We start from the raw sequence: 57,671 nt of genomic DNA, 5'->3' as shown, positions 1-57,671 counted from the left end.
TAGCCTTTCCAAATTACATACCTTCTAATACATCTTGTTTTTTAAATTGCAAAAAGGCAGTTGAAATTCAGATTCAACCGAATTTTCAACTACCTTTTTTATTTGTTCTTTACCTCTAAAAACTAGAGATTATCAAGGACTAGTAGGAGGAGTAAGTCCGTAAAGAACAGGAGTAACTACAGTACTACCAGCTCCAAGGCGGACTTGTTGAACTTGCAGTACTTTTACTGTAAGATCCAGAACAATTTTTTCACGCAATGTGCTGAAAGTACCTTCAGGTGATGCCATAATTGGTGAAAAATCAAGTTCAAAGAAGTTTGCAGCGACTAACTCGCCAAATGGTTGTTCATTGTATTTAACGAGATTTTGGAAGAAAGCCTTATCCAAGCGAGCATCCATTTGAGTACGTTCATTCAGGAAGTTCGCTTCGGCAAACTCGGAAATTCCTAAAATTGGAGTAGTACCTCCAGGTGTTTGTGGGAAGAATAGTTCTGTAAAGCCAGAAAACGGAACATCCGCAATTCTATCTTGTAGCGCTCCATTACATGCCGCTGAAGCATATTCAATATTTTTACGAATATGTCCTGCTACAAATAATTTAGCTCTTGTTACCCTAAAAAAGTCAGTATTATCAATACGTGCAAATCTAACAGGTACTAATTTAACTTGATTTAGGAATACATGTTTTTTCACTCTTTTGATTTCAGTTGCAGCAGGATTCAGCGTAATATCTGATTCCACAACTATTTGAAGTGTAGGTTCTGCAAGTACAACTGGAATTTTAATAGTTGGAGCTGTAACCGGTGTAGCGATTAGTGGAGTAGCTTCACTACCTAATGGTACTAGTTCAGTTGATGTTACTGGACAAGGTGCTATTTGATTTAGATTTTCTAATTGATCACTCAAAAAAATTCCTCTTTTCATTTTTTAGTATTAGAGAGCGCTCTCTATATTGCTAGGATATGTCTCAATTAAATCTATGTATGGATGTGTATACTAGTTATTTTCTAATATTTTAAAAATGAATTTTTAAAAGATAAGAATTGAGCATCAAAGTTCAAAATCACCTGGTTTTAATTGTATAGTTAATCAACGTTTAGCCATTTCCGTGCCCTTTTGTTATTACTCCATTTATTTACAACGTTTTTTAGTGAACTTCGCTAGCGTTAGGAATTTCACTATATTGTATACTAAAAATTTCAACCTTCTACACAAGCACAAAAACAACAAAATAGACAAATGCTACAGGAACTGCATAAGAAGATATACCTTTTAAACTCCATTTGTCCTCATCAGTTGACCAAAGGAAAATAAACAATGTTATCATGCTAATCCCGAAAGCGGTCGTAATAATATTTAATAATCCAATAATCCCCATCCCCTTTTCTATCCAACACATTAATATATTCTTAATAAATTAGGCCCATGCTAATCGCTTGGCTGTTTCGTCAATTAATGCATTGCGTTTACGTAGCACCTTACTCATATTGTTCAGTTAATGATTACAATTTCGCTTGTATCTACAAAAAAATGAAACTTTTATAACCCTCTTCCGTAAATACATAAATAACCAATTCAATGGAGGTGCTTAAATGAAAGATATTTTCAAAGGAATTCTAGCAGTAATCATAGCCTTAGCTATATGGGATGGAATTAAATACATATGGAATCTTTTTGTTTAAACACCGATAAAACAGCCGATTTTTGGTTGTTTTATCGGTTTGAACAAATTGTACAACGGTGGATGGAGGTTTATGTATATGTCGATTTAGCAGTAAAGTCTAGAAATAATTATGAATTGTGTTTGCAAGGTGTCATTCTTAAATTTATTAATAAAATGAAACCATTTCATATTGTAATTTTTTTAAAAAGAACAACACAGCGTTAAATGGTAAATACATAGTATTGAAAAGTATTTTTTCCAAAGCTATTGATCGGGAAGTGATTCAAAAAAATCCAATGAAAGGAGTCAAGCTCCATACGTTGAAAAAAGACATCGTGAAAGTTAGTTAAAACAACTACTCTTAATTCTGGATCAAATTTTTCCAAAAGGACACCTATGCTTGATAATGAAATCAATCAAATACACCTGTTATTTGTGAAAAGTAATGGATTCCCTTTACACCCAAATAGCATGTCCAATAAATAGAAAGAAATTGTGGCAAGATTTAACTTCATATATGATACGTAAAAATGTAATTTTAAAATCATTCAAGAACAACTCAGGCATATTGATACAAAACAAACACTTTATACCTACAGTCATTTAACTGAGCGTGACAAAATAAAAAAGTCCTTAAAACGTTGATAAATCAACTATTCAGTATCTTGCTATTCGGGAACTGTAAGAAAATCTTTAATATTCTTGCTTCAGTCGGTTTTTATTCAGCTAAACCCCATAATTTAATAATTCAATCACACTAAATTGGTGAATCTGTAGTTAAAAACCACATAGCTAATAAAATCAACCAAATTACAACTATCACTATAACTAAACGTTTCATACTCAAGCCCCCTTTCAAACCATATCTCCACTAATCAGTTCTGTTATTTTAATTATACCTCTTACAAAAAAGTATTTGGATATAATTCCATATCTTTCATTCTCTCCAGCTGATTTTGTATGTTTGTTCCCTATTCATTTTCAGTTATTCATCTAACAGAACAGTTTAGTTAAACAAACAATTGTAACTTTATTCCACTTTCTTCGTCTAAATTATTATGAAGTTTGATTGTACCAATCTTATTGAATTCATAGGAGGGTAATAGTTTGAAAACTTTTTATCATAGTTTTATAATGTGGATCCCTTTTGGATTGTTATTTTCCTTTGCAGCATTTGGATTAGACATAGTAGAAGGAAATAAAAATATAACGTCAGCATATGCACTTATTTATTTGTTCATCGCGGCATCTTTTACGTTGATTTTATATCCTATTTCATTTTTACCACTAACATTCGTCGTCAGTAAGTTTGTAGAATCCTTACTGTTTAGAGTAGTAATATTCACCTTTTCAAGTGGAGTAATAGGGCCGTTTGCTTTTAAAAAAATATATGATTTTCTTTTTATTGAGGAATATAATTTAAGCATTATTCCTTCGATTCTCATTTTTGGTATTGCAGGTTTACTCTATGTTTTAGTAGAAAATTCCTTCAAGAAAAATATAAGATTTGTTTAAACTAAAGTAGGCTTTATTTAAGATTAGGACTTTTGTATATGATTAATTTCCATATATGCAAGTCCTTTTTTATGCTTCCTAAACTCTGGTTTGTAGTAAATTAAAAGCCCATTAGGCTCTGAGTTATTCAGTCACCTAACAGGCAATTAATATAAGACTTTAAATGTTAGTCCCTTTGAAATTTATTCCAAACTTCAAATCAGATAAGACTACCCTTGAATAGCCGTTTCAAGTGCAACAACGATCATGTCAATGATTTACGTGTACTTTTTATAACAACAAGATACTTCAATAGCAATGATTTAACAACGTTTTACTCATTATTAATTGCATCTTAATGTGTTTACCTTTTTATAAAGTTATTCAAATTTACGATGTTCGTCGCTTCTTGGTCGCCCAAAGTCGCCTCTTTTCTTTTATAAATAACAAATAGGAATCCCCTTCACGGAGTGGTCTTTCTTTACTTATCTTTAGGACTTGATAATTCGCTAACATAATCAGCTAATTACAAGCCTGAATAAAATGAGTGTAAGAAAGGAGGTGTTATTATGAATTCAAATAATAATGGATGTCATCAGTCAGGATGTACTTGTCAAGGGTGCAGTAACGGAAAATTCAATTGTACTAGAGTTAGACCTTTCAGGGCTCTTGACGCAGCATGTATACAACCTAATATTCCTGAACCACCAAAAAAGGAGACTTTGATGGCATATGGATCATTTTACAATCCTTCTGTATTTTTTGTCGCCGTAACAACTCCAGTTTTGACACCTACTTCAGGGCAAAAAGTTATTTTCACCACTCCTGGTCCGTCATTGGATGTAGCTCCCGCTCCTATTCCTAATAATAATACTGATCTTCAGGTTGCCACCAGTGGTATATATGAAATCAGTATGAACATCGCAGTTTCTTGTGAACGCTACCAGCAATAATTTCGATTCGGTTGTGTCGTTTGCATTGTTCATCAATGATACAATCGAGACGACTGAAAGTATTTTTGAATCCGAAAATACTATTACAACTGAAATCGGAAATCCAGTTGTAAACTTACGAATAGCTAACACTATAGGAAATACAATACAACTACGATTAAACAAAGATGATAGACTTAGTATAAGGGTCATATTTGCCACAGGAATAGTCCGTTATAGATTCGCATCATTGGTCATTAAAAAAATTGCTGATTGAAAATAAAAATATACAGGCTGACTGTAAGACGTCAGCTTGTTTTCCATTTAACTATATAATTAAATAGCCTTACCAATCGCTCTAAGCATTTTTAGAAATAACGAAGACATTTGGATTAATACATATCCTAATCCAGCTTCGGGTATTAAAGTGAGCATAAAAATCACCATTCCAACCAGTTATCGTTCTTTAAGAACATCAAAAACAATAGTAAATCCAATTAAGCTGATTAGGTTAAATCTCAGTAAACATGGTTTATAGCCTTTGTTCCCCTACTCTTTACCACATAGGATAAAGACAAAAAGGAGATAACCATCCTATGAATAATTGTGGATGTAATAATGAATCACCAACATCTAGAACATGTGATAAATTTGGAACATTTACGGCTAATGATGTCAACTGTATTAACACGTTTCAAGTTGACAACGGATCAATTATTCCATTCTCTTCAGGAAGGAACGTTGTTGTAGCTAATTTTTTTGGAGGTGATAGAATTTCTGGTCAAGTTGGATTCGGTACAGCGAGAAATGGTTCACTTATTATAGATAATACTATTGACTTAGCCGGAAACTTAAGTGAAGCTTTCACTGTTCCACGTAAAGGTAATATTATAGCTATCTCAGCAACATATATTCTTTTCCTTACATCGCCACCATTCCAATTTAGTTTATCTACTATCCGTGCTCAAATTTTTCATGCTCCCCAAGAAAGTAATATCTTCACCGGTACAACTGCAAGTGTTGATTTAACTCCACCACCTGTAGGAGGACGAATTGCTTTTGCTTCAGCTAATACCCAACCTGTACCTTTATCAGCAGGCGATCGTTTAGTAATGGTATTTTACGTTTCGTCACCATCAACAGACCCCTTGATAATTAATGGTCGTGCAAGTGCAGGAATTAATATTGTTTAAAAAAAATATCCTTTTTTCTAACCAATTGTAAGAAAGGCACTGGGCGTTCTTTCCCTGATCGCATGAGTAAGCAATGGCAAGATATTATATGTCAATATGTCAATATTCGCTACCTTCAATTACGTTTAATGGCTTGCGACATACATTTGCTTCTTACATGCTTACTAAGGGCGTTAACATCAAAAGAAAGGCGCTACGGAGTTTTTTAACTCTTTATAAACAAAAAACCCTCAACAGGCTCTCATTTATCGAGTCACCCATTGAGGATTAAAAATCTAATTAATTTTTAGTGTAGTCCCTTTTAGTCCCTTTGAAATTTATTCCAAACTTCAAACCTGATAAGACTACTCTTGAATAGCCGCTTCAAGTGCTACAACGATCATATCATTGAATGTAGTTTGACGTTCTTCAGATGTTGTTACTTCACCTGTTAGAATGTGGTCACTTACTGTTAAGATAGAAAGTGCTTTACGGCCGTATTTTGCAGCTAATGTGTAAAGTGCTGCTGATTCCATTTCTACAGCAAGTACGCCGTATTTAGCTAATTTTTCATTTTGGTGCTCATCAGAATAGAATAAATCTGCTGTAAAGATATTACCCACTTGTAAGTTTAAACCAGCATCTTTACCTGCATTGTATGCTTTTAATAATAAATCAAAGTCAGAGATCGGTGCGAAATCGATAGCGCCACCCCAAATGATTTGGTTCATACGTGTATCAGATGTTGCTGCTTGCGCTAAAATAACGTCACGTACTTTTACATCTTTTTGAATTGCACCACAAGTACCTACGCGGATTAATTTTTGAACATCATATTCTTGCATTAATTCTGTAGCGTAAATCGAAATTGAAGGCACACCCATACCAGTTCCTTGAACAGAAATACGTTTACCTTTATACGTACCTGTATAACCAAACATGTTACGAACTTCGTTATAGCAAGTAACATTTTCTAAAAATGTTTCAGCAATGTACTTTGCACGTAATGGATCTCCTGGAAGTAAAATTGTGTCAGCGATTTCGCCTTTTTTTGCATTAATATGAATACTCATACTGCAATCCCTCTTTTCTGTCAGTTATCACTATAAATAATACTGTGTTTCTCGTATTTTCGCAACGCTAGACGTCTAGCAACTTGAAATAAATTTTATTGTTTTCACTTATATCACGCGAGATCTACGTATAATGACCACAACTCATCAAATACTTCTATTTTTAAGTTATCTGTGGCGTAAGATTCAATATATGAAGAAAGCTCATCAAAGTCCATGCTCTGCTTCGGAAAATTATGCTCATTGAACACTTCCTCTGCAAATCGCACCTTCGGATCTGACCAATCTCCACCTCTGAATGTTAGTACATACAAATAAAAGCTCTTTTTCATACTTAAATCCCCTTTTTACTCATCTGCTTTCCGCTAGTTTATCAAAAAATACCTTCTTAGTCACAATAATATCGATTAAGTATTATCTCCACTATAACTAGTGGCACAAATCGGACTTTCCTCACAGAAAAATAATACGCACAACTTATCTGAAAAATGAAAATTATTAGAAAAAAGGGATAGGAATACCTACAAAAATAAGGTAAAATTTAAACCAACCACTCAAAAGTTGGAAGGTGATGACAATTAAAAACTCTCACAAACACAGTAAACTCGTAAAGAAACGCCCATCTTTCTTTAAAAATATCTTTTCAAAAAAGAAAAAAGATGATTTAGAAAATGATAGGCATAATATCCCTCCTATCAAAGAAAAACGACAACGTTATTACCATTTAATTCGAGGCAAAGTACTTATTATATTTTCTCTCCTCATTATTATAAATGGAACAATGGGTTTATTATCGTATATCAATATTGAAAATCTGCAAGGACAAATGAAGGATTTTACTGAGAAAAATGTTCAAGAACAATTAACTGTTAACCAACTTGCGTATGAAATTGCGAGGCTCACCAATTTAGAACAAGCCTATTTAATTACCGGGAACGGGAACTTCGCTACTTCTTATAAAATGAAAATTGATACCATCGATAAAAAAATGAAGACCTTAGAAAAACAGTTTACAGAAAGAGAGCTAGAGTTAGGTCATATACAGGCGATCAATCAATATTATAAAAATTACCTTGAGTATTCTAGTAAGGTTATGACAATGCGTGATGAACTCGGTCTTGAACAAGCTCGTAAACTTATGATGGATGGTGCTGGAGAATCGATGAAGGCGTATATTGATAAAAATATCGAGTCCATTAATGAGGTTATGGATGCTGCAAATAAAGCGAAACTAGATAAGCTTAACAAGCAAGTTACACTATCTATTACTTCTTTCTTCATCATTTCAATACTTGGACTTATTGTCATTATTATTTTTGGTTATATGTTATTTAAATCATTAAGAAACAATACACAAGCTATTAACGATTCCATTCTCGATATTGCACGGGCTGGCGGAGACTTGACACGACGAGTTAAAGTTCGTAATCATGACGAGTTTTCAACGATTGCCACTTCAACTAATACACTAATTGAATCAATATCTAATTTGATGAAACGTGTCAGTAATCTAGCGGACCATGTTTCAAGTAGTAGCCAAGAGCTAATGTCTTTAGCCGACGAAAACGCCCGTACTATACAAAATATTGCAGATGCTACGGCTGATATCGCATCTGATAGCGAAAACACGATTTCAAGTATGACGAACGCGCAACAAAAAATGAGTGATCTTGAGCATTCTGTGCAACAGTTAAATGAGCAAGCAACTGCTGTTCAGCGTGCATCATTGGCTATGCAGCAAGCTGCTAATGACGGCAGTCGCTCCGTTCAACAATCTTCGTTTGTCATGCAAGCTATAGAAGAAACGATGGCCAGCACGACTACCACTGTTGAAGCGCTTGGTCGAAAATCCGCCGATATCACATCAATTATCGGCACGATTACTGCTATTTCAGAGCAAACAAATTTACTTGCCTTAAATGCTGCGATTGAGGCAGCCCGCGCTGGTGAGCACGGTCGAGGCTTCGCTATAGTCGCTGATGAAGTTCGAAAGCTAGCAGCGCAATCTCAAAATGCTGCAAAAGAAGTAACATCCATTGTAACGTCCATTCAAAATGAAGTAACATCCATCATCTCTCAAAACCACGAGGGTGTATCTTCCGTTATTCGCGGCGTTGAAGTAACGAATGAAACAAATCAATCTTTAGCCAATATTTTGACCCATACTAAAGAAACATCGACAATTATCACGACTATGGTAGAAAAAATTGCATTAACACTTGATTATAGTCATAATGTTGCGAATGATTTTGTACAGGTAAATGCATACGCTGAACAATCAGCTACCAACACCGTCACTTCTGCCGCTGCGGCAACTCAAGGATCTGCATCCATGCAGGAAATTAATGCCGCTGCCACAGAGCTTGCACAACAAGCAGATAGTCTACGAAATCTTGTCAGTGAATTTAAAGTTTAAAGTGACCTAGAATGGTGTCAATTTCACATGAAGCTACTAGCTCCGAAGTTTGTAGATATAGTTCAATAAACGGCATTTTATAATGGGGAAAATCGTACTATGAAAGTAGTGTCCAAAAACAATAGTTTACGATTTGGAGAGGACTATATTGACTAACTTAAATCATTACTTAAAAGAATTAATGGTGTATATTCCTGAAGGAGAAATTTGCCTACGAGATTTTCAAAACGAACAAAAATGGATTAGTTCAAACTATAAATTTGGAATGCCTGGTATAAGAAAAAATTTAAAGGAAGTTATTTGGAATGTTGAGATAAAGCCATTTTATCTTGCCAAATATACTGTGACAGAAGATCTTTATGCGATTATTATGGGGAAGAAATTTTCAATAACAACAATGGATCAAAAACCCATTGTTAATGTGTCATGGATAGATGCCGTGAAATTTTGTAATTCATTGTCCGATGTCCTAGGTTATGACAAGTATTATGATTGTGATCAGAATAGTAAATCCGTTGTATGCAATCATAGTTCTAATGGTTTTCGATTACCAACAGATGCTGAATGGCAATATGCATGTAAAGCAAAATCAAAAGGATATCGGTATGGTGAAATTAATGAAATTGCTTGGTATAAAGATAATTCTAACGAACATGTACACAATGTTGGTGAAAAAGCGCCTAATGACTGGGGTTTGCACGACATGATAGGAAATGTTTGGGAGTGGTGCTGGGACTTATACGATGAAAAGATATTTGGAAATTACCGAATAATTCGAGGAGGAAGTTGGGCTGAAGAAGAACGAGGATGTGGAGCCACTTGTCGCCGTAAAAGTATGCCCGACTTCTTTATTGACGATATCGGATTTAGAATTGCCAGATCAATCATTTAATATTTCTAAGCAATTCTGACTTTTGATAGCTCTTTCCGTCGGTCTGATGTCTCTATATGTTCCCAATAAAAAAACTCCTAGCATGATATATCCCTGCTAGGAGTTGTTGTTATTTAAATAATGAAAGGTATTCTGTATAGCCTTCTTTTTCTAAATCCTCTTTCGGTACAAAGCGGAGTGCTGCGGAGTTAATGCAATAGCGTAAGCCTCCAAGCTCACTTGGGCCATCCGGAAAGACATGTCCTAGATGGGAATCGGCATTTTTACTGCGAACCTCTACGCGACGCATTCCATGAGATGTATCGAAATGCTCCGTTACTTCTTCTTTTTCAACCGGCTTTGCAAATGCAGGCCAGCCGCAACCTGAATCGAATTTATCAAGCGAGCTAAATAATGGTTTCCCTGACACGATATCTACATAAATACCCTCTTCAAAGTGCTTATCAAATTCATTACGGAACGGTGGCTCTGTACCATTTTCCTGCGTTACGTAATATTGCATGTCCGTTAACTGTTGTAAACGTTGTTCTTTATTCATTTTTCAGCCCCCCAGTGTTTCTCCTGAAACGCTTTGCGACCAGATCCTACAGCATAGCGCTCGTAGTGAATTGGATTTTTCTTATAATAATATTGATGATATGTTTCAGCTGGGTAAAACGAACTTGCCGGTAAAATTTTTACTGCGATAGGTTTATCGAATTTACCGGATGCCTGTAAATCAGCTTTAGAACGTTCAGCCAATTCACGTTGCTCATCATTGTGATAAAAAATCGCGGTTGTGTAGGACTCTCCACGATCATAAAATTGGCCTCCAGCGTCTGTTGGATCAATTAATGTCCAAAATGTCTCGAGTAATTGCTCATAAGAATAAAGCTCATCATCAAACTGTATTTGCACCGCTTCTAAATGCCCTGTCGTTTCAGAGCATACTTGTTCATATGTTGGATTGACAACATGTCCACCCGTATAACCGGAAATTACTGATTCAATGCCAAGTGTTTCGTCAAAAGGCTTGACCATACACCAGAAACAACCACCTGCAAATGTTGCGTATTGCTTTGCCATTTATCTCACTCCTTATGCACCAGGAACAATAATTTCTAGTAAAATTTTATCCTTTGGCAAGTCTAATTCTTTTGCTTTGATACGAGATCCTGAAGCAATGTTAACACGCGATAAATCAATATAGATTTCAGCCTTATCTGGATTGACTGTAATCCATGAAGGGAAATCCACCGTATCTCGCATAATTTTCATCGTTGTCTCAGGTGGAATATTTAAAAGCCCAACATTCATTCCTGTCTGTTTTAAAATAATATTCCCTTTCTCATCCACTATCGGATCGAAGTTCATAGAAATATCGATTTCTGTATAGAAAACCTTTAATGTACTTTTCAATTGAATATCTTCACCAATCGTAAAGTCCAACGGTAATGGTGAGCCCGCATCCTTTAAATACTTTTTCGATATAGATTCTAATTCCTTCCTTGTTGTTTGCACAACGAGTACATTTCCTTTTACTTCACTTTCAGCTTTTGTACTTTCCGCTAAATTTACTCCATCTACTGGTCTAGTTGCTAAAAAAACGACGAGGAGGATTGCAAAAAGCAGTGTGCCCGCTAAAGCAAAAAATGCAAATTTCCACTTATTCATTTTGTCACTCCTCGTACCCTATTTCCTTGTTAACAATTTGTTCCATGTTACATTTCTCCATTGCCTTTATTATTCGCTCATTCATTTTGTCATAGCCTTTAGCATTCGGATGGAAGAAATCCGTATGATAAACGAGCTCTTTATTGGAATCAAACAGGTCTTCCACTGATACATAGCACGCATTTTTATCTTTCTTTGCTATGTTTTCAATGACTTTATTCCACTCCGTAATAATCGAATCAAATTCATTTGCTTCATTTGTCACGATGGAGAATGGATTATAAAAACCGATAAGTAATAAAGGTACTGTTGGATTTTTCTCTCGTATGCCTTCAATAATTTTACTATAACGTTTCTTATATGACCGCAATTCTTTATCAAAAGCATCTCGTTTCAAATTAAACAGATCGTTTTTAACGATCTTCATGACATCGTTTCCACCCATTGTAATTGAAATGAGCTGTGCTTTTTGCAACTCTTCATCATAATGCCCTTTTTCCACTAATTTTAATAACTGATCACTACGTCTTCCTCTTTTTCCTCGATTATCGACTTCAACATCAGAAATTGAGGGCCAAGCTATTAATGAATCTGTTAATCTTCCAACGTAACCGTCTTTACTATACTCATCACCAACCCCGGCAGTTAAAGAATCTCCGAGTGCTAAGTAATGTAGTTGCTTCGCTTTATTATCATCAATCTTCCCTAAATCCTCTGGTGATGGCTCAAAAAAATGTTCATAAATTTGCGTCAATACATTCTTTGAGGTCTTCTCCTCATTTTCTGTTTGTTGCTCATCCTGTTTCATATCTTGCTCCGTCCTTGCCTGCTCACCTTCTGGGTCTGCTTGCGGATCCGGTTCATCTATTGATATTGCACAACCACTTAGTACTAAGACGGTCAAACATGACAAAACCATTATTCGCCAAATGCCCATTTGACCACCTTCCATCATTTTCTTCTTCTATTATAGAATAGTTCATAGTGCAATGAAAAGTCACTATACCTAGTTATTGAGTAAAAATGTGCGTATGCACCTTTTTTTCGAATAAAGTACTATGCAATTTTCAACAGCTACATAAAAAAAGCCACTACAATTATTTATGTAGTAGCTCTTATATATTATTCTGCAAAATAAATAAAACCAATGGCACCTGGGCCAGTATGTGTGGAAATGATTGGTGAAGTAAAGGCAACTTCTACTTCATTAAAACCTGTTCCTTCAACTAATTCTTTTAGTGGTCCACCCATCGTTGTTAAACCCTCTGCGTGAGAAATCCCAACTGATTTTACTGTTTTTCCAGCAGTGTCTGCTTGGAATTGTTTAAATAAGTAGTTCACAACCTGTTTATGGCTACGTACTTTCGATACTGGATTGTAAGCGCCACCTTCTAAGTTTGCAATTACTTTTATGTTCAATAAAGAACCGATAAAACCTGTCCCTTTTCCAATTCGTCCACCTTTAATAAGATTTTCAAGTGTATCAACAATAACATACAAATACGTATTTTCGCGCACTTTCTCAAGACGCTCAACAATTTCCTCAACCGTAGCGCCAGCGTCGCGCATTTTAATAGCCTCACGAATTTGAATTGCTAAACCTATAGCAATGAAACGTGAATCGATCACAGTTACATCAGAATCCGTCATTTGTGCTGCCTGACGAGCCGATTCCACTGTTCCACTCATACCACCAGTCATATGAAGAGAAATAATTTGATCTCCGTCTTTACCAAGCTCATCATACAATTCTTTAAATTTCCCCGGTGCAGGCTGTGAGCTTTTCGGTAAATTTTTAGCATTTTTCATTAAGCTTAAAAAAGATTGGGGTTCTAAATCAACACCATCTATATATGTTTTATCGTCAATTTGAATTGTTAAAGGCACAATATGTATACCATGCTGTGCTACTTCTTCTTTTGTTAAATCACAAGTTGAGTCCGTTACTATATGAATTCGTCCCACTTCGACACATCCTTTTACTTCATTAAAATTATTATATAGACTAATGAATCATTATGTAAACATGACATTTGTCATTAGGTTTCACTCGTTTTAGTCCATTTTGAATCCGCTACCTTGGATACTATAGCGCTTTGTTCAGTCCTTGTCTAACAATGTCCTCATGCATTTCGAAATTTATATGACACTTTTGATGTTGAATACATGACAAATGTAAATACCAGGATGAAAATTATTGGGGTATAGTAAGTGTATGCACGAAAGGAGTGTTCGATATGATTGATTCTTTTGACTACAAAACATGGAAGGAAGAATTGTGGAATGCCATTACACATGGCATTGGATTTATCGCAAGTATTCCAGCTCTAGTTGTTCTAATTTTAGCAGCAGTTCAAACCGGAAGTGCGCTCCAAATTACTACGTTCACTATTTTTGGCACTTCTGTGATCATTTTATTTTTAATGTCAACTTTGCTACATAGCATGCCTGAAAAATACAAGCACTTTTTCGCTATTCTTGACCATTCCTCTATATATATTTTAATTGCTGGAACGTATACACCTTTCCTTTTAATCGCAATTGGTGGCACATTAGGTATTACGTTATTATGTATAATTTGGTCCCTTGCGATACTAGGTGTTATTTTTAAATGCTTTTTTATTAATCGATTCGAGAAGCTTTCTTTAATTTTTTACATCGGTATGGGCTGGCTAATTATTTTTGCCGTTAAACCTGTCTATCTTTTCTTAGGCTTTCATGGCTTTGCCTTACTATTAGCAGGTGGGCTTTTCTATACGATTGGCGCTCTCTTTTACGCATGGCGTTCACTTCCCTACAATCATACAATTTGGCATCTTTTTGTGTTAGCTGGTTGTGGCGCGATGTATGCTTGTGTTTATTTTTACTTATAAATAACAAAAATCGCTTCCGTAAAAAAGAAGCGATTTTTGTTATTTATTATTACCTTTTAATTCTTTCGTTAATGCCTTTATTGTCCACTTTGTAATGTTCAGTAAACGGGTCGGCAAATAAATTCCCTCGTTCATCAAAGCTCAAATAAAAATGTGAAATAGCTAATGGTTCCACTTGCCCCCTGCTTGTCTCAATTAAGTTTTTTCCCACAACACCTCTCAAAATTAGCTCGTCGCTTGATTCTTCTTCCGTCGTTTCGATGGCTCTTTCCGTCACTTCGACGACTCTTTCCGTCGCTCCAAGGTTTCTATCCGTCGCTCAATTCATCTTCCGTCACTGCGGTGAACTTATCGAATTTAAAACGCCCCGGTCGGAAGGTAACTAACCCCCACTTCACGTTAATAAGCTAATAATCTTTTATTCAGTAACGACAAAAAGCACGGTCATTCATAACCGTGCTTCCGTAGTACTTATTATCTTTAGTTTTTACGTTCAAAAATCTGATATTGGAATGTGTAGCCCTCTGGTGCAGTTTCTGGTTCCTCTGAGGATACTTCTGTAAAATCCTCATATTTTGGGAAGTATGTATCCCCATTAAACGAATGATTAATTTTTGTAATGTATAGGCGATCTGCGATATCCATGGATAGGCGAAAAATTTGCTCGCCGCCAATAATCATAATTTCTGGAACATCCCCAGCAAGGGCGAGGGCACCCTCTAAGCTTGTCACCACTTCAATCCCGTCCGCATGATAACTTGCGTCACGCGTAATGACAATATTGCGTCGACCAGGAAGCGGTCTACCGATGGATTCAAATGTTTTACGCCCCATAATCATCGGCTTCCCCATCGTTTTATCCTTAAAATATTTTAAATCCCCAGGCAAATGCCATGGCATGCCATTTTCATAACCAATCACATAATTATTATCATGTGCCACAATTAAAGAAATCATATTGTCCCTCCAAATACTATCGTTCATTATATTATAAACATAATTTAACGTTACAATCAGATTATTTCTGCATAGAAATTAAATTATTTTCATTTCCGATATTAAATCCTAGTATTTTTATAAGAATAGTTTATAATAGAGTTATCAAAGTAATTAAAAGGATTGATGAAGATGACGAAGTTAAGAGATGAAGCGATCCGTTATATTAAAGCAAGTGATTCTTCCAAACAATACTATGAACTAACACCACAAGAAGCGAGAGCCATTCGAGCTGTGCCAAAATGGACGTCACCACATAGCCCACAGCTTGCGGCAATTGACAATAGAAACATAACTGTTCGAGATGGAGCACAAATAAATGTGCGCATTTATAAGCCTGTTTTAGACAATAAACTTCCTGTCATCGTTTATTATCATGGAGGCGGTTGGGTATTTGGAAATATAGACTCTACCGATGCAGGCTGTCAGCTACTAGCAGAAAAAGCCCAAGCCATCGTTGTCTCGGTTGATTATCGCCTAGCTCCAGAATACCCATTCCCTACACCGCTCTATGATGCATATGACACTTTAGTGTGGGTTAGCGAAAACATCCAAACTTTTGGTGGAGATGCAACAAATCTGACAGTCGCTGGTGATAGTGCGGGCGGAAACTTAGCAACAGTAGCTGCCTATTTAGCTGCAACATTTAATGGACCAAAGATTAAAGCGCAGGCACTTATTTATCCTGTAGTCAATGTTGATTTTACAACGGCTTCTTACAATGCGTACGGCGAACACTTCGGCTTAGACAAACATGGAATGCAATGGTTTGCGGGGCATTACACAGATGAACAAAACTATATGAATCCACTTGTCTCTCCACTACAGATTGAAGATTTAAGTGTTTTACCGAAAACGATCATTATTGCTGCTGAGGCAGATGTCCTCTACGATGAAGGTCTTGCATACGCGCAAAAGCTTACAGATGCCGGAGTGACTGTTGAACATGTCAATATGACTGGTTTAATCCATAGTTACTTTAGTAAAATGAACTTTTTTGAAGAAGCTACGATTGAAACTACTGAAAAAATTGCTAATTTCGTGAAATAAATTTGTCTATCTGCATAAAATAGTGCGATAATAGAGCAAAACGTTTTTTAAAGGATGACAACATGACACAATCTATTGCTTTACAAATTAACAATCCATTTTCTGTTCAATTAAAAAAAGGCTACCCTCTTATTTCGAAAGATGCAGTTGATGCACGTCATCTTCCAAAAGAGGAAGGTGCTCTACTGAGACTTATGGATAATCATAACCATTTTATTGGTACAGGATACTATGGCATACAAAATAAAGGTGTTGGTTGGGTGCTAACGACCGATGCTAACGAAACAATAGACAAAGCCTTTTTTATGAAAAAATTTAAAAAGGCTATACAAAATCGAGAAGCATTTTTCAACAATCCTCACACAACAGCCTTCCGAGTCTTTAATGGTGAGGGTGATGGCATTGGCGGTTTAACGATTGACTTTTTCGATTCTTACTATATGGTGAGCTGGTATAGCGCCGGCATTTATTCATTTAAAGAAGAAGTATATGAAGCCCTTGCAGAAACAGTAAACTACAAGGCTATTTATGAGAAAAAACGTTTCGATACGAAAGGCCAGTATATGGAACAGGACGATTTTGTCATGGGAACACCCGGCGAATTCCCAATTATCGTATCGGAAAATAATATGAACTACGCTGTTAATTTAAATGATGGCGCCATGACAGGTATTTTCCTTGATCAACGAGAAGTGAGACTTGCCATTCGTGAACGTTATGCAGAAGGTAAACATACGCTTAATACGTTCTCCTATACGGGGGCATTTTCTGTCGCAGCGGCACTTGGAGGAGCAGTAAAAACAACAAGTGTAGATGTTGCAAAACGTAGTTTAGCCAAAACAATTGAGCAGTTTAGCGTGAATAGCATAGACTACGAATCACAGGACATTAAAGTGATGGATGTCTTTAACTATTTTAAATATGCTCAGCGTCACAATTTAAAATTTGACCTTGTAGTTTTAGATCCACCAAGCTTTGCACGTACGAAGGAAAGAACGTTCTCAACTGCGAAAGACTACCCTAAATTACTAGTAGATACAATCGCTATCACGGAGAAAAACGGTATCATCGTTGCCTCAACGAACAATGCAAGCTTTGGGATGAAAAAGTTCAAGAGCTTTATTGACCAAGCATTTAAAGAAACTAAAACAGCCTATAAAATTGTTGAAGAATTTAACTTACCAAAGGATTTCCGTGCCACACGTGAATATCCAGAATTCAATTACTTAAAAGTTGTTTTTATTCAAAAACTTAACTAAATGAAATTAGACAGAATCACGCCCAAATGATTCTGTCTTTTTGTTTTGGAGAAAAAAGATAATCCTTTTTACAATTGTTCAAATTTTACAATTATCTTATAATGTAATTTACAAATTATAGTTCTATCACCACCCAAGGGGTCGCCCAGTCGTAACGAAGATCAACTTATTCACATGACATACGTTTAAACAAATGCGTTCTCAACTTTTGGTGATGAGCTAAACTATAAATTAACGGAGATGATTGAATGGGATATGTTCATGAAAAATTATTGATTACAACAGAAAGGCTCGTTCTTAGATTATTTGAAACAACTGATGCAGAAACGGTTGCAAAGCTCTGCAATAACTATAATATTTACAAAAGCACCATGTACCTACCTTATCCATATAGTTTAGATGATGCATTATCATGGATGGAACATCATTACGATAATTTTACGCAGGATATTTCGTACGAGTTTGCAGTTACAGATAAGGAAACCGGCGAATTATATGGAGCCATTGCATTATCGAATAATAAACGTCTTAAGCAAGGAGAAATCGCCTATTGGATTGGCGAGGAGTATTGGGGAAAAGGCTATGCCACTGAGGCGGCGCAGTCTATTGTACAATTCGCTTTTGAAGAAAAGAGATTGCATAAAGTATTTGCTCGATATTTTTCAACGAACCCCGCTTCAGGAACAGTAATGGACAAGATCGGCATGAAACAAGAAGGAATTTTAAAGGATCACATCATTAAAGACGGAAAATATGAGGATTTGGTATTTTACGGAATTATTAATGAATAGATAAATAGTATTTCAATCATCTATTTCCTTCCTCAAGATGAAAAGGTTTTTCCCTCCCTATAAAAAAGGTGGCCAAAGAAGTATTTCCACTTCTTAAGCCACCAATATTTCTCTTATAGATAGTCCACAAACCAATCTCTAATATATTCTAGTCGATTAATTCGTAATGTTGGTTTTCCGCTTCTTGAAAGTTCATGATTGGCTTCAGGGAAGCGCACAAATTTCGTTTCTTTTTTACGATGTTTTAAGGCGATAAACAATTGCTCTGCTTGTTCAATCGGACAGCGATAATCTTTTTCGCTGTGTAAAATTAAAAGTGGCGTCTCCACATTGTCCACATACTTAAGTGGTGAATGTTGCCATAGCTTCTCTATATCATTTAGTCCCCCCTGAATTTGCCAGTCTGTAAAGTAATAGCCGATATCACTTACGCCATAAAAGCTTATCCAGTTAGATATGGAACGTTGCGTAACAGCTGCTTTAAAGCGATTTGTCTGTCCGACAATCCAGTTTGTCATGAAGCCCCCATAGCTTCCACCTGTAACGCCGAGACGGTTTTGGTCAATAAAATCATATTGCTCCAAGGCATAATCAACAGCAGCCATTAGATCATTATAATCGTTGCCCCCGTAATCACCACGTACTGCATCTACAAATTTTTGACCATAACCATGGCTTCCGCGAGGATTCGTATACAAAACCGCAAAGCCTTGTGCAGCAAGGATTTGGAATTCGTTAAAATAGCAGTTAGCATACATTGCATGCGGACCACCATGGATTTCTAGAATAAGTGGATATTTCTCCCCTTCTTCATATCCAATAGGCTTCATCATCCAGCCGTTAACTTTCCAGCCATCTGCCCCTTCAAATTCAATTGCTTCTGGAACAGATACTGCTCGCGTCTTTAAAAATTCTTCATTAACTGTAGTAAGCTGTTCTTTTTCACCAGTATTTAAATTTACGTAAAATAGATCCCCAGGATTTGTAGTCGTGCCGATCGCGACTACCGCTCTATCATTTTTAGGATCAAGCGAAAAACCATATACATATTGATCATCATGAATAGCTGGATATAATTCTCCCGATAGATTGCCAAAATAAATCGATGTATTTCCTTGATCTGTCAATTGGAAGTAAAAGCTTTTATTATCCTCTAACCATTGAACGCGCGGAGGAACAACACCTTGAAGGAAATCACCAATAGCAAAATCACCGACAGGCGCGTCAAATTCACTCGTTACACATGTCTGATTATCATTGTCCAAATCATAAATCCATAGCTTTGGTTGTGTTGCATTTTCAAATTCTCTTTCACCTCCAACATAAGCTATGAAGCGGCTGTTCGGAGACCATGAAGTTTGGTAGAACACCCCTGACCCATCTGTTAACTTGCGACCATGTTTCGTTTCTAAATCTAATAAGTAAATATCACTTATGAATGAAAAGTCTAGATCCTCTGTTAAGTCCGCAATGTACGAAAGGTATTTTCCATTCGGTGACCATGTACCAAGCTGTAAATTATGTTTCCCTTCCGTCAGTAGCTCTAATTCTCCTGATGCAAGATGAACGATCGCAATTTGATAAAATTGCTCCATATCCATAAATCCAGCACCATCTGATTTATGTTTCATCTTATCTATTACAAGTGGTTTTAGCTCTTTTTCTTCCTTTTGATTGTTCTCAACTTTATCATCAATGTTTTCATCTTTACCAAGCTGTACAGAGAAGGCGATTTTCTCTCCACAAGGAGACCAAGTAGGCGATGTCACACCATTTTTACAATTCGTAACTTGTTTCGCTTCCCCGCCTGCTTTAGAAAGAACAAAAATTTGTGGCTTGCCATTTCTCGATGACACAAACGCGATTTTACTGCCATCCGGAGACCAAACAGGTGAATGCGTTTTATCTTCCCCAAATGTCCATTGTTGCGGTTTTTTATCATTCAAGTTTATGTAAAATAAATTAGATACATAGTCCTTTTTCTTCTCATCAATATGAGTCTGTACATACACCACTTCTGTTCCATCAGGTGATACTTGTGGATCTGCCACTGCTTTTAATTCATATAAATCTTCTGGTTTTATCCCTTGTTTCAATGTCATAACTTCCCTATCCCCTTTGTATGAAAATTTGGTTACTTAGTACAATATTTCGATACACTAAGTATTATTCCTGCTTTTTTGGAGAAATTGTTTTTTATCCTAAAGAGGATTTCGAATATCAACTAATGACTTACTTATAAAAAAACGTAGCTGCTTCGTAATAATTACAAAGAGCTACGGCTATCATTTATTTCAAGAGTGAATCCGGGATTGACGGTTGTGCCCCCATTTGTGTAACGACATAAGCGGCAACTTTCGTGGCAAAATCGATCGAACTTCGAAGCGAATCTCCCCGGCATAGTCCTACTGCCAAAGCGCCATTAAATGCATCTCCGGCACCAGTTGTATCTATTGTGTCAACGCTCAACGCTGGAACCCACCCACTTTCTTCATGATTCATATAAAAAGAGCCTTTTGATCCAAGTGTAACGATCAGCAGACGCAATCAGCCGCTACGAGCCCACATTACGATAATGAGTCAGCTTAAATCTTTCCAATAATCAGCAGAATTTGTTCTGCGATGAAATTTATAAAAAGGTTCATTCGGACGAGCATGTTCCTTATAAAGTTCAATGATTTGCTTTAAAAAGCCTTCAATAAGCTCTACTCCTACCTTTTTCGCAAAGAGTGTCCCGGCTGTTGCATTCGCTCCCATCGGTACTGCTCCTAAATAGACATCAAAGCTATCCTTTTGATAAACAAGCCCAATATCATCATATACCGCATTATAACAGGCGGAGGCACAGCCATTGACGTTTACACGTAACCTTGTAGGGACAGTGATTCCTTCTAATGAATGATATAGCTTTTCTGTAATTGGTGCTGCCTCCATCTTGTCACCATCACAAAAATCACACGCTTTCATCGCTACAATTGGCCCTTGCTTTGCCACGTAAAGGCCAGCATCTTCTAGCTCCTCAATCTTCTTTTCAACTTCTACTGTTGAGATAGATAATAATATGCTGTAAGAGGCAGAGTATTTTATGGCACCAGTTTCCCCTATAACCTTTGCCATTGTTTGGAATTGTGCAGGGGTATAATGTTTATTAATAATGCCTGGGCTTACGGCAAGGCGAGTAAAATCCCCATTATTGTTTAACTTTTCGAAGGTTTTGTCCGGTATATTCGAACGGAATGCATTCATAAATACTTCTCCTTATGAAAAAGGAGCTAGCCAATTGCTAGCCCCCAATTTATTGGATAGCTTAAAAGTTCTCAGGATAGAAGCCTTTCGCCAAAATTTGAATGGCTTCTGCAGCACGTACTCCTTCAGACGCGGCAGAAAGTGGTAGGATCACAAAGCGTTCGTTTTTGACCGCTTCCATTTCCTTCAAGGCTGGATCATTTTTCAAAAAATTTATTTTTGCTTTCGCTGATGTTTCTCCGTAATCTATGACAACTACGACTGCTGGATTACGTTCTACCGCATCTTCTTTGGACACCGTAGTCCAGCCTGATTCTATATCACCAAAAATATTTTTACCGCCGGCCATCGTAACAAGTTCATTCATAATGTTTTGTCCTGCAGTGAAGACTTCTTTATCACCACTATCAAACACTAGAACAGGCAGGTCTTCTCCATCTTGCGGTAATTTTGCACGGATATCCTCTACATCCTTTGTCATTTTTTCTATTAGTGCTTCTCCATGATCTTCAACACGGAAAATTTTTGCGATATTTCGAATATCTGCGAAAATATCGTCTAAAGTTGGTTTCGTCATGATTGAGGCTGTATGTAAATAAGTGTGAATGCCTAATGTTTCAAGCTCTTCTTGTGTACCAACACCTTTCTCTCCAAAGGCGCTTTTCCAACCACCAAATAAAAAATCTACTTCTGCATCAATAACCTGCTCTTTTGTAGGATACTGTTTTGCTAACACAGGCACTTTATCGTAGGCCGCTTGTAGGGGCTCATAAATTTTGTCATCTAAGTACGCCGTCCCTACCATTGAATCTTCTAGCTCTAAAGCCAACATAATTTCTGTCACGTGCTGATTTAAGCTAATCGCTTTTTTGGGGGCTTCCTTATATACTTGCGTCGTTCCATTATTTTCTATCGTTATGTCTGACTTTTCAGCTTGTGAAGGCTCTACCTTCTCAGCTTGTGTAGCAGATTCTTGTTTGTCCTTTTCACTACATGCACCCAATATAGCTACCAATGCGATCGCAAAGACTAGCCATAAGCTTTTCCATTTCTTCATGTCCTCTTCTCCTTTGATGTTAAATATATAGTAAGAAATCGTTTAGACTCCTTTGCTACCTGGTAGCGATTCTAGAAAAGGGCATAAAAAAACCCCCTTGTTTCCAAGAGGTTAGCATAGCAAAAGAAAGGTTTTTCAACCTGTTCACTATCCCCATCCTCGTGGATTCAGTAATAAATAAATATTGGCAGGTATCCTGGCTTAGGTTCATCATCTATACGCCTTCCCATAGCGTGGCTACAGTGGCATCTTGTATAGACTCCCCATTTACAGTTGCGGGACAGCATCGGATTTGCACCGATTTCCCTTTTAAGCAAATAACAAAGGTCATTTACACCAATACGTCGTTTTTATTTTGTTGAATATATTGATTGACAGTAGATTCACAATCATACATATATTAACACTATTGCGACATAAACACTATATGAAATATTTTTTATACCAATTCTGTTACAATGTTGTTAAATGAATGAATAGAAACGAGGATCTTTTTATGCATGTAACAATTGGAGTACTTGCTCACGTGGATGCCGGTAAAACAACATTTTCTGAGCAGTTACTATTTCATACAAACAGTATTCAAGCCCGTGGACGAGTGGATCACCAGGACACATTTCTAGATAATCATGAGCTGGAGCGTCAGCGAGGCATTACAATTTTTGCGGAGCAAGGCCGCATGACGCTTGGAAATGATACATATACGTTAATCGATACACCTGGGCACGTCGATTTTTCTCCAGAGATGGAGCGTGCCATTCGGGTTATGGATTATGCCATCATTATTGTTAGTGCTGTCGAAGGAATACAAGGTCATACTGAAACAGTGTGGCAACTTTTACGCCAATATCACGTTCCAACCTTCTTTTTTATTAACAAAATTGATCGTGAAGGAGCAAATGTTGAAGCCGTAATGGCTGCGCTTCAAAAGGATTGCTCTGCAGATGTTCTATTCGTAGACGAACCGCTCTGTTCCGACTATGTTTCAAACGACATAATGGAGTGGCTTGCCGAACGTGATGAACATCTTCTCGATGCTTTTCTCAATGAAACATTAGATAGCTCTAGCTGCCTTATTCATTTATCTCAGATGATTAAACAGGAAAAGGCCTTTTTGTGCTTTTCTGGCTCTGCCTTAAAAGATAGTGGAATAAAGGAATTCCTAACACAGTTCCCCCTCCTAACAGAGACACAATTTAATAACAATGCTCCGTTTCAAGGTGAGGTGTTTAAAATTCGTCATGATGGACATCAACGCTTAACTTTTATCAAAGCTTTGCAAGGAACGTTACATGTCCGTGATGAACTTTCATTTGGAGACGTGACTGAAAAAGTGACCGAGATTCGACTATACAATGGCAGCCGGTATGAAACTTCTCAAGAGGTAGAGGCTGGGGAGATTTTCGCAGTAAAAGGGATTAGTCAAGCAAACATCGGCGATATCATTGGTTGTTCGAGTAATTCTCAGCCCTTTGAGTTAGTACCAACTTTACAGGCAAAAGTACATTATGAAGGCGCTCAGCATATAAAGGACGTGTTAAAAACTTTCCGTATTCTTGAAGCAGAAGAACCTTCATTACGTGTGCTATGGCATGAAAAATTTCAAGAAATTCATGTACATATTATGGGTGTCATCCAACTCGAGGTTCTTATCGAAGTGCTTCATGATCGATTCTCGCTAGATATTTCATTTAGCGAACCACAGATTTTATATATGGAAACGATCGCCACAACGGTGACAGGTTACGGCCATTTCGAGCCCTTAAAGCATTACGCAGAAGTCCATTTATTGATGGAGCCAAATACTCGCGGCACCGGCAATACATTTATCAATGCATGCCATGCCGATGATTTATCAATTGGACATCAACGACTCATTGAAAAACATTTATTCGAGCGCGATCACCATGGTCTCTTAACCGGTTTTCCAGTTACAGATATTCGCTTCACACTCTTAACAGGACGCGCACATAATAAACATACTGAAGGTGGCGATTTCCGTGAAGCAACATTCCGTGCATTACGACAAGGGCTCGAACAAGCAGAAAATGTATTACTAGAACCGTACTACCGCTTTAAACTTAAAGCTCCTAGTGATTTCATCGGCCGCATGATGACCGACATTCAGCAAGTTGCCGGTACATTTGACACACCAATAATAACTGAACATGATGCGATTGTAACCGGCCGAGCCCCTGTCTCAACATTTATGAGCTACAGTACAACCTTTGCCGCTTACACCAATGGGAAGGGCGTACTTTCCCTACAATTTGATGGCTACGATATGTGTCACAATACAGAAGACATTATTGCACAAATCAACTACGATAAAAACGCCGATCCCGACTATACATCCTCTAGTATTTTTTGTGCAAAAGGCAAAGGCTACTCCGTTCCATGGCACGAGGCACAAGCAGCGATGCATTGTATTGACTAAATTCATAAAAACAGGACATGATTTGTTAGATCAATGTCCTGTTTTCTTATGTTTCGCGGAGAGTTACTATGCTTATGTGGGTTATCTTGCTTCGCGCGGGTATTTGACCTGCTTCCGCGGGTATTCACCTTCCTTCCGCGGGTATTTGACCTGCTTCCGCGGGTATTCGCCTTCCTTCCGCGGGTATTCTTGCCTCACGCGAGAATTTGCCTTCCTTCCGCGGGTATCTATCCTATACTGACAACTCCCTTCTACTACCTTGCCAGGCATATACCTTTCTCCTGAGTGCATTGAGATCCATCCCGCACATTTTTAATTTTCTAAGCTTGTATCGTTTTCTGCCTCTGTTTATAAATAGGATATGAAGATTCCACGACAACATAGCTATGGGAATGTGAGAAATCCATTAAAACTTTGCCAGGGCGACTTTTCAAAATTTGCAAATTATCAATCAGTTCAAGCAATAGTTCATGACCTTTTCCACGTGGGTGCCAGTTTAAACGATTATCATTTAGTTCCTTTACAGCATTTAGAAATTGATGATACTCTCGCTCTACAAAATTGATCAGTTGTTTATTTTTATGAACTACTCGTGATAAATCCTCTAAATATACTTCATAAAAGCGCATCACTATCGAGCACAATAAATCATTGACCCGAGCGGCACTTAGTATTGCCTTTGGGGCTTGGGAAAGTCGCTCTAAATTTGGTTTTGCACGAGTCGAATCGATACGTGTAATTAATTGATAATGTTCACCATTCACATCGTACACAATTGGATTTGTCGGCATATACATCATAAAATCATTTGTTTTTGTTTTAAGCTGATCCGTAATATTCGCTTTTGCAAAAAGGTGGCCATTAAAATTTTCATTTTGAATCCAAATAATATCTTGGTTATATAAAATTTGATCAAACAATCGTTCATTACTAATAAGATTGCTATCTATTAATTGATCGACAAGGGATTCTACAACCATTCTTGTTGTAACTTTCTTGGCAACTTCAGTGCGTGGCTGCTTACAAATTTTCATTTCTACATATTGCGATTCCTGTGCTGTACTTACATGAATATTCGTCATCATTGCATCCTCTTTTCGTACATATTTTTCAAAACGGAAGTCTTCTTTTACATAAAAAAAGGATTTCCTACAACTAGAGGAAATCCTTCATTCTATCTTTTTCATTCATCACATAATGTCAAATTATACCCAACCATAAAAGAATTGCCTTGAAAGCGATTACCTTCTTTTATTTTGGGTGTTTGACGTACGGTGACGAACAGAGCATTCTGTTTTGTCAACATGCCACCTCCTATTCCTCGTAGGGTTATGGTGTGTACTCATAATAGGCAGGTATCCTGACTCATGATCATCGCTACTTTTCCCCTTCCCGTCGTTAAACAGTGGTATACGAAAAGTCGCTCACATTTACAGTTGCGGGACAGTGTCGGAATTGCACCGACTTCCCTTTTAAGTAAATTGCACGCAATTTACACCTATTACTCCACGCTATTCAGTTGTGAGATATTTAAAATACTCCACATTCCTTATAGATTATTAAAATCAATTGTAAAGGCGTGTGGATTAAAAGTCAATTAATGTTAGTTTTAAAGTAACTTTTCACTTTTCTACAAATTTTTACAAATAAAAAAAGAGGGAAGATTCCCCCTCCCTCCAAAACTTTACTAAGGGTCGCTATCCTCCGGGTGATCCTTTTAAATTTTCCTCTTTCAATTTCATACTCAACCTCTCAAGGCATAATAAAAAGCACCTCAATTGAGATGCATCACTAATAATAATAATTCTTATTAAAACTTCATACTACATTCATTTACTTTGGTTTTTATTAAACAACTCATGTTTAAATTTCTAACTACAAACAGCTGCATCAATATACTGTGTATCTATGGCAAAATAAACCCACTGATATCCATCATAATAATAACCCCCTACAGAGTTAGCTCCTAAATTAGTTGGAAAATACCAAAATTCACTTCCATCGGTCATCCAAACATACGTATATTTATAAAGGCAATTTGACATAACGCCCGAATCTATTTGGTAATTAAATCCTTGAGGCTTTTGAGGCGTATATTGAGGTGGTGGTGATGTTGGATATCCACTTCCTGGTACTGGATAGACTCCTCCTCCTGGTACTGGTACTGGTACTGGTATTACTATCGGTATTACTCTTGGGAACCTTCCTGGGAATCTTCCTGGCATTCCTCCTGGGAATCTTCCTGGCATTCCTCCTGGCATTCCTCCTGGGAATCTTCCTGGCATTCCTCCTGGGAATCCTCCTGGCATTCCTCCTGGGAATCTTCCTGGCATTCCTCCTGGCGTTCCTCCTGGCATTCCTCCTGGCATTCTACTTGGCATCATCGGAAATCACCTTCACCAGGTACTTGAGCAAAAGCATTTTGAGTATCTGCAGTCCAATTTGGGTAATAACCAAAATTCACTTCATCATTCTCCTTTATGATTTAATATGCAAATGAAATCAAATACTTTTTAATCAACAATCATTCTCATTATATTAGTCATAATATGTGAAGCACGGGCTTTAATCTCGTATAAGTAAGACAAATATCACAATTCCTTTTAACAACTGTACATATAATAAATTATAGAGAGGAGGTGATACTATGTCTGAATATTACGGAAGTGGAACTGGTTCAGCATTTGCGCTAATCGTAGTTCTATTCATTCTTTTGATTATTGTCGGTGCTACTTTCATGATGAAAGGTTATTAATACTAATTACCACCTATAATGCTCATAACTGTTGTAAGGGAATACTTTTTTAAACCTTACACCTTCAAAACTTTACTAAGGATCGCTATCCTCCGGGTGATCCTTTTAAATTTCATACTCAACCTCCTGAGGTATAATAAAAAGCCACACCTCGTTGATGTGACCTTTATGAATGAAGTCTATTCTATTTCCTTTTTCACTTCTTCAACTTTAGTTTCTTCTTTTTATGCTTCTTTTTTCTTAATGCTTTCTTCTCTCAATATCTTATCATTTCTTTTTCTCTGATTAATAATTGCCTGTTGTTGTCCAGTTAAATGACTTGTTCCATAATCAAATTTCATATCAATACCACCTTTCACATTAATCATAGCGTTAATAGGAAATGATTGTTATTAATATTATTCTGCTATATGTACCACTTATTCGTCTTCATTCCTTGTACGGCTAATGCTCCAGCAATAACTAGATCATCGTGATTCTTTTCAGTATTACCTCGCTTATTACCTAATTGTCCATTTGTCTCTACAAACATTTGCATCTGCTGTAATGTATGGTTACATTCAATATTGATTAAACCTTTCTCAAACGACTCTTTAAAATCACTTATCATGATTGCCTTTGTTTTATCTGTAGTCATGTAACCTAGTTGTAACTTTTTCTTACCACGTTCATCAAAAATCTTTTGCTTATACATATTTTCATATCCACATTCTTTGCGTAACCTTTCGATTACAGATAAGCCGTAACTATTTTTCTCGACAACTAAAAAAGCGTAGTTATACCAACGTCCAAGAACGTCAATTAACTCCGAAAAATCATAAACTGCAATCTTATTTGATTCAAACGTTAATACTTGCTGCCCACCTTCATCAAATCCAACAATAGTAGATGAATCGGCATTTCCCCACTCCCTGATGCAGTATCCACACCAAAGTAATATTTTTTGCCCACTTGTGGCGAATCAAACAATACAATACCCTTACTAGCCCATTGTCGAATGCTCTCAGGTAGCTTCTCACGTACCTCATTCTTAGGAATTGGCTCTTTTGTATAGGATAATCTGTTTAATACTTTAGTTTGATTAAACACTGCATTACCTGTCGAAATTACTCTCTTCTAAACATTACGACATCACCTAGACTTGTGATAGTAACGGTGTTTAATCCGAAAGGCGAAGACTATTCAATCGACTCTGGATTTACCAGGAACTGCTTAAAAACGTTATGACGATCCTATTAGCCTCTACGGTTTTTTTGAGTAATATTCATGCGTCCTGGTGCGAGCGTAAAACCCGATTAGTAATAAAAACCGCAACTCTTTTTAAGAGCACGGTATTAATCGATACACGATTCTGCTAATTCAACCAAATTGGATAACACATTATCCGGATATTTTTCATCTAGTCTTTTAAGACATTCTGCATATTCCTTACTCTGAAATTTAAAGGCCAAATCATCGAAAACCGATGATAACCAACCAATTTCTTCTTCTGTGCAATCGTCTAAAAAACGTATAGTATCGTTCACGTCATTAAATTCTAAAATCAATTGATCCCAATAAATCGTAATGGAAGGATCATTTATATGCAACTTTTTCATTTTTTCAATAATACTTGTTACGTTTTGTCCATTAATCACCTTTATCACCCTCCTTTATGTTAAATATAAACTAATCAAAACATTTTTTACATATAAAAAGGCACAACGTTTGATTAAAAAAACGTCATGCCTTGCGTAAATATTGCGTTATATTCAATTTACTCTGTTTCATGCCCTTGTTGTACTGCTCGTTTAACGTTTGCGTATACACGAGAACTTAACGAACCAATTGCACTCGCGACTTGTAATGCGATTGATACGTCCTGTTGTTGAATTGTACCTTCTTGCCTTATGTATACCTAGGTGAAAAAATATCTATTATTGCACCTATTATTCCAGGCACAAGAAGTACTATTCAAAAAAAGACCGTAAATAAATTAAAGTGTAATGTGTCATAGAAAGCAAACCACTCAATGAAAATTGGTGATTCTGCAATTCTTCCGAATAGAGTGCCATCAATGTCTTTCAAATTAGGTATCCACCCTGTTACTTCAAATGATATAAATAATATCTGTGACAATAAGAATGAACCAATAAGGGCTACCCATGATTTTTTCCAAAATGGAATTGTATTTTTTTGTTCATTTACCAAGTTTATTCCCCTCTAATTGTTATACTTAAAACAGTTTCGTATTTGCCCAGAGAATCTTAATACAACTCCGGCGGTTTTCGTAATTTACTTGCTTGTTCATATGAAAATGCGAGTTTTATTAAAATATCCTCACTAAATGCAGTGCCTGCGAAAGTTATGCCAAATGGTCTGCCATTTTTCATATAGCCTGCAGGGACGGCAATAGACGGATATCCGGCTTTCGCGCTAATTGTCGAGCCTATATATGATGGAAACATTATCGCATCTAAATTATATTTTTTTAATGTATAATCGATTCCTTGTTCTTGAGAAAAATACAAGTCCTCTAGTTTTGCATTTAGATAGTCAGGATCTCTTAACGTGTTCGGTAAATTATCTCTCATTTCCAATTTGTCCTGCCCATATTTCAACGTTTTTTCTTGTGAACATTTATTAAATTGGATTAAATCAGAGAGAGAATGTACTGGCATGTGCGAAGGTAAATTTACAAGGAAATTATTTAAACTATGCTTTAGTTCATGTTGCGGTACTCCCCATTTCCAGTCTCTATGAAAAGAAGGAATATCGATGTCTTCTATAATAACGGCTCCTTGCTCCCTTAAAACATGAATTACGTTATTAAAAAGGGTTTCATCATATTCCTCTGACTCATAATAAGTTGTGGAGGCATTCGTATAAACCCCGATTCTAGCACCCTTTAATCCTGTACCATCTAAAAAGATTGAGTAGTCTTGATGAATCCTTCTTTCACTTTTATATGTAGATACGTCGTCTTTATCTACTCCTGTTAATACGCCCAATAAAATAGCTGCATCTGTAACCGTTCTTGCCATTGGCCCTGCTGTGTCTTGACTGTATGTAAAAGGGATAAGACCTCTACGGCTAATTAACCCAACAGTCGGTTTTATACCAACTACTGAATTTTGAATAGCGGGACTTAAAATCGAGGCGTCCGTTTCAGTTCCAATTGATAAAACAGCAAAATTCGATGCCACTGCTACTGCCGACCCCGAACTGGATCCTCCTACAAAAAGTTCTGGATCACCATAAGGATTAAGTGTTTGTCCACCTCGAGAACTATACCCTGCCCACATTGTACTCGACATACCGTTTGCTAATTCAGTCATGTTTGCTTTCCCTAAAATAACAGCCCCCGCTTCACGGAGTTTTTTCACTAGAAATGCATCCTGCTCAGCTACATAGTTTTCTAATGCTGTTACGCCTGCACTAGTATGCATAAAATCTTTCGTTTCGATATTGTCTTTTAAAACAACCGGAATTCCGTGTAGAGGCCCTCTAGCCCCTTTTGCTTGTCTTTCTTCATCTAATGCCTCAGCAATAAAAATCGCTTCAGGATTAATTTCAAGCATGGAATTAATCCTCTGTCCATCTTGATCATACTTAGCAATCCTGTGTAAATAATACATAGTTAATTCTTTTGATGTGATCTCACCATGTTCCATAGCTATCTGAATATCAATTACTGACAATTCTTCTCTCAGAAAGCTTTTAAACTTTATCTCCATTCAAGTTCCCCACCCTTCATTTCTAAATTATACCAAATAAATCAAATTATCCTCAAAATATTATTCCTACTTTAGTGTTTTAAACATAATGCTCTCATTTGTTCGTATTTAACAACGAGCTAGTCCATTCGTTTCCTATTATCCAATTAACTACCAAATAATTATTTACTGTGCTACACTCTGAATAACGATACAATTTCCAGTTATTTTATAAAAAGGACGGGATGGGAATCATAGATGATGCTTAGATATATTTGGGGTGCCTTAATGTGTATATATGGTGTGTCTTTATATATCAAATATTTTCAAAAACTAAGTGAAGGATGGAATATTACTCTTCATTTTTTATCAGCGAGTCTATGTATTATAGGAATTTCATTAATTATTCAGGCAAGAAGAACGCTTAAGTAATCTGGACCTATTAAGCAACATTTGTAATGTTATCGTTTCACACATGCCTGTATAACAAGATTAGCTATCATCTTATTCTTTTAGAAATAAAAAGCAGGCTTAAGAGGTGAACGAAATGAATATTATTAATTTTGATTTAGGAACTCTAATACTTTTTCTAATGGTATTACTTTTAATTATTAGTATTTTTGGATTTGTCATTAGAAAGTTGCTAGGTGTCGAGAGAAAGAAATGGTTTTCTTATGATTACGTTAACGAAAGACATAAAAAACTAGATTTATCAGTACGAATAATTTATTTGAGTCTAGTATTTATTAGTTCGTATTATAAATTTAACAATGATAATGTTAGAATTACTTGGTATTTTGAGTTATGGTTTATCATAATTGTCTTTTTAGTAACCTCTGAAATGTTACGAGCATTTATGGAATGGAAATACGTGGAAAATAAAAAAGATGCTGTTGCTACTATTGCAGAAATGATGTTTATGATTAGCATAGTATTTTTGACGATAAAGACTGATTTTTTTGGCTTATTTAATAGTTAATTCGGAAGAAATTGAAAACAAACAAGGCTATTTCGCAGATAATCTATCCCTGCAAAATAGCCTTTTTTCTTTAGTTACTAAATCTCTGTGTAAGCTTTTGTAAATCTTCTGCTTGTACACATAGGTCTTGTGACACTACTGTGTTGATTGCTTGCATTGAGGCACTTTGTTCATCAACGGAGTGTAAAATGACTTCTGTGGAATTAGTTAAACTTTCCATTCCATTTGCGATTGTCGAAACTAATTTTGTAACTTCATTCGCACTACTTGAAAGCTCTTCAGCTGTTGCGGAAATATCCTCTAGCTGATTCGTCATTTTGCTAACATGCTGAGAGATCGTGCCAAATGACGTTGTAGCCTCATCAATGACGTAGACGCCCTGCTGAACGTTTTTCAAGTCTTCTTCGACAGAGGTTGCTACTTGTTTTGTATCGCTTTCAATGCCAACTACTAGATCGACAATTTGAATAGCCGAATGCTTAGATTGCTCCGCTAGTTTTCGAACTTCCTCTGCTACTACTGCAAAGCCTTTACCATGCTCTCCTGCGCGCGCCGCTTCTATCGCTGCATTTAATGCAAGTAAATTCGTTTGATCTGTAATAGCCGTAATCATGTCTGTCATAGATTTTATATCTGTCATTTTGCCTGATAATTGCTGCATTAAGTTACTTGTTTTTTCAGTAGAATCTGAAATGAATTCCATTTGATTTTTAGCTACATGTAAAATTTCCGCACCATTGCCTGCAATATCGTTTGCTTCTTTCGCATGATCAAATACATCTTGTGTAGCCACGGTAATACGCTCAATGCCATCAGCTGTTTCTTGCATAGCTATAGCGCTTTCATTTGCAGAATGTGCTGCTTTTTTAAGGCCCTCAGTCGTATTCTCCATTTGTGAGTCTACTTCGTTTATCGCATCTGCAATTTCATTTGTACTTGCTGATAGCTCCTCTATGCTCGCTGATAAATCGGTAGAACTACTAGCAATTTTTTGTGTCATCATATGTAATTGTTCTTTCATCTCAATAAATGCTTTACCTAAAGCTGCAACCTCATCATTGGATTTTATCTCGATAGGAGAAGTGGTCAAATTTCCTTCAGCTATAGCTTGAGCGGATACTGCTAATTGTTTAATTGGATTAATAATTTTGTATTTCACATAGAAAATACACGATATTGTCATAGTAAATCCTATTACTGTTAATAAAGTGGACATCCACTCTAATGACTTTAAATTTGCTAAGTCAATAATTAAAATAAGACCCATGATAACATTTAAAAATGAAAAGCCAATTATACTTTTTTGTCGTAAACTCATACTAAATTCCCCTAACTATAATAGTATTCCCATAATCAATTATAGTTTAAAATCCCTAAAATTCCTAGAAAAAAACACCAACTTTTGTAAGAAAATAGAATTATAAAACAGGAATTTTTTTCGTATTGTTCAAAACTATTGTGTCGAAGTTGTGATATAAAAGTTCGACTCTTCGTCAAGGGAGATTTCAGTAAAGACTGGGCGTTCTTTAGAGGAGGTGTTGGTTGAATTTTGAACAACTAAAAAAGCACTTTGCTCTAGACAAAGTGCTTTCAACATAAATTATTTTAATTTCATAATACTTGAACCCGCAATACCTGGATGAGTCATCTCATATGGATCTAGAATTAAATCTAATTGTTCTTTCGTTAGTACACCCTCTTCAAGGCAAAGCTCACGAATTGAACGACCAGATAGAATTGCTTCGCGTGCAAGGCGTGCAGCTACTTCATAGCCAATATGTGGGTTCACTGCTGTTAGTACGCCAACACTTTTTTCCACATATTCTTTCATGCGGTCTTCGTTTGCTTCAATATCCTTCAAGCAATTTTGTGTAAATGCTCGGAACACGTTATTCATAATACTAATAGATTGAATTAAGTTAAAGACAAGTACAGGCTCCATTACGTTTAATTCTAATTGTCCTGCTTCAGATGCTAAAGAAATCGTATGGTCATTACCAATTACTTGGAATGCTACTTGGTTAAGTACTTCTGGCATAACAGGATTTACTTTACCTGGCATAATAGAAGATCCAGGTTGACGCGCTGGTAAAATGATTTCCCCTAATCCAGCACGTGGACCAGAAGCCATTAAACGAAGGTCATTAGCAATTTTCGACATATTAATCATACAGATTTTTAATGCGCCTGATACTTCTGTATAAGCATCTGTATTTTGTGTTGCATCTACTAAATGTGTAGCGCCTTTAAGCGGTAATCCTGAAATTTCAGCAAGATGAAGATCAACTGCTTGAATATAGTCAGGGAATGCATTTAAGCCTGTTCCAACAGCTGTTGCTCCCATATTTACATCATATAGATTTGGGCGAGTTTGGCGAATACGCGCAATATCACGAGTGATCACACGGCAATACGCTTCAAATTCTTGCCCTAATCGAATCGGTACAGCGTCTTGTAAATGCGTACGACCCATTTTAATTACATGCGCAAATTGCTCCGCTTTTTGGTGGAACACTGCTTGCATGTTTTCCATTGTAAGAAGTAGTTCATCTATCAAATTCAACACAGCAATATGAATAGCTGTTGGGAAAGCATCATTTGTTGATTGAGACATATTTACATGGCTGTTAGGGCTAATTGTATGGTAGTCCCCTTTTTCTTTGCCTAAAATCTCTAAAGCACGGTTAGCAATAACTTCGTTGGCATTCATATTAATCGATGTGCCAGCACCACCTTGGATTGGGTCTACGATAAATTCAGCATCCCACTCACCATCAATAACTTCTTGTGAAGCTTCGACAATTGCATCTCCGATTTCTTTTGAAAGTAGGTGTACCTCCATATTACTCAAAGCAGCTGCTTTTTTAACAATACCCATTGCTTTAATAAGTGCAGAATGAATTGTATACCCTGTAATCGGGAAATTTTCAGTTGCACGAAGCGTTTGGATTCCGTAATAAGCATTGCTTGGTAAGGCGCGTTCACCTAAAAAGTCTTTTTCTATACGTTGTGTGGACATAATTGTCGTCTCCTTTTATGTAATCCTCACACTTGATAGTAGCTAATAACTGACGTATTGTAAACAGTCATTTGTCTGTAAAATGAAAAATACTCATTTTTAGCTTTTCGTTATTGTGTCCAGAGGCTTTATTTTCATTCATTTCACCACCTTTAGCCGCTTCGCTTTCGAAAAAAAATAAAACCGAGCGCAATTTTTACGCTCGGTTTATCATTATTTATTAGAAGTCACTGTAAAACGACTGTTTACATGCTTTGGATTTTCAATTTCATCCAACACTGCAACGGCATAATCTGCATAGCTAACATAACTTTCGCCAGAAGCATTCACTAATAAATGATCTTCTCCAGCAGTATAGCTACCTGTACGTGGACCTTCTGGATCAAAGAAAGCTGATGGACTTAAAAATGTCCAAGTAATAGTAGATTGTTGTAAGTCGTATAGATTTTCACCTTGATTTTTAGCTGTTGCGTAATACATTTCTGGAAAATCAGGTGTATCCATTACGCGTACATTTTTCTCTGGGTCTACAAACAGACTACCCGCTCCACCGACAACAAATAATTTTGTATTAATACCATTGAATATATCTATTAAATGACGACCAGCTTTCACATGTAATTCTTCCTGACCAGCAGGTGCACCAAACGCACTTACGACTACGTCAAAGCCTTTCACATCTTCTTGAGATAATGCAAAAACTTCCTTTTCAATTACTGAAATATTTGCTGTTACTTTTGAAGCTGAACGTACTATTGCAGTTACATCATGATCACGTTGCAGTGCCTCCTCCACAATCTTTTTTCCTGCTTTCCCTGTTGCACCAATTACTGCGATTTTCATCATTCTAATTCCTCCTATTTTTCAATTGTAACTAATTTAGTTACAGGTTAGATACAAAAGATCGACTTCGTTTATTTACGAAGTTGATCTAACACATCCTGTAAAGTCTGTGCTTGAAGTTGTTCTTCCATTGCATGCCAAACAGATGTATAAACACCTTCCAATGTCCGTTGGATTTTTTGACCAACTGAACATGCTGGATTTGGCTCATCATGAATCGCAAATAGCTGCTCTGGCCCATCAATCGCATGGTAAATAGCTAAAAGCGTTAAATCTTTTGGCTCTACTAAAAGATCATAGCCTGGAATACCTGTTTGCGAGGTAAGCAAACCCGCTTTTTTTAGCACACCAATCATACGTCGCACAACAACTGGATTTGTATTCACACTTCCAGCAATGTACTCAGACGTCAGCTGATTTTTATCAGATGTTGTAGCAATAAGCGAAAGAATATGGATCGCTACCGAAAACCGACTGTTCACCATATGTATCACCACCTGTTGTAACTATTATAGTTACAGGTTTGAATAAAAGCAAACAAATTGCTTTATTTGTACCTGCATTTATTTTTTCATATTACGGAGTATTATACTTTCTTAACGTAAATGACTAATTCTTGTCGTATTTCTCCATCTTCCTCATAAAAATCTAAGTTATGAAATTCATACTTAAAATGGCCACCTGGAAACGTCACACTTTCCCCCTGTGCCGCAGCTAATGTACCTGCCACATCATGTGACACCATATGCAAAAGCTCTGTACCTAAAACTGAATCTACAAATACCACGTTCATAAAAAACACCTCCTCAGCTATTATAGCTTAGAAGGCGCTTACAATTACAGTCTTTCTTCATAACGTTTCAAGCGAATTTCCTCAATGACTTCCATCATTATTTGAATTTGCTCCAATGTTAATTTTGTAGAGATGTGTGGTAGCTCAGATTCCACTGTTGCTTGAGGAGTATTCGTCAGCACCTTTGTCCTTAAACGCTGCTCACGCTCTCTTCCATCTATTTGAAAAATCAATGATCTCCTCACACCATCACCTCTAGATTTTTATTTTAACTTCCATATTAAAACTTATATCGGAAAAAACTTGAAATATTTAAATATCCTTTATATTTTTTAGAAAGTTTTGTTCTTTTATATGTATTAAAGGGTTTCTCTCTTTTGGTGTTTTATTCGTCGGTTTGGCAGTTTTAGTCACGATTTTGGTGGTTCTTTCCATCGCTGGGGTGATTCTTTCCGTCGCTTTGGCTCTTCTATCCATCATTTTGGACATTCTATCCACGATTTTGCATGTTCTATCCATCATTTTGGCCACTCTATCCACGATTTTGATGGTTCTATCCATCATTTTGGCTTTCATCCTTCACTTTGCCGTTTCTTTCCGTCGCTTTGCCTGTCCCTTCCGTCACTTCGGCTCTTCCTTCCGTCGCTCTGACTGTTCTTTCCGTCACTTTGGCTCTTCTATCCATCATTTTGGACATTCTATCCACGATTTTGCAGGTTCTATCCATCATTTTGGCCTCTCTATCCACGATTTTGATGGTTCCATCCATTATTTTGACTTCTTTCCGTCACATCGGCTCTTCCTTCCGTCTCTCTGCCTGTCCTTTCCGTCACATCGGTTCTTCCTTCCGTCACTTTGGCTCTTCTTTCCGTCGCTTTGGCTCTTTCATCCGTCGCTCTGCCTGTTCTTTCCGTCACTTCGGCTCTTCCTTCCGTCGCTCTGCCTGTCCTTTCCGTCACTTCGGTTCTTCCTTCCGTCACTTTGGCTCTTCTTTCCGTCGCTTTGGCTCTTTCATCCGTCGCTCTGACTGTTTCTTCCGTCACTTTGTCTCTTCCTTCCGTCGCTCTGCCTGTTCTTTCCACCGCTTCTGCTCTTCCTTCCGTCGCTCTGCCTGTCCTTTCCGTCACTTCGGCTCTTCCTTCCGTCGCTTTGACTCTTCTATCCATCATTTTGGCCTCTCTATCCACGATTTAGCCGGTTCTATCCATTCTTTCCGTCGCTCCGATCTATCTATCTCCCACTTCAATGTTTGTTTACATAAAAAAACAGCAGCCAAAACGGCTGCTGCTTTAGGTTAAACGGCAATTGGTGCTTTAATTGTTGGGTGTGGATCGTAGCCCTCAATTGAAAGATCTTCGAGTTCAATGTCGAAAATCGACGTTTTATTTGGATTGATTTTTAAGGCTGGTAGGTCCTTAGGCTCGCGTGAAAGCTGTTCTTTTACTTGCTCCACGTGATTTGAATATATATGAGCATCCCCAATGCTGTGAATAAATTCGCCTACTTCTAAACCGCATTCGTGTGCAATTAAATGTGTCAGTAATGCATATGAGGCAATGTTAAATGGACAGCCGAGTAATGTATCGAGACTTCTTTGCATTAGCTGGCAGCTCAATTTTCCATTTGCGACATAAAATTGGAACATTACGTGACATGGAGGTAGTGCAGCTTTACTGCCTTTTGCTCCTGCATTGATAACGTCTTCTGGATTCCATGCATTGACAATAATGCGTCGTGAATCTGGATTGTGCTTAATTTGATGGATTACATCTTGCAATTGATCGATGCTTTCCCCTGTTGATGTTGTCCAATTACGCCATTGCTTGCCGTAAACATTTCCTAGCTCGCCGTATTTATTTGCAAATTCATCATCTGTTAATATGCGCTCACAAAATGAAGCTAACTCTTTTTGGTAGTCAGCGTTGAATGATTCGTCCACTAAGCAACGACGACCAAAATCTGTCATATCGGGACCTGAATATTCATCAGACTCAACCCATTTTTTAAAAGCCCATTCATCCCAAATATGATTGTTGTTTTGTAGTAGATAGCGAATATTTGTATCCCCTTTAATAAACCAAAGTAGCTCACTTGCTACAAGTTTGAATGGTACACGTTTCGTCGTTAATAGAGGAAAACCTTTGCTTAAATCAAATCGCATTTGATAGCCAAATACACTATATGTACCGGTCCCTGTTCGATCTTCCTTTTTAACGCCACTCTCTAATATATGTTGTAGTAAATTTAAGTACGCGATTTCTGGATGCGCCATGTTCATCAACAGCTCCTTCAAGTATGCTGTTGACCATTATATCATCTAATAACTCCATGTGAATGCCCAAAAATAAAAACAATATTTACCTGACTGAGCCAAAGGAATCGTATTCTAGCTCCCTTGCGATTTCACTCTCCATCGTGACAAAAAACATTGGCATCAAAATAATATTAAATAAAACTGGGACAATAATAAACAAAAGGTCAACCCCTGGGTCAAAATAGATACCAAACGCGGTCAATAAGCCTGAACTGATTAGAAAAACAATTTGCATACCGATAATTATTATCGGTATGATTTGATACAAATAATTTAGCTTTCGGAATTGATGCATATTTTCTGGGTCTTTAATAATTCTCTTTTTTAAGCGCCTCGATAAAATGAAACAGGCAATAAGCTGCGCCAAAATAAAGCTAAAATAAATAACAATATGTAGTAGCATTTGCCCTTTCATAACAGAGCCAATAAAATGTCCTACCCGCTGATGTAGTAGGTCGTTAACCTCTCCCTCATAAACATATTCCTGTTCACTAAAATAAGTAGACGGTTCTACAAAGCCGAGATTTGCCAAATCATTTGAGTTAGCTTGCCAGTCGATTAGTTTGCTAGACAAAATTTTTAATTGAATGGGATCATTTTCGCCAAACATTCCTATTAAAAAAGTATATGGAATCGCTATCTTTATTTTCCCATCTTGTTTTTCATGAATTAAATCTTTAATCGAAAAAGTATACGCTACATCCGTCTGGAGGACTTCATAACGAGGATCCTCGACCTTCCAATGACTTGCTAACGAGGATTCTATGTTATTCTTCATTTCAACATACGGCGTATCATTATGTAAACTCTTTGGAATCTTATAGACAAAACGATTATCACTCCCAATAATGCAAATATCTACTTTCACCGCATCACTTTCTACGTTTTTAGCGTTTGTTGTCATCGGGTACGACATTATGACGACTAGAAAAAGGACTATTAACAATCCTTTCTTTGTCATGCAACGCTCCCCCTTTTCGTCACACATGATAGTTTTACACTATCACACGCTACACCGAAAAAACTACTTCGTTATTCCGAAAAAGGAATAGTGGTTTTCCGAAACAACTTTTTCGGTATTCCAAAATTACCAAAAATTGTGGATAATATAGTAGTACTTAAGATTGAAATGGGGCATTACTATCATGCAAATAAATGAGAGAAAACAATGAGTAAATGGACATATAGTATTTTCATAACCTACCTACTCCTCGGTATTTATGTACTTGTAGTTGCATCACAAATACCTTTTATTGCTATTTCAGTAGACACAACTGGCGAACAACCAGTTATGACCGAGTTCTACTATCCAAATTGGGCACAGCAGCATAATATTGAAAAGGGCGATATACTACTGACAATTGATGACAAACCTGTTCTTTCTAATCAACTCGATTCTTTGGTACGTTGTGCAAAAAAACTGATATTTATGAAGCCGAATGGTGATGTTCATACTGTTTTAGTTAAGATTAAAGATATTCCGGAAGAATTATATTTGCATATTATTTTTCCACTTTTTTATTTCGTTCTATCATTTGGCGTTGCTATCTATTTATGGCGAAGAAATACTGATAATCTACTAACTAGTCTACTAACTTTATTTTTATTAACCTGTTCTTTGGCTTATATAAGTTCAGGAGCCTCAAGTAGAGGAAATCTAATTGGAGGATTTGTAATAAGTATTGGTATAATTTTATGCATAGTGCTTTTTATTCACTTCTTACAATGTTATTTCCGCTACCTATGTATAGGATGGCCATACCTCAATTCGAAATGGCTTTATTTAGCACTACTATTTATACCTTGCTTGGATTTCATACGAATTGTTAATCCTGACTTTTATTCAATCACATCCTTAATTAAATTAGGAATGTTTGCTGTACTTGTTCTCTATGCAATTTATATTTTACTAACGAGTTATTTACGAACTAAACAGGAAAAAATCCGTTTAATCACTATTGCATTTATTACGCCTTTTTTGCCGTTTTTACTGTTTTTCGTCATACCCGAATTATTAGGACAAAAGCCTATTTTAATTTCTGAAGTAGCTGCATTATTTTTATTGTTTATTCCTTTTTCTTTTATTTTCATTCAAGTGAATGAACGTTTATTCGATATTGAATATCAATTATCTCGTTTACGTTATTATTCAACACTTACCTTTTTTTGTGCATTACTATTAACTACGGGTATTACCCTCCTGTTTATAGACAAATTATCGATTGTTAAAATTATAGGTGTCTTTACACTAATATTCCTCGTCATCATTGCTAGTTTCTATTTAAAAGAGCAGCTTGATTTTAAATATCGAAAGATTATATTTTCATCCACAGGCGATTATGTACATAATTTATATGCTGCGGTTAATCGTATGGGGAAAGCGAAAAACCAGCAAGAATTACTGGATCAATTCAAGTATGAAATAACAGAAAAGCTTGGTACTACTGCCTTTACAATTACAACAATTACGGAAAGCACTCGTGATGAAGTTAATATGGGGAATCACCTACTATTACATGATACAGGTGAAGAAAAAATCATGTTACACATTAGACATGTATTACAAAAAGAAGAGCTTCTTTGGCTAGAGTTACTAGCCCTCTATGTTTCAATGTTTATTGATAATTTAAAGCTCATTGAAGATTTAGTGTATGAAATAAAGCTTATGAAGGATCACAATGATACACAGCTTCCTTGGCTCGACAAATTATTATGGAATATCATTGAAAAGGAGAAAAGTATTTTAGCACAGGAATTACATGACACTATTTTGCAAGAGCAACTTCATTTAGCGAGAGAGTTAGATGTACTTACTAGCTCTCCTATTATTAATAAAGAAAAGGTATTAGATATTCGTGAGCAGTTGCTGAATGCATCGAAGGACTTACGTGAGTATTGTGAGAATTTAAGCCCTCCTTTGCTGGACACATTTGGGCTACAAATCGCCTTAAAAAAACTAATTCAAAAGGTGAAAATACGAGCAGATTTTTTATTAAAAACTCAAATAGAACGTGTCCAATTTGAGGATGTAACTTTACACTTAGTCGTTTATCGCCTTGTGCAGGAGCTCTTAAATAATGCCATTAAACATGCTGAGGCAACCGAAGTTTCACTAAGACTACAAGCGATAAATCGCGGCTTCATCCTCCAATACGATGATAATGGTATTGGCTGTAATATTGAAAGTTTAATGCAATCTTCAAATTCTATGGGCATTAATGGTATTCGAGAGCGAGTCCGTGCTTTTAATGGGAACATCACGATAACCTCCGATTTAAATGAAGGAATGCATATTGTTATTCAAATACAAGAGGACGTGGATTCAGATGATTAATATTCTTATTATAGATGACCATCCTGTCGTTTTAGATGGTACGAAAACATTATTACAGGATTTAGCAAATGTCCATATAGATACGGAACAAGATAGCTCCGCTGTTCTGTCGCGAATGGATGATCAATCTTTTCAATTATTTTTGATTGATATTAATATGAAGCCAATCAATGGCATCCAGCTTTCAGAAATGATTAAGAAAAAGCAACCAGAAGCACTTATTTTACTCTATACAGGATATGAACTTTCCGATTATTACGAACTACTGATTGAGAAGAAGGTCGATGGACTCTTATCAAAGCTCGCCACGAAACAGCAAGTGATTCAAACCATTGAAGCCGCACTAAGGGGCGAGATCTTACTAGCAGCTGATTTTTTAGACTTTGTACAGCAGCGTACCAATCTTCCAAACGCGCAGCAAGATGTTTTACTAAGTGACAAGGAGCAAGAGATTTTACAGCTTGTCGCACAAGGATGTACAAATAAAGCAATTGCTTCAGCCATCGGGGTCACGCAACGCACTGTTGAAAATTATTTATCCAAGCTTTTTGTCAAACTAAACGTAGAATCTCGTGCAGAGGCCGTAATTGTCGCGAAAGAGAAAGAATGGTTAAAATAATGGAAATGTAAATTTTACATTACAAATTCGGAATATACTGGATAAATATTCGGAATTGTTATATAATCAGAACAATAATTACATTACTTCATCTTATCCGCTAAAATCACGTATTCAAAAGTAATACGAGCTTTTGAAAATGTGTTTTTTTTGCAAGCGATCGAAGCAATATGATTGTTTAATTTTTTTGGGAGGTTGTTCACATGACACAAGGTACAGTTAAATGGTTTAACGCAGAAAAAGGTTTTGGATTTATCGAGGTAGAAGGTGGAAATGATGTATTTGTACATTTCTCTGCTATTCAATCAGATGGCTTTAAAACTTTAGAAGAAGGCCAAAAAGTAGAGTTCGGCGTTGAAGAAGGTAACCGCGGACCTCAGGCTACTAATGTTGTAAAGCTTTAATTTATAGCTTTAACATGTAGAGTGCAAAATACAAGAGACATCCAAATTAATGGATGTCTCTTTTTTACGGTTATTTAAAATAAAGTTCCTATATAAAACGGATAAAATAAGAGCATCGCAAAAAAATGAACCCTTGAGCTAGCCCTGGCATATCCCCCCGATAACATCCTTACGCGTAAGAATGTAAACCAGCAATAACTAAATTTACAAATACTTGATTGAACACGATAATTCCAAAACCAATAATCGCTAACCAAGCTGTCTTTTCCCCTTCCCAGCCTTTTGAAAGGCGGAAATGAAGGAAAGCGGCATAAAATAAAAATGTGATCAGTGCCCACACTTCCTTTGGGTCCCAACCCCAATACCTACTCCAAGCAATCTGTGCCCAAATCATGGCAAACAACAGACCTCCTAGAGCAAACAATGGGAAACCTATGACAACTGCTCGATATGTAATTTCATCTATTAATACTGGCTGTACACGGTTTGTTAATGGCTTTAATAACACAATTAATCGTCTTCTCGTAATGAGTACAATCACCCCATATAAAATCGTTCCAACGATAAATGACCAGACAATCGTATTCAATTTCTTCGCATCTAGCTTATTCGTAATCTGTAAAACGCCAACCTGATCTCCACTATCTGTTACTGCACCTTTATTGACAATTAGAGGCGTCATCGTATACTCGGCTGTTTCTTTCTTCTCTAACTTATTTTCAAATTGAACCTCTATTTTATCTCCTGCTACGTTAAAGTAAGTTGCCACTCCAATAAAGCCAATCACAACAATTAAGCAATACATAACAAATTCCAAGGCAACTGTACTCATCGAAAATTTAGAAACATCTAATGTTCGTAACAAATAAATAATACCTGTTGCAAATGAAACCGATAAAACAGCACTTGAAAAGGCAACTGTCATAACATGAATCGTTAACCAATTACTTTGCAGCGATGGAACAAGTGGTGAAACTGTTTTTGTAAAAACGCTTCCATAACCGAGAATAATTAATGACACAGGGATCGTAAACAAACCTACAACAATTTGCTTATATAAAAAATGAATGATCAAATAACTACCAGTAAGCATAATGCCAAAGAACGTCATAAACTCATACATATTACTTACAGGTGCATGATCAACAGCAATCCACCTTAAAATGAAATAAACTAACTGTAAAGCAAATGCAATATATGTAAGTAAAAGCCCGATTTTTCCAAATATCTTTCCTTTTGATTTCACGGCAAGTCCAATCGGTATAATGGCGATCAGAAGTAAAATAAATGCCACGAAAAATGAATTACTACTTAAACTTAATAATGTTTCGTTACTCAATATGAAATCCTCCAAAGTATTTTTTTGCTCATCTCCATAATGTGAGGTTGATTTTCGTTCCTACTGGGCGCTTTGTTGCTGTCGCTTCGCTTTCGCTACAGAAAACATTGTGTTGCTGCCGCTTCGCTTTCGCACAGAGCCAGCCTCCACTCCAACTTATATCAATGGTATTACCGTTCCCTCCTTGTTGTGATGTCCATTTTTTGAGGAAACTATATAGTAGCTTCCAATAAAAATAACGTCATTCATCAAAGTAAGTGCCATCATTTCCCTTTAAATAGCTTTTTTTTCAGAATTGTTACAATCTTGTGGCGTAAAGTAGAGAACAAATCTCTAAAAAATGCCCTCATATCAAAAAAATAAACCATCTATAAAGGCGAATAGATGGCGAATTTCAAAAAGATAGCATGACTCTAACTACATCCTACTAAAATATGAAATAAAAGTCTATTTTAAAAATTATTTCTATACTAAATCTTGAAGGACAAATTAAAAGACCTAAGCCCAGTGGAGTACCAAACTAAGGTCTTAGAAGTTGCTTTTCTATAGATATCTAATTTTTGGGGTCAGGTCAATAGAAATCAACTGTGCTTTTTATAATCGAATCTTCTACTAAGGTAGTCCTATAGTTTAAGTAGAGACCTTTACAATCTTTTCTTTACTCTAACAAAGGTCTAATCTTTTATCTAAGTTGAGCCACTCCAAAGGACGCCCTCTTATTCAAGAAAAGTACCCGTTTGTCGAATAAGGAGAAGTTGTTCATAAACCTTTTGATTATTTTCCCATTTCCACAACAAAATTTCATTAGCAACAGTTTCAGGATAGTCCCAATGAATGTTATGCATGGTATTATCAATACCTATTACCTTTATATTCTTAATATCCTCTTTAATTTTTTGTATTCCTTTATTTCGGGATGTATCAGTCGCTGGAATTGTTGCATGAAACAGTAGGACAGGGCATTCAAGACTATCATAAGTAGTTGAACAAGGTTCTTTATAAAATGCTTTAATGGTTGATAAAATGCTAAACCTGTCAGCCTTTAATACATAGTTATCGTTAACCTTTTTAAAGTTAGAGGTTATTGTTGAATCAAGCTGTGTGTCCCATTGCTTCGTTGTGTAATTTTGGTACTCTTTAACTACTTCATCCCATGAATTATATTTACTTGAATCCATATATTCCTGCCAACCTACTAAAGCTTTTACTTCCGTCATCCCATCAACATGTTCAGGAAATACATATCCTCCATCTATTAAAATGACTCCTCTTATCTTATTAGGAAATATTTTTGTGAAATGTAAGGCAAGGTCAGCCCCCCAAGAATGTCCTAACAAATAAATAGAATCATTAGTAATCTTCTGTATCACTCTATAAATACGCCTTGCTAAAGAGGAAAACATATAATCCTGCTCTACATCTAGTAATTGAGATTCTCCATGGCCTGGATTATCTAAAAGAATAAGGTGAAAGTCATTTATCAAGTATTTAATTAACCCCAAAAAACTTTTTGAATCTCCTGTCAATCCATGAAGGCAAACAAGTGAAGGAAGACCGTTATTACCAAATTCATATCCGTGAAAAGTATAGTTATCTACTGTTTTTTTAAATTCCTTCAATTCAATCCCCCTTCTAAAGTGAATGAGGTTATTCCTAAAATAAAAACTATTTCAGTTCTTAGACTAAACTCCCCCATTAGTTTGAGTACAACCTTTCACAAACACCTTACATTACCATAAGCATTCTATTTTTTTTGATATTTTTGCCCGTTTGTTAAATAAAGATTTCTTTTACAATACCTTTCCCACATCAAATGAGAAAACAGCCATTTTCTTTTAAGGAGCTATGGTTTACCAATGCAGGTAGTTAGCCGTTATCGCTTCGTCACCTCTCCTTTTTAGTCATGCAAGCACGGAAATAACTTTTCATAGTTGCAACTCTCGCAGCAGAAACCTTACCGCGAGACATGCCTTACTCCTATTTATATTTCACATAAATAATTTCCGGATCACCTTCATCTAAGTTTTCAATACACCCACTTTTTATAAAGCCTGCCGTTTCAAATACCTTATGCATACTAGTATTGGATTGGTTAGTAGAAGAAAAGATTTTTGGAGTTGCTGCCATTTCTACATAAAAAGCTAGTAACGCTGTGGCAATGCCCATTCTTCTCTCAGATGGCTTCACAATAACTAATGAGATGAAGCAGTTTCCAAAGAAGTCATTCGTAAAAATAAGAAAACCACCAATCCCTTTTTCAGTTTGTTGAATGATACAACATTTTTCGTTAATGGCTGTACGCAAATATTCGCTTCTTGAATAATCTCCAATTACTTCTTGATCAATCGCACATATTTCATCGAGATGCTCCATACGTGCTTCCAGCAATTGCGTCATTTTGTTCACCTCATTATTTATATGCGAGAAGACTTTTGTGCAAAATTAAGTTGGTTCATCAATGTTTTTCTAATCAAGCATTCAACTGTTAATTTTACTTATGTAATAACTCATCACTTTAATCTTAGCCCTAAACCCTTTTGCCAACTTTCCTTCATCGACAAATCCGCATTTTTTATAAAGTGACTGTGCGGCAGTATTCGGTAGATTAACCCCTAACACAAGCTCATTAATAGTTGGAAAATGCTCCAAAACAAAGTCTGGCAAAAGCTGTAATGCCGCTTTCGCATAGCCCTTCCCCTGTTCATAAAAGTCTGTTGAAAAGGCGCGGATTAAAATAGCCTGTTCATTAGAGCTATATGGCGTAACGCCCTCTTTTTCATGTAACACAAAGAATGTCACAAGCTTATCTTCATCTAAAACAAGAACGGCATGGCGATTTTTGTCCTGCTTTACTAGTTCAATACTCTCTTTCGGAGACATCGTATAGCGAAGCTGCTCCTCTGTGATCGTATATCGTTTAATTAAGTGATCATCTTTATTTTCATAAAATTTCAATCTCATCAAAGCTCCCCTTTTTTCTTGAGTCGTCGTTCCACCTTGGCGTAATTGTAACTGTCACATTGCTTTCGCTACACAAAACATTCGCCACTGACGAATCCAAAGCACACATTTTGTATCGTTTATTTCTGTTGTAATATATTGAAAAAAACAGAAAATATAATGTATTCTAACATATTTTAGAATATTACATTAGAGAAGGTATTCATATTGAAACTATTAGAAGGAGCTCAAAAACGAAAAGAAACGGCCATGCTCATTTTAGAAGAATTGAAGCTGCTAAATAAATGGAATACTATTGGGCAAGCTTTTGTGGTCGGCGCTACAGCATATGATTTACTAGTGGATCACGATATTGATATCGAAATATTTTGTACTCACCCTAATGCAGCAGAAGCTATGGCGATATTAGCTGATTTAACTAGCAATAAGAAAGTTTTAGAATTAAAGTATCGTAATTACTTGAAAACACCATTTAATGGTATCTATTTTAAAATACAATATGAGCAAATGCCATCAGAAATTTGGAATATTGATATGTGGCTGTTTTCAGAAACACGAGATGGCCCTCTATCAAGAGATTTAGTATCGTTAATGAACGATGCCTTAACAAATGAAAGTCAAAATATTATTTTAACTATTAAAGAAGAACTTCTTAAGAAATCCCTAGTACTTCCTTCAATTTATGTATATGAAGCAGTGTTAGACTATGATATTCAATGCACAGAGGAATTTCTTAATTGGATAGAGCAACAAGATGTAGACATTCAGACAAATTGGCGTCCTTCAAAAAAATAAATAAAATCAAGCGTTTCCTTAACATTTTTATGTGGCTCATCACCATATGGAGTTGTCATAAGCAGCAATTAGCAAAGCGGGCATCAACAAATACCATTCTTCCAGTCACAGATAACCTTTTATTTCCCTATTCAACAGACTTGAACAAAAAATATTTCCACTAATCACCAAAAATGCTACTATTAAGTTATCTATATATAAGGAGTTGAGTGAATGAGTGCGAAAAGTGCAGTAGATGTTTTGTTAAACAACAAATAATCCAAGGGTTGTAAACTCTAACTGCAGCTCTTGAACAAGGGAGAAAACAAATGGAAAACTATTTTAAAGAATTTCTTAAAGGGCAAGCTATTACATTACAGCAAATGACTTCCTCCGACCTAGAAGCATTTGTAAAGATTGACAGTGAACTGAAGACGTTGTTACTGGCTAATGACGACATTCCCTTTCCAAATACCTTTGAGGATCATTCTTCATTCTTTCAAAGTATTAGTGGAAAAAAAGAAGAATTTTTCTTCGGTATATTCGAAAAGTCGTCAAATGAGCTTATCGGTTCCTGTGCTGTCTATGGAATCAACTGGAAGAACAGTACTTGCTCTGTAGGCATTTCAATTGGCGAACAATGGCATGGTAAAGGCCTTGGAACGGATGCAATGAAAACTCTTATTCACTTTATTTTTAATTATATTTCCATTAATAAAATCAAGCTTCAGGTTTTCAGCTTTAATAAAGGAGCTATTCGTTCTTATGAAAAGTGTGGCTTTACAAAAGAAGGGATTTTACGAAATGAACTTTTCCGTTTCGGACAATTTCATGATGTAGTTTTATTTGGCCTTTTACGAGAAGAATGGAATCAAATAAAATAAAATAAGCTTTTTTCCTCCGTGTGGAAATATTTCAGCATTCTCGATATACCCACGAGCTACAATTTTTCATCGATTAATTCTAGCTCGTGGGTAAAAACGTATGATCATCAGCAATTGAGTGATGATCATACGTTTTATTCACTATGGTTGTTCGTTGCATGAAAAGCTTCTCAACATCAAAGACAAAGTATTCTTCCATTTCCTTCTTTAAAAAGTGTTGTCTATACGTTCAATTTCCCTACAAAAGACGTTCCCCCCCATCGCCTTCCTGAGTTGCCATCTGCTCTAATTATGCCAAGACGAAAAAGATAGCCCAATAGTAATCATTTCCATTTCATAACTTAGAATATGATATAACCCCCAAAATAGAAATGAACACTTTTTTACATGAAAAATGCTGAATAAGACTGAACACATTTTTTATAAAGTGTTCAAAGTTATCTGATGGTTATATATGTTTTAAAAAAATAAAAGGAAGTGACTTTTATGACTTGGCAATATGGTTCTTTTCCTAATGATATAGGCCCATGTCAACAAGAAGGGTCCAGAACTTGTGTTGGTGATATGTATTTTGTATGTAGAAATGGTCATTGGAGACCTACCTACCAATATTGTCAGAGTGATAATACACCGACATGGCTACCATATGGTTATGGTTCACACCTATCGCCAAAATTTGGTTCTTTTGAAGATATGGGGCCATGTCAACAAGAGGGGTCCAGAACTTGTTTTGGTGATATGTATTTTGTATGTAGAAATGGTCATTGGAGACCTACCCATCAATACTGTCAGAGTGATAATACACCAACATGGCCACAATATCGTTATAGTCCACAGCTATCGCCACAATATCGTTCTATTGAAGATATGGGACCATGTCAACAAGAAGGGACCACAACTTGTATTGGTGATATGAGGTATTATTGTAGAAATGGTCGTTGGAAACCTACCTACCAATATTGTCAGAGTGATATGTATCCCTATGACTAAATGTTTATCCTATAAGTCAACAACAGACATTTCATTCATAGCCTCAATGATTTCCTCGGTTTCGTCAGGCAGATACTTCTTCTCGATAAAATGAACCAAGGGGCCGCCAGTAGACAGCCCCTTCTCTTATTCTTCCCAAACTCTTTGAACATTACTTAACACGAAATGCTGAAATGTAAGTTGATAAACATCAGGCATTGAAAGTCCATTCCAAAAAGAGTAATCATATTGTGCATCAAAATATTGCATCATTAAAACCATTATATTGCCGTGTGTACCAATCACTATATTGTCATTTGGGTGTGCAAGGATAATTTTTCGCAACGTAGTAATAGCTCGTTCCTTGGCAGCTTCATTTGATTCTCCACCTTCGAATGCGAAATTCGGATGACTCCATACTTGTTGCATGGCAGTGTTAAAATCAATACTTTTTCCATTAGATAGGATTCTTTCTTTCAAAGAATCTATCGTATTTATTTCTAACTTATGCCCTTGTGCTATGCCTTCCACCGTCTGAATAGCTCTTTTATATGGACTTGAATATATAGCATGGATTATTTTATTGGTAAATAATCTAGTAACACGATCCCGATCCTCCAATCCTTTATCAGAAAGCGGGCGATTGTACTCATCAGTAGAATATTGCGAATGCACGTGTCTTATAAAGTATATTACGGTCATAATCGTTTCCTCTATTTCCCTTCAGATTTTGCCTTCTTTTCTTTCACATAATGATATATATCTACCTTCCATATATCATCCTCTTTTAGTAAAGAAAATATCTTTCGATAGTGAGAGCTTCCGAAAATTATATCCAATTGTACAACTGCTATACTTTCTGTGCTAGTTTCTTTATCCAATGAAATACTATCGTAATATCTGTACATTAAATAATTCTGTATATCCTCATCAAATAAATAATCTATATACTCTGCTATAAAGGTTTCTTTATCTGGAAGTTCATTGTTGTTGTAGGTAATTGCATATAATTTATCGAACTTATTTTCAAATATTAAATTCATCATAATTAACACCATTTCCTCTGGTGTAAAAGTCTTTAAACTATTCATATTCCCATTGCTTAAAAATTGTTCATATAAAGCTCTTTTTTCCTCTGGCAATTCTTCTAAATATGTAAAATCATAGTCTCTATCAATAATAGGAAGTTTCTCTTGAGTTTCTTCTTCATGTTGAACGGAACGGCTAGTAACTACGGTTGATTTTGGAAACTCTCCTGTTTTTGTTTTCACTTCTGAACATGCGATTAATATTAAACAAGAAACGATCATAACACTTAATAATAGCGACCTTACATTCAATATCGTATCCCCCCCTATTTTCAATAGATTTAAAACTCACATTTCCACCGTTCAATATATTTCGAAAATTCTCAACATTTTCAACCAAAGTATAATCCCTTCAATTACAAACAACAAAGAAGTTTATTTGATAAATTGTGACAAGATATGAAACCTATAAAATTTCAAGTCTATGATACAAAATATTTTTATAGTAAAAAAGATACAAATCTATTAAACATCACCCTGTCCCTTTTCTAAAATCTAGCCAAAAAAAAACCCTAATATTTTAGTGTGAAGGGTAATAAAATATATAAATAATACAATAAAAGTAATTTAAGTAGTTCAAAATATTCATCATTAGTTTTCTTAATTTACTACCCAATATAAGAATAAAAAAATTTTTCTATGACTAAATTACGAATTTCTCAACCTATACACAATGTGACATATTTTTCATTTCAGGTGAGATACAATGAAAAAGTTGAATCGAGGTCAATGTATTTCAAGAATATATGGAGAAAAAATAATAGGGGGAAAAGATTTTGGTTAATTATTTAACGCATAAACAATTCTTGAAGATGGAGATTGAAATTAAAAGAAAAATTATGTATAGAAAGGCTATGGCTTTAGGTTTCACCCATCCAAGTGTGGTAGATTGTAGCCAAGAATTAGATGTCCTACTAAATAAATATTCAAAAGCGATCAATAAAGCCAGCTAAAACTATTTTCGAAAAGTCGTCTAGTTTTACCCTGTATTAGTTTTTGGTTATAAAACCTATTGCTGTTGAAAGATACGTATAAATAACATAGAAATGGGCTATCTTCTATATGACAGGAAAAAGGAGGCCAAATAATGCAGGTATTTATTTTATCACTGGTCGCTTCTAGCTTTTTACTACAGCAACCTCAAGATTCAGTAGAAAACACAACACCGGTTCTTTGCATACCTTCTAGAACTACATCTTATAAATACCCAAATAATCAATATCAAGCATTTCGTACTGAGAATGATTTTTATTATAAATTAAATAGGACAATCTATGAGGAATATAACAATGCTACCTTGAACATTCGTCAAAGAATAGCCTTTAAGGACGTATCGAAGGCTGAGGAAACATTTAATCTAAAAACAAATTTTATACGTAAAAAAACAGACCTCTCTCAACATACTTTTATTCATCCCAATCGACAAGTATATTTTTTAGCATCCTTCAAGCACTTGGATCAGGAGACTTATCATAAATACCTGGTCATTGACGCTGAGACACAAACTATCCTTTTAGGAAATAGTTATTATCAAAGTAATACCATTAAATAATTGTATTTCGTTTGTTGTTTAATTTATTGTATGCTTGAAAATTGATTAATAGTAGCAAATTCAAAGAAAAAATTAACATTTTTAAGCAAATTCCGAAATTACCATTTATTCCATCGCTGTTATAGCTCGACTCTTGGGAGTGACTTCCCCTTGAGTCGAGCTAAATTGTTTTATAGGGTTCACTTAATAGTTAAAGCTTTTTGCTGTATTTCTTGCTTAATTTCCTCAATAAATTGCTGCAATGTTTTTTCAATTAATGCTTGCTCGCCATATTTACGAACAGTGACATGTTGAGTATCCATTTCTTGATCACCAAGTACTACAATATAAGGTATTTTTTTCATTTGTGCTTCTCGAATTTTTTTACCCAGCTTTTCTTGTCGATCGTCAATGCTAACACGGATTTGTTCATTTTTTAAAGCATCAACAACTTGCTGTACATATGCTCGATGCTTATCTGCCACCCCAATAACTTTTACTTGTTGAGATGCAAGCCACGTTGGGAACGCCCCTCCAAAATGCTCAATCAAAATGCCTAAGAAGCGATCAATTGAACCGAATACCGCTCGATGAATAACGACAGGTCTTACTTTTTCATTCTGTTCATTGACATATGTTAAGTCGAACTTCTCAGGTAGTTGGAAATCGAGCTGCACCGTTGCACATTGATGACTGCGATGAATAGCATCTTTAATATGAATATCAATTTTTGGTCCATAAAACGCTCCGTCACCTTCATTTATTGTAAAAGGAAAGCCTAGATTCGTTAGTACGTTTTCTAACGCCGCTTCGGCTCGATTCCAAAGTTCAAGTTCACCCATAAAATCAGCGGGACGTGTTGATAATTCAATATCGTATTGGAAGCCAAAAACCTGGTAAACCTCATCAATAATCTTTAGTGCAAGCGCAATTTCATCTTCAATTTGCTGTGGCGTAACAAAAATATGTGCATCATCCTGGCAAAAAGTACGAACCCGTAAAAGACCATTTAATGCGCCACTAAATTCATGTCGATGAACTTGACCAAATTCAGCCATACGAATCGGTAAATCTCTATATGAATGGAAATCATTTTTAAAAATCAGCATATGTCCAGGGCAATTCATAGGTTTTAATGCAAAGCTTTGGTCGTCTACATGAGTAAAGTACATATTTTCTTTATAGTGATCCCAATGCCCTGACTGCTCCCATAAACGCTGGTTCATCATCGATGGTGTCCGTACTTCTTGGTAATCAAATTTTGCTTGTAAATGACGTAAATAAGACTCTAATTCGTTACGAATAATTTGACCATTTGCTAAATAAAACGGCATCCCTGGTGCTTCCTCTGAAAACATAAATAACTCTAGTTCTTTTCCTAGCTTTCGGTGATTGCGCTTCTCCGCCTCTTCTAGGAAAACAAAATGTTCCTCAAGCTCTTTTTTTGAGGCAAACGCTACACCGTATATACGCTGAAGCATTTGATTATTGCTATCCCCTCGCCAGTAAGCACCTGACACATTCATTAATTTAAAGTGTTGTAATTTTCCTGTGGAAGGCACATGAGGTCCACGACAAAGATCATAAAAATCTCCTTGCTCATAAACCGTCACCACTTCATGCTCAGGAATATCCTGTAATAACTCTAGCTTCAGCGCGTCATGAGCAAATAGTTGTTGCGCTTCTGCTCTTGTTACTTCTTTGCGCTGTATTTGTCTATTTTCTTGAACAATTTGCTGCATCATTTTTTCAATTTGTTGTAAATCACTAGGCGCAAAGGAATGCGCAATGTCGATATCATAGTAAAACCCATTTTCTATAACTGGTCCGACCCAAATTGAGCATCAGGGTATAAACGCTTAATTGCTTGCGCTAATAAATGGGCTGTTGAATGACGAATCACCTGAATTCCTTCTTTTGTGCTAGCATCGTACAGGGAAATTTGTGAATCCTCCACTATCGGGCGCGTCAAATCAATGATGGTTCCGTTCACACTCCCTACGATTGCCTTTTTACGTAAAGCGGGACTAATCGCTTGTGCAATGTCGGTTAATGTAACACCTTTTGAAAATACTTGTTGTTTACCATCTGGAAATTGAATGTTAATAACTTGATTTGACATGTTCTCTACTCCTTTATTATAAATTATGCCTCGGCATAATTGCGTCTGGAATCGGCTTTGTGCTTGCACAAAGCCGATTCCGTGACATCCGCCGGAGGCTTTAACTTCTTTCAGTTGATGTTTGGACAGACTCTGAAAAGTGACTTAAAACCGCACTCCTCTTTAACCTATCAAGGCGGTAGTCCTCTACTGAAAGAAGTTACAAATAAAAAAAACACATGCTCGCGCCCCATAAAGGGACGAGCATGTGTTGATTACCCGTGGTTCCACCCAAATTCCCACTAGATGCTCTAGTGGCTCATTGTTATGCAGTAACGTTGCAAGTACGGTGCAAGTTTCCAAGCACTGCTCAAAGGTAGTAAGTTTTCCAGCTGCATTAGGAAGCTTTCAGCCCATGCCTCCCTCTCTGTAAATCGCTTATGAAAATTCGTGTCCTTCTCATCGCCAATTTCATTGCTTTGTGAAATTGTTTCTTACTATAACGAATGTTTCATTACTTGTCAATATTTGAAAATTTTTCAAAGAACAATTTCGACTCTAACTCGACTTGCACATTCTAGCAAAGATATGTATCAAAATCTTACTGATCACTTCGACCATATAATCCCTTATACTAAGGTTCTTATTTCTAAAGTCTCTTTGTAAGACTGCCACTGAATATGAATCATTGGGGCAGCATCCTTTTTAAAAATTTTCGTACTTTCTTTTTTCGTTAAGATAAACTGTTTATTGGTATTTACTCGAACGTCATCGAAAGTTATTGATTGTTTTGAACCTTCTATCGTTATTTGTAAATCACCTAAGTCTTTCTCTTCCCCTAAATAGAAAATTCGTAATCCCTCTTCTGTATTACTATGATATACAGCCTTCCAGTGCTCGCTTTTCGCTATATAATGTGCCTCCTCTTGTTGATTCGTACTACAAGCAACTAACACAAACATCATCATCAAAATCAGAAAACATAATTTTTTCATTAAATATCAATTTTCCTTTCTAGAAAGTTAACTACTTCAAACTATCCTTCGAAAACTGTTACTCGGCTTCCCGTGTAAACCCTCCTTACGTCATATATTGTGTAAACCAGGCAATATATTTTGCCCCTGGAATAAACAAAAGCTGTGCTAAACATGTGCCTAGTAGCCTTGAAGCCATCATCATCACAGACGCTTGTTTCAGACTTAAATAGCTACCTCTTTGATTAATAACATCGTCTGCAAGAACGGAAATTTTAGGGTCAATAAATATAATTAGTAACATCGTTGCTACCCCATTAATAAGTCCTGATGCCATTACAGCAGTTGTCGCTCTTTCTGGAACTAATAAAGAGGCGTAAAGTGCAGACAGGACACCAATTGTATAGATGGCCGTTATCACGATATTGACGATAAATAATTTAAGAGGGATATCACGCCAGTTAATCCCCTTTAAGTATGAAAAGCTTGGCAAATGGATATGTTTTATTCCACGTTTAAAATACTCTATACTAAAACCTTTTTTGAATAATGCTGGAATGGAACCTTTTTCCTCAGATAAATGAATAATGGCTCTTGAAAATATCGCTATAAAAGTCGGCAATAGTAGAATGCCTACTAAAGTACCTATTGAAGCGGCCCCAATAAGCACTCGGAATTGCTGCTCCACAAACGCTAATGTGTTTTCTTTCGGTGCTGTATCAGCCAAACTTCCAGTAAAAGGCTGCTGCATCATATTTGCCAATCTTGAAACCATAACCATCACATTGAACAAGGATAGTGCAGAGGCTAGTAATTTTACACGTGCACCTGATAATCGAACTGCATACGCAAGTGTTTCTATCGAATGAATGATGAGAATAAATAAAGCAATCATGATCAATTTATTTGTTAAAATATCCAAAGTCTTGTACCTTCTTTTCGATTATTGATTTGACATCGTTTGATCCAAGGTTGCACTCATATCGTAATGAATACAACCGAGACATTCCTTCCCTTAAATATTCTACGAAATTCACCTTAATAGGTTCCGTTATTTCCTACCAAATAGAAAAGCTATTCATCAGGCTTTTCCCCCTAACGAATAGCTTATTCTGTATTTATTGATTTACTGCAAAGTCATTATTCCAGCTAGTTGAATCCGATAGCTGATAGGTCACCAAATTAGCAGTAACAGCAAGAATCACACCAGCTCTAGATTTATCAGTAGAAATTGGATCCTCTAATACTAACACAACATATCCCTCCCCTCGTCCCAGATGATCAATATCAT

Annotated in this window: 61 protein-coding genes, 1 pseudogene and 2 riboswitches (1 of these 64 cut by a window edge); of the genes and pseudogenes, 19 read left to right on the top strand and 43 right to left on the bottom strand. The window is 36.2% G+C overall.

All coding sequences use genetic code 11. The features are described 5' to 3' along the window. Positions 1-132 precede the first annotated feature (132 nt). Positions 133-924: a CsxC family protein gene (locus B1B04_RS09025; RefSeq protein ID WP_079561126.1), complete on the bottom strand. Its 792-nt coding sequence runs from the start codon at positions 922-924 to the stop codon at positions 133-135. Positions 925-1,207: 283 nt separating this feature from the next. Further along, positions 1,208-1,378, bottom strand: a complete 171-nt coding sequence (locus B1B04_RS25605) for a hypothetical protein (protein ID WP_170938939.1) — start codon at positions 1,376-1,378, stop codon at positions 1,208-1,210. A 1,392-nt stretch (positions 1,379-2,770) separates the two neighbouring features. Here B1B04_RS25605 and B1B04_RS09010 point away from each other — a divergent pair. The 3 genes from B1B04_RS09010 (at position 2,771) to B1B04_RS09000 (ending at position 5,282) form a co-directional block, all read left to right on the top strand. Beyond that, on the top strand, positions 2,771-3,178 hold the full coding sequence (locus B1B04_RS09010; RefSeq protein ID WP_079561121.1) for a hypothetical protein: 408 nt from the start codon (positions 2,771-2,773) through the stop codon (positions 3,176-3,178). Between the two features lie 548 nt (positions 3,179-3,726). Next, positions 3,727-4,110 (top strand): hypothetical protein, encoded by a 384-nt coding sequence (locus B1B04_RS09005; RefSeq protein WP_079561120.1) that lies wholly within the window; start codon positions 3,727-3,729, stop codon positions 4,108-4,110. 575 nt (positions 4,111-4,685) lie between these two features. Continuing rightward, the gene (locus tag B1B04_RS09000) at positions 4,686-5,282 is read left to right on the top strand and encodes a hypothetical protein (RefSeq protein WP_079561119.1); all 597 of its coding nucleotides are present in this window, start codon (positions 4,686-4,688) and stop codon (positions 5,280-5,282) included. Between the two features lie 344 nt (positions 5,283-5,626). On the opposite strand, the gene deoD is transcribed toward B1B04_RS09000, so the two are convergent. Then, positions 5,627-6,334 carry a purine-nucleoside phosphorylase gene (gene deoD / locus B1B04_RS08995; protein WP_079561118.1) on the bottom strand — a complete coding sequence of 236 codons (708 nt, stop codon included), beginning with the start codon at positions 6,332-6,334 and terminating at the stop codon, positions 5,627-5,629. A 113-nt stretch (positions 6,335-6,447) separates the two neighbouring features. After that, complete coding sequence (locus B1B04_RS08990) at positions 6,448-6,666, bottom strand: YozE family protein (RefSeq protein WP_079561117.1); 219 nt, start codon at positions 6,664-6,666, stop codon at positions 6,448-6,450. A 239-nt stretch (positions 6,667-6,905) separates the two neighbouring features. On the opposite strand from B1B04_RS08990, the gene B1B04_RS08985 reads away from it, so the two are divergent. Together B1B04_RS08985 and B1B04_RS08980 are read left to right on the top strand one after the other, a co-directional pair. After that, complete coding sequence (locus B1B04_RS08985) at positions 6,906-8,750, top strand: methyl-accepting chemotaxis protein (protein WP_079561116.1); 1,845 nt, start codon at positions 6,906-6,908, stop codon at positions 8,748-8,750. A gap of 148 nt (positions 8,751-8,898) precedes the next feature. Continuing rightward, complete coding sequence (locus B1B04_RS08980) at positions 8,899-9,642, top strand: formylglycine-generating enzyme family protein (RefSeq protein ID WP_427484591.1); 744 nt, start codon at positions 8,899-8,901, stop codon at positions 9,640-9,642. Positions 9,643-9,751: 109 nt separating this feature from the next. Here the strand turns inward: B1B04_RS08980 and msrB are convergent, their stop codons facing one another. The 5 genes from msrB to B1B04_RS08955 form a co-directional block, all read right to left on the bottom strand. Next, positions 9,752-10,180: a peptide-methionine (R)-S-oxide reductase MsrB gene (msrB, locus tag B1B04_RS08975; RefSeq protein WP_079561115.1), complete on the bottom strand. Its 429-nt coding sequence runs from the start codon at positions 10,178-10,180 to the stop codon at positions 9,752-9,754. Beyond that, positions 10,177-10,707 carry a peptide-methionine (S)-S-oxide reductase MsrA gene (msrA, locus tag B1B04_RS08970; RefSeq protein WP_079561114.1) on the bottom strand — a complete coding sequence of 177 codons (531 nt, stop codon included), beginning with the start codon at positions 10,705-10,707 and terminating at the stop codon, positions 10,177-10,179. Before msrA ends, msrB begins: the two co-directional genes overlap by 4 nt. 12 nt (positions 10,708-10,719) lie before the next feature. Continuing rightward, positions 10,720-11,295, bottom strand: a complete 576-nt coding sequence (locus B1B04_RS08965) for a YpmS family protein (RefSeq protein WP_079561112.1) — start codon at positions 11,293-11,295, stop codon at positions 10,720-10,722. A gap of 4 nt (positions 11,296-11,299) precedes the next feature. Beyond that, entirely contained in the window at positions 11,300-12,232 is a 933-nt protein-coding gene (locus tag B1B04_RS08960; RefSeq protein ID WP_240518250.1) for a GDSL-type esterase/lipase family protein, read from the bottom strand. A 185-nt stretch (positions 12,233-12,417) separates the two neighbouring features. Then, a complete protein-coding gene (locus B1B04_RS08955; RefSeq protein WP_079561110.1) occupies positions 12,418-13,260 on the bottom strand; it encodes a DegV family protein in 843 nt (280 codons plus the stop codon). A gap of 272 nt (positions 13,261-13,532) precedes the next feature. On the opposite strand from B1B04_RS08955, the gene trhA reads away from it, so the two are divergent. Beyond that, on the top strand, positions 13,533-14,168 hold the full coding sequence (gene trhA, locus B1B04_RS08950) for a PAQR family membrane homeostasis protein TrhA (RefSeq protein ID WP_079561109.1): 636 nt from the start codon (positions 13,533-13,535) through the stop codon (positions 14,166-14,168). A 49-nt stretch (positions 14,169-14,217) separates the two neighbouring features. Here trhA and B1B04_RS26120 read toward each other — a convergent pair whose 3' ends face one another. After that, on the bottom strand, positions 14,218-14,445 hold the full coding sequence (locus tag B1B04_RS26120; protein ID WP_079561108.1) for a hypothetical protein: 228 nt from the start codon (positions 14,443-14,445) through the stop codon (positions 14,218-14,220). A 203-nt stretch (positions 14,446-14,648) separates the two neighbouring features. Next, positions 14,649-15,125, bottom strand: a complete 477-nt coding sequence (locus B1B04_RS08940) for a dihydrofolate reductase (protein ID WP_079561107.1) — start codon at positions 15,123-15,125, stop codon at positions 14,649-14,651. 171 nt (positions 15,126-15,296) lie between these two features. On the opposite strand from B1B04_RS08940, the gene B1B04_RS08935 reads away from it, so the two are divergent. The 3 genes from B1B04_RS08935 to B1B04_RS08925 all read left to right on the top strand — a co-directional run bounded on the left by B1B04_RS08935 (position 15,297) and on the right by B1B04_RS08925 (position 18,264). Next, entirely contained in the window at positions 15,297-16,214 is a 918-nt protein-coding gene (locus tag B1B04_RS08935; RefSeq protein WP_079561106.1) for an alpha/beta hydrolase, read from the top strand. Positions 16,215-16,276: 62 nt separating this feature from the next. Further along, on the top strand, positions 16,277-17,473 hold the full coding sequence (locus B1B04_RS08930) for a class I SAM-dependent rRNA methyltransferase (RefSeq protein WP_079561105.1): 1,197 nt from the start codon (positions 16,277-16,279) through the stop codon (positions 17,471-17,473). Between the two features lie 248 nt (positions 17,474-17,721). Beyond that, positions 17,722-18,264, top strand: a complete 543-nt coding sequence (locus tag B1B04_RS08925) for a GNAT family N-acetyltransferase (RefSeq protein WP_079561103.1) — start codon at positions 17,722-17,724, stop codon at positions 18,262-18,264. Positions 18,265-18,377: 113 nt separating this feature from the next. On the opposite strand, the gene B1B04_RS08920 is transcribed toward B1B04_RS08925, so the two are convergent. The 4 genes from B1B04_RS08920 to B1B04_RS08905 form a co-directional block, all read right to left on the bottom strand. Further along, a complete protein-coding gene (locus B1B04_RS08920) occupies positions 18,378-20,366 on the bottom strand; it encodes a S9 family peptidase (RefSeq protein ID WP_079561102.1) in 1,989 nt (662 codons plus the stop codon). Positions 20,367-20,553: 187 nt separating this feature from the next. Next, positions 20,554-20,811, bottom strand: a complete 258-nt coding sequence (locus tag B1B04_RS26655) for a PfkB family carbohydrate kinase (RefSeq protein WP_205756636.1) — start codon at positions 20,809-20,811, stop codon at positions 20,554-20,556. Positions 20,812-20,844: 33 nt separating this feature from the next. Continuing rightward, positions 20,845-21,510 (bottom strand): precorrin-3B methylase, encoded by a 666-nt coding sequence (locus B1B04_RS08910; protein WP_079561100.1) that lies wholly within the window; start codon positions 21,508-21,510, stop codon positions 20,845-20,847. A gap of 61 nt (positions 21,511-21,571) precedes the next feature. Continuing rightward, positions 21,572-22,567: an ABC transporter substrate-binding protein gene (locus B1B04_RS08905; RefSeq protein WP_079561099.1), complete on the bottom strand. Its 996-nt coding sequence runs from the start codon at positions 22,565-22,567 to the stop codon at positions 21,572-21,574. Positions 22,568-22,736: 169 nt separating this feature from the next. After that, a riboswitch (cobalamin riboswitch) is annotated at positions 22,737-22,923 on the bottom strand. A gap of 140 nt (positions 22,924-23,063) precedes the next feature. Here B1B04_RS08905 and B1B04_RS08900 point away from each other — a divergent pair. Continuing rightward, entirely contained in the window at positions 23,064-25,004 is a 1,941-nt protein-coding gene (locus B1B04_RS08900; protein WP_079561098.1) for an elongation factor G, read from the top strand. A gap of 320 nt (positions 25,005-25,324) precedes the next feature. Here the strand turns inward: B1B04_RS08900 and B1B04_RS08890 are convergent, their stop codons facing one another. After that, a complete protein-coding gene (locus B1B04_RS08890) occupies positions 25,325-26,089 on the bottom strand; it encodes a hypothetical protein (protein ID WP_240518249.1) in 765 nt (254 codons plus the stop codon). Between the two features lie 248 nt (positions 26,090-26,337). Beyond that, positions 26,338-26,521, bottom strand: a riboswitch (cobalamin riboswitch). 354 nt (positions 26,522-26,875) lie between these two features. Next, a complete protein-coding gene (locus B1B04_RS08885; RefSeq protein WP_079561095.1) occupies positions 26,876-27,388 on the bottom strand; it encodes a hypothetical protein in 513 nt (170 codons plus the stop codon). 263 nt (positions 27,389-27,651) lie between these two features. On the opposite strand from B1B04_RS08885, the gene B1B04_RS08880 reads away from it, so the two are divergent. After that, a complete protein-coding gene (locus tag B1B04_RS08880; RefSeq protein WP_079561094.1) occupies positions 27,652-27,759 on the top strand; it encodes a YjcZ family sporulation protein in 108 nt (35 codons plus the stop codon). A gap of 406 nt (positions 27,760-28,165) precedes the next feature. Here the strand turns inward: B1B04_RS08880 and B1B04_RS25600 are convergent, their stop codons facing one another. From B1B04_RS25600 to B1B04_RS08855, 5 genes are all read right to left on the bottom strand, one after another. Beyond that, complete coding sequence (locus B1B04_RS25600; protein WP_346426987.1) at positions 28,166-28,588, bottom strand: phage terminase large subunit family protein; 423 nt, start codon at positions 28,586-28,588, stop codon at positions 28,166-28,168. A 17-nt stretch (positions 28,589-28,605) separates the two neighbouring features. Continuing rightward, positions 28,606-28,848 (bottom strand): hypothetical protein, encoded by a 243-nt coding sequence (locus B1B04_RS26115; RefSeq protein WP_079561092.1) that lies wholly within the window; start codon positions 28,846-28,848, stop codon positions 28,606-28,608. A 245-nt stretch (positions 28,849-29,093) separates the two neighbouring features. Next, positions 29,094-29,396, bottom strand: a complete 303-nt coding sequence (locus B1B04_RS08865; RefSeq protein WP_079561091.1) for a hypothetical protein — start codon at positions 29,394-29,396, stop codon at positions 29,094-29,096. Between the two features lie 316 nt (positions 29,397-29,712). Next, on the bottom strand, positions 29,713-29,949 hold the full coding sequence (locus B1B04_RS08860; protein ID WP_079561090.1) for a YfzA family protein: 237 nt from the start codon (positions 29,947-29,949) through the stop codon (positions 29,713-29,715). Positions 29,950-30,005: 56 nt separating this feature from the next. Continuing rightward, the gene (locus tag B1B04_RS08855; protein WP_079561089.1) at positions 30,006-31,475 is read right to left on the bottom strand and encodes an amidase family protein; all 1,470 of its coding nucleotides are present in this window, start codon (positions 31,473-31,475) and stop codon (positions 30,006-30,008) included. Positions 31,476-32,001: 526 nt separating this feature from the next. Between B1B04_RS08855 and B1B04_RS08850 the strand changes: the two genes are divergently transcribed. After that, positions 32,002-32,433, top strand: coding sequence for a DUF4181 domain-containing protein (locus B1B04_RS08850; protein ID WP_079561088.1), 432 nt, complete (start codon positions 32,002-32,004; stop codon positions 32,431-32,433). A 70-nt stretch (positions 32,434-32,503) separates the two neighbouring features. Here B1B04_RS08850 and B1B04_RS08845 read toward each other — a convergent pair whose 3' ends face one another. From B1B04_RS08845 to B1B04_RS08800, 11 genes are all read right to left on the bottom strand, one after another. Next, a complete protein-coding gene (locus tag B1B04_RS08845) occupies positions 32,504-33,751 on the bottom strand; it encodes a methyl-accepting chemotaxis protein (protein ID WP_079561087.1) in 1,248 nt (415 codons plus the stop codon). A gap of 282 nt (positions 33,752-34,033) precedes the next feature. Next, positions 34,034-35,452, bottom strand: coding sequence for an aspartate ammonia-lyase (gene aspA / locus B1B04_RS08840; RefSeq protein WP_079561085.1), 1,419 nt, complete (start codon positions 35,450-35,452; stop codon positions 34,034-34,036). Positions 35,453-35,665: 213 nt separating this feature from the next. Continuing rightward, entirely contained in the window at positions 35,666-36,295 is a 630-nt protein-coding gene (locus B1B04_RS08835) for an NAD(P)-dependent oxidoreductase (RefSeq protein ID WP_079561168.1), read from the bottom strand. 71 nt (positions 36,296-36,366) lie between these two features. Next, complete coding sequence (locus B1B04_RS08830) at positions 36,367-36,780, bottom strand: Rrf2 family transcriptional regulator (protein WP_079561084.1); 414 nt, start codon at positions 36,778-36,780, stop codon at positions 36,367-36,369. Between the two features lie 101 nt (positions 36,781-36,881). Then, positions 36,882-37,088 carry a thymidylate synthase gene (locus tag B1B04_RS08825; protein ID WP_079561082.1) on the bottom strand — a complete coding sequence of 69 codons (207 nt, stop codon included), beginning with the start codon at positions 37,086-37,088 and terminating at the stop codon, positions 36,882-36,884. Positions 37,089-37,132: 44 nt separating this feature from the next. Beyond that, positions 37,133-37,333 carry a hypothetical protein gene (locus tag B1B04_RS08820; protein WP_205756635.1) on the bottom strand — a complete coding sequence of 67 codons (201 nt, stop codon included), beginning with the start codon at positions 37,331-37,333 and terminating at the stop codon, positions 37,133-37,135. A gap of 67 nt (positions 37,334-37,400) precedes the next feature. Continuing rightward, positions 37,401-37,652 (bottom strand): hypothetical protein, encoded by a 252-nt coding sequence (locus B1B04_RS08815; protein WP_079561080.1) that lies wholly within the window; start codon positions 37,650-37,652, stop codon positions 37,401-37,403. Continuing rightward, entirely contained in the window at positions 37,642-37,818 is a 177-nt protein-coding gene (locus B1B04_RS25360) for a hypothetical protein (protein WP_205756634.1), read from the bottom strand. The genes B1B04_RS08815 and B1B04_RS25360 overlap by 11 nt, the downstream gene beginning before the upstream one ends. 10 nt (positions 37,819-37,828) lie before the next feature. After that, positions 37,829-38,257, bottom strand: a complete 429-nt coding sequence (locus tag B1B04_RS08810) for a hypothetical protein (protein WP_139376956.1) — start codon at positions 38,255-38,257, stop codon at positions 37,829-37,831. A gap of 125 nt (positions 38,258-38,382) precedes the next feature. After that, positions 38,383-39,360 (bottom strand): thymidylate synthase, encoded by a 978-nt coding sequence (locus B1B04_RS08805; protein ID WP_079561167.1) that lies wholly within the window; start codon positions 39,358-39,360, stop codon positions 38,383-38,385. Between the two features lie 85 nt (positions 39,361-39,445). Further along, positions 39,446-40,363, bottom strand: coding sequence for a hypothetical protein (locus tag B1B04_RS08800; protein WP_079561078.1), 918 nt, complete (start codon positions 40,361-40,363; stop codon positions 39,446-39,448). Positions 40,364-40,570: 207 nt separating this feature from the next. Here B1B04_RS08800 and B1B04_RS08795 point away from each other — a divergent pair, with 207 nt between their 5' ends. The 3 genes from B1B04_RS08795 (at position 40,571) to B1B04_RS08785 (ending at position 43,759) form a co-directional block, all read left to right on the top strand. Then, a complete protein-coding gene (locus tag B1B04_RS08795) occupies positions 40,571-42,736 on the top strand; it encodes a sensor histidine kinase (protein ID WP_079561077.1) in 2,166 nt (721 codons plus the stop codon). Continuing rightward, positions 42,729-43,355: a response regulator transcription factor gene (locus tag B1B04_RS08790; RefSeq protein ID WP_079561076.1), complete on the top strand. Its 627-nt coding sequence runs from the start codon at positions 42,729-42,731 to the stop codon at positions 43,353-43,355. The genes B1B04_RS08795 and B1B04_RS08790 overlap by 8 nt, the downstream gene beginning before the upstream one ends. A 203-nt stretch (positions 43,356-43,558) precedes the next feature. Beyond that, the gene (locus tag B1B04_RS08785; RefSeq protein WP_053592785.1) at positions 43,559-43,759 is read left to right on the top strand and encodes a cold-shock protein; all 201 of its coding nucleotides are present in this window, start codon (positions 43,559-43,561) and stop codon (positions 43,757-43,759) included. Between the two features lie 169 nt (positions 43,760-43,928). Here B1B04_RS08785 and ccsB read toward each other — a convergent pair whose 3' ends face one another. The 4 genes from ccsB to B1B04_RS08765 form a co-directional block, all read right to left on the bottom strand. Then, the gene (gene ccsB, locus B1B04_RS08780; protein WP_079561075.1) at positions 43,929-45,098 is read right to left on the bottom strand and encodes a c-type cytochrome biogenesis protein CcsB; all 1,170 of its coding nucleotides are present in this window, start codon (positions 45,096-45,098) and stop codon (positions 43,929-43,931) included. A gap of 716 nt (positions 45,099-45,814) precedes the next feature. Continuing rightward, positions 45,815-46,717, bottom strand: coding sequence for an alpha/beta fold hydrolase (locus tag B1B04_RS08775; RefSeq protein ID WP_170938938.1), 903 nt, complete (start codon positions 46,715-46,717; stop codon positions 45,815-45,817). A gap of 358 nt (positions 46,718-47,075) precedes the next feature. Next, positions 47,076-47,495, bottom strand: coding sequence for a GNAT family N-acetyltransferase (locus B1B04_RS08770; protein WP_079561073.1), 420 nt, complete (start codon positions 47,493-47,495; stop codon positions 47,076-47,078). A gap of 81 nt (positions 47,496-47,576) precedes the next feature. Further along, positions 47,577-48,059 (bottom strand): GNAT family N-acetyltransferase, encoded by a 483-nt coding sequence (locus B1B04_RS08765; RefSeq protein WP_079561072.1) that lies wholly within the window; start codon positions 48,057-48,059, stop codon positions 47,577-47,579. A gap of 207 nt (positions 48,060-48,266) precedes the next feature. Here B1B04_RS08765 and B1B04_RS08760 point away from each other — a divergent pair, with 207 nt between their 5' ends. Both B1B04_RS08760 and B1B04_RS08755 read left to right on the top strand, forming a co-directional pair. Beyond that, a complete protein-coding gene (locus B1B04_RS08760; RefSeq protein ID WP_079561071.1) occupies positions 48,267-48,854 on the top strand; it encodes a hypothetical protein in 588 nt (195 codons plus the stop codon). Between the two features lie 308 nt (positions 48,855-49,162). After that, complete coding sequence (locus tag B1B04_RS08755) at positions 49,163-49,717, top strand: GNAT family N-acetyltransferase (RefSeq protein WP_079561070.1); 555 nt, start codon at positions 49,163-49,165, stop codon at positions 49,715-49,717. A gap of 1,116 nt (positions 49,718-50,833) precedes the next feature. On the opposite strand, the gene B1B04_RS08745 is transcribed toward B1B04_RS08755, so the two are convergent. Both B1B04_RS08745 and B1B04_RS08740 read right to left on the bottom strand, forming a co-directional pair. Further along, positions 50,834-51,388 (bottom strand): histidine phosphatase family protein, encoded by a 555-nt coding sequence (locus B1B04_RS08745; protein ID WP_079561068.1) that lies wholly within the window; start codon positions 51,386-51,388, stop codon positions 50,834-50,836. An 11-nt stretch (positions 51,389-51,399) separates the two neighbouring features. Beyond that, a complete protein-coding gene (locus B1B04_RS08740) occupies positions 51,400-52,026 on the bottom strand; it encodes a hypothetical protein (RefSeq protein ID WP_079561067.1) in 627 nt (208 codons plus the stop codon). 524 nt (positions 52,027-52,550) lie between these two features. Between B1B04_RS08740 and B1B04_RS08735 the strand changes: the two genes are divergently transcribed. After that, positions 52,551-52,727, top strand: coding sequence for an aspartyl-phosphate phosphatase Spo0E family protein (locus B1B04_RS08735; protein WP_079561066.1), 177 nt, complete (start codon positions 52,551-52,553; stop codon positions 52,725-52,727). Positions 52,728-52,861: 134 nt separating this feature from the next. Further along, on the top strand, positions 52,862-53,326 hold the full coding sequence (locus B1B04_RS08730) for a hypothetical protein (RefSeq protein ID WP_079561065.1): 465 nt from the start codon (positions 52,862-52,864) through the stop codon (positions 53,324-53,326). A gap of 179 nt (positions 53,327-53,505) precedes the next feature. On the opposite strand, the pseudogene thrS reads toward B1B04_RS08730, so the two are convergent. The 4 genes and pseudogenes from thrS to B1B04_RS08710 all read right to left on the bottom strand — a co-directional run. Continuing rightward, positions 53,506-55,427: pseudogene (thrS, locus tag B1B04_RS08725) on the bottom strand (threonine--tRNA ligase). 608 nt (positions 55,428-56,035) lie between these two features. Further along, on the bottom strand, positions 56,036-56,401 hold the full coding sequence (locus tag B1B04_RS08720; protein ID WP_079561064.1) for a hypothetical protein: 366 nt from the start codon (positions 56,399-56,401) through the stop codon (positions 56,036-56,038). A gap of 85 nt (positions 56,402-56,486) precedes the next feature. After that, entirely contained in the window at positions 56,487-57,275 is a 789-nt protein-coding gene (locus B1B04_RS08715) for a lipid II flippase Amj family protein (RefSeq protein WP_079561166.1), read from the bottom strand. 223 nt (positions 57,276-57,498) lie between these two features. Beyond that, positions 57,499-57,671 carry the 3' end of a hypothetical protein gene (locus B1B04_RS08710; protein ID WP_079561063.1) on the bottom strand. The gene runs 337 nt beyond the window's last position, so 173 of the gene's 510 nt are visible here — the last part of the coding sequence; its start codon lies off the right edge, out of view; it ends in the stop codon at positions 57,499-57,501.

The organism is Lysinibacillus sp. KCTC 33748 (genome assembly GCF_002237755.1).
Classification (GTDB): domain Bacteria; phylum Bacillota; class Bacilli; order Bacillales_A; family Planococcaceae; genus Lysinibacillus.
Note: the sequence above shows the minus strand (reverse complement) of the source record. Positions and strands in the feature narration are given on the sequence as shown.

Excerpts from the sequence above, each read along its gene's own strand:
- B1B04_RS09025 (WP_079561126.1), bottom strand. The coding sequence starts at position 924 with ATGAAAAGAGGAATTTTTTTGAGTGATCAATTAGAAAATCTAAATCAA.
- B1B04_RS25605 (WP_170938939.1), bottom strand. The coding sequence starts at position 1,378 with ATGGGGATTATTGGATTATTAAATATTATTACGACCGCTTTCGGGATT.
- B1B04_RS09005 (WP_079561120.1), top strand. The coding sequence starts at position 3,727 with ATGAATTCAAATAATAATGGATGTCATCAGTCAGGATGTACTTGTCAA.
- B1B04_RS09000 (WP_079561119.1), top strand. The coding sequence starts at position 4,686 with ATGAATAATTGTGGATGTAATAATGAATCACCAACATCTAGAACATGT.
- deoD (WP_079561118.1), bottom strand. The coding sequence starts at position 6,334 with ATGAGTATTCATATTAATGCAAAAAAAGGCGAAATCGCTGACACAATT.
- B1B04_RS08990 (WP_079561117.1), bottom strand. The coding sequence starts at position 6,666 with ATGAAAAAGAGCTTTTATTTGTATGTACTAACATTCAGAGGTGGAGAT.
- B1B04_RS08985 (WP_079561116.1), top strand. The coding sequence starts at position 6,906 with ATGACAATTAAAAACTCTCACAAACACAGTAAACTCGTAAAGAAACGC.
- msrB (WP_079561115.1), bottom strand. The coding sequence starts at position 10,180 with ATGAATAAAGAACAACGTTTACAACAGTTAACGGACATGCAATATTAC.
- msrA (WP_079561114.1), bottom strand. The coding sequence starts at position 10,707 with ATGGCAAAGCAATACGCAACATTTGCAGGTGGTTGTTTCTGGTGTATG.
- B1B04_RS08965 (WP_079561112.1), bottom strand. The coding sequence starts at position 11,295 with ATGAATAAGTGGAAATTTGCATTTTTTGCTTTAGCGGGCACACTGCTT.
- B1B04_RS08960 (WP_240518250.1), bottom strand. The coding sequence starts at position 12,232 with ATGGGCATTTGGCGAATAATGGTTTTGTCATGTTTGACCGTCTTAGTA.
- trhA (WP_079561109.1), top strand. The coding sequence starts at position 13,533 with ATGATTGATTCTTTTGACTACAAAACATGGAAGGAAGAATTGTGGAAT.
- B1B04_RS08940 (WP_079561107.1), bottom strand. The coding sequence starts at position 15,125 with ATGATTTCTTTAATTGTGGCACATGATAATAATTATGTGATTGGTTAT.
- B1B04_RS08935 (WP_079561106.1), top strand. The coding sequence starts at position 15,297 with ATGACGAAGTTAAGAGATGAAGCGATCCGTTATATTAAAGCAAGTGAT.
- B1B04_RS08930 (WP_079561105.1), top strand. The coding sequence starts at position 16,277 with ATGACACAATCTATTGCTTTACAAATTAACAATCCATTTTCTGTTCAA.
- B1B04_RS08925 (WP_079561103.1), top strand. The coding sequence starts at position 17,722 with ATGGGATATGTTCATGAAAAATTATTGATTACAACAGAAAGGCTCGTT.
- B1B04_RS08920 (WP_079561102.1), bottom strand. The coding sequence starts at position 20,366 with ATGACATTGAAACAAGGGATAAAACCAGAAGATTTATATGAATTAAAA.
- B1B04_RS08910 (WP_079561100.1), bottom strand. The coding sequence starts at position 21,510 with ATGAATGCATTCCGTTCGAATATACCGGACAAAACCTTCGAAAAGTTA.
- B1B04_RS08905 (WP_079561099.1), bottom strand. The coding sequence starts at position 22,567 with ATGAAGAAATGGAAAAGCTTATGGCTAGTCTTTGCGATCGCATTGGTA.
- B1B04_RS08900 (WP_079561098.1), top strand. The coding sequence starts at position 23,064 with ATGCATGTAACAATTGGAGTACTTGCTCACGTGGATGCCGGTAAAACA.
- B1B04_RS08890 (WP_240518249.1), bottom strand. The coding sequence starts at position 26,089 with ATGATGACGAATATTCATGTAAGTACAGCACAGGAATCGCAATATGTA.
- B1B04_RS08885 (WP_079561095.1), bottom strand. The coding sequence starts at position 27,388 with ATGATGCCAAGTAGAATGCCAGGAGGAATGCCAGGAGGAACGCCAGGA.
- B1B04_RS08880 (WP_079561094.1), top strand. The coding sequence starts at position 27,652 with ATGTCTGAATATTACGGAAGTGGAACTGGTTCAGCATTTGCGCTAATC.
- B1B04_RS08855 (WP_079561089.1), bottom strand. The coding sequence starts at position 31,475 with ATGGAGATAAAGTTTAAAAGCTTTCTGAGAGAAGAATTGTCAGTAATT.
- B1B04_RS08850 (WP_079561088.1), top strand. The coding sequence starts at position 32,002 with ATGAATATTATTAATTTTGATTTAGGAACTCTAATACTTTTTCTAATG.
- B1B04_RS08845 (WP_079561087.1), bottom strand. The coding sequence starts at position 33,751 with ATGAGTTTACGACAAAAAAGTATAATTGGCTTTTCATTTTTAAATGTT.
- aspA (WP_079561085.1), bottom strand. The coding sequence starts at position 35,452 with ATGTCCACACAACGTATAGAAAAAGACTTTTTAGGTGAACGCGCCTTA.
- B1B04_RS08835 (WP_079561168.1), bottom strand. The coding sequence starts at position 36,295 with ATGAAAATCGCAGTAATTGGTGCAACAGGGAAAGCAGGAAAAAAGATT.
- B1B04_RS08830 (WP_079561084.1), bottom strand. The coding sequence starts at position 36,780 with ATGGTGAACAGTCGGTTTTCGGTAGCGATCCATATTCTTTCGCTTATT.
- B1B04_RS08825 (WP_079561082.1), bottom strand. The coding sequence starts at position 37,088 with ATGAACGTGGTATTTGTAGATTCAGTTTTAGGTACAGAGCTTTTGCAT.
- B1B04_RS08815 (WP_079561080.1), bottom strand. The coding sequence starts at position 37,652 with ATGATGGATAGAACCATCAAAATCGTGGATAGAGTGGCCAAAATGATG.
- B1B04_RS25360 (WP_205756634.1), bottom strand. The coding sequence starts at position 37,818 with ATGATGGATAGAACCTGCAAAATCGTGGATAGAATGTCCAAAATGATG.
- B1B04_RS08810 (WP_139376956.1), bottom strand. The coding sequence starts at position 38,257 with ATGATGGATAGAAGAGTCAAAGCGACGGAAGGAAGAGCCGAAGTGACG.
- B1B04_RS08805 (WP_079561167.1), bottom strand. The coding sequence starts at position 39,360 with ATGGCGCATCCAGAAATCGCGTACTTAAATTTACTACAACATATATTA.
- B1B04_RS08800 (WP_079561078.1), bottom strand. The coding sequence starts at position 40,363 with ATGACAAAGAAAGGATTGTTAATAGTCCTTTTTCTAGTCGTCATAATG.
- B1B04_RS08795 (WP_079561077.1), top strand. The coding sequence starts at position 40,571 with ATGAGTAAATGGACATATAGTATTTTCATAACCTACCTACTCCTCGGT.
- B1B04_RS08790 (WP_079561076.1), top strand. The coding sequence starts at position 42,729 with ATGATTAATATTCTTATTATAGATGACCATCCTGTCGTTTTAGATGGT.
- B1B04_RS08785 (WP_053592785.1), top strand. The coding sequence starts at position 43,559 with ATGACACAAGGTACAGTTAAATGGTTTAACGCAGAAAAAGGTTTTGGA.
- B1B04_RS08770 (WP_079561073.1), bottom strand. The coding sequence starts at position 47,495 with ATGACGCAATTGCTGGAAGCACGTATGGAGCATCTCGATGAAATATGT.
- B1B04_RS08765 (WP_079561072.1), bottom strand. The coding sequence starts at position 48,059 with ATGAGATTGAAATTTTATGAAAATAAAGATGATCACTTAATTAAACGA.
- B1B04_RS08755 (WP_079561070.1), top strand. The coding sequence starts at position 49,163 with ATGGAAAACTATTTTAAAGAATTTCTTAAAGGGCAAGCTATTACATTA.
- B1B04_RS08745 (WP_079561068.1), bottom strand. The coding sequence starts at position 51,388 with ATGACCGTAATATACTTTATAAGACACGTGCATTCGCAATATTCTACT.
- B1B04_RS08730 (WP_079561065.1), top strand. The coding sequence starts at position 52,862 with ATGCAGGTATTTATTTTATCACTGGTCGCTTCTAGCTTTTTACTACAG.
- B1B04_RS08720 (WP_079561064.1), bottom strand. The coding sequence starts at position 56,401 with ATGAAAAAATTATGTTTTCTGATTTTGATGATGATGTTTGTGTTAGTT.
- B1B04_RS08715 (WP_079561166.1), bottom strand. The coding sequence starts at position 57,275 with ATGATTGCTTTATTTATTCTCATCATTCATTCGATAGAAACACTTGCG.